We start from the raw sequence: 56,947 nt of genomic DNA on the forward strand, positions 1-56,947 counted from the left end.
ACACCGCCGCCCCTGCCGAAAGCGCGCCCCCACCCCCGCCGGTGGATAACAGCAAGGGCAGCGTGACCGGGCTGCCACTGCCCCGCTTCGCCGCCCTCCGCGCCGATGAGGTCAACCTGCGCACCGGGCCGGGCCAGCGCTACCCGATCGACTGGGTCTATCACCGCCGCGGCCTGCCGGTGAAAATCGAGCGGGAATTCGACGTCTGGCGCCTGGTGGAGGACGCGGACGGGCAGAAGGGCTGGGTCCAGCAGGCAACCCTGGTGGGAACCCGCACGTTTGTCATACCGGGTCTCCCGCCGCAGGGTGACGCGGCGCAGGCCGGGCAGCCTGACGCCAAACAGACCGACGTGATCGGCCGGGCCGATACCCGGCTGGTCGGGCATGTGGCCGACGCCACGCAGGCGGCGGACATAAAGGGCGCGGTCATGCTGCGTGCCGATGCCAGCACCACCTCCGCCATCGTGGCCGTGCTGCGCCCGGGCGTGGTCGGCACCCTGCGCCAGTGCCAGGCGGGAAGCCCGTGGTGCAAGGTCTCGGTCAAGCAGTACGGGGGCTGGCTGGAACGTAGCGCCATATGGGGACTATTGCCGCAGGAGGTCATCTCGCCTTCCTGAGGGCCGTCATGAACAGATCGGGAGAAAATGAATGCCGGAAACACCATATCGCGCCCTGCGCCGGACCAAGATCATATCGACACTTGGCCCGGCCACATCGGACCATGCGGCCATACGCGCACTGGCCGTGGCGGGGGTGGATGTTTTCCGGCTCAATTTCTCCCACGGCACGCATGAGGACCACGCCGCCCGCCATGGCGTGATCCGTGATGTGGAGGCTGAACTGGGCCGCCCCATCGGCATACTGGCCGATGTTCAGGGCCCCAAGCTGCGTGTGGGCAATTTCGCCAACGGGCGGGTGCAACTGACCGCAGGCGCCCGGTTCCGGCTTGATCTGGACCCCACGCCGGGCAACGAAACCCGCGTCTGCCTGCCCCACCCTGAAATCCTGTCCACCGCGAACGAGGGCAGCTCCCTGCTGCTTGATGACGGGCGTCTGGCGCTGCGGGTGTGTGAACGGGGTAATGGCTTCCTGCTGACCGAGGTCACGCTGGGTGGCGCGCTGTCCGACCACAAGGGCGTCAACGTGCCCGATGTGGTCCTGCCCATCCCGGCCCTGACGGACAAGGACCGCGCGGACATGGCCTTCGCGCTGGACCTCGGCATCGAATATGTCGGTCTGTCCTTCGTCCAGCGCGCGGATGACGTGCGTGAGGCCCGTGCCCTGGCCAATGGCCGCGCATGGATCATGACCAAGCTTGAAAAGCCGCAGGCCATGGACAACCTCGAGGAGATCGTCGCCCTGTCGGACGCGGTCATGGTGGCGCGCGGCGATCTGGGCGTGGAACTGCCGCCCGAACACGTGCCGCTGGCCCAGAAGCGCATCATCCGCATGGCCCGGCAGATGGGGCGGCCCGTCGTGGTGGCGACCCAGATGCTCGAAAGCATGATCCACGCCCCCACCCCCACCCGCGCCGAGGCATCGGACGTGGCGACGGCGGTGTTTGATGGTGCGGACGCCGTGATGCTTTCAGCCGAGACGGCAGTCGGTTCCTACCCGCGTGAGGCCGTGGCCATGATGGACCGCATCGTGCGCCGGGTGGAAGGTGACGAAGGCTGGCGCCGCCAGATGGAAGGCTCCGGCCCCGCGCCGGAACATGACGTGACGGGTGCGATCGCTGCCGCCACGCGGCAGGTCGCCGCCACGGTGGAGGCATCGGCCATCGCGGCCTTTACCCTGTCGGGACGCACCGCGCTGCGAATCGCGCGCGAACGCCCGGCCTGCACCATCCTCGGCCTGACCCCCACCGATGACATCGCCCGCCGACTGGCCGTGGCGTGGGGGGTGCAGGCCATATCCGTCGGGCAGGAAGCCCCGGTCCATACGATTGAAAGCGTGGTGGACCAGGCCCTTTCCGTCGCGCGGATGGATGGCTACGGCACGGTAGGTGACAGGGTGGTGATTGTGGCGGGGCTGCCGTTTGGCGTGGCGGGCAGCACCAATACGCTGCGTGTCGCCATTATCCGATAGGGCTTATGCCTGCCGGTTCTCGATCAGGCTGCGCCGGATGGCGCGGCCACGCCTGATCCGGCCCACGATCACATCCTCATTGCCGGTGCGGATGGCCTCGCCCATGGCCTGCGCGTCCGCGATGAAGCGGTCGAGCAGTTCCAGCAGCGCCTCGCGGTTGTTGAGGAAGATGTCACGCCACATCGTCGGGTCCGACGCCGCGATGCGCGTGAAATCCCGGAACCCCGACGCCGCGAAATCCAGCACCTCGGAACGGGTTTCATCCGCCAGGTCATCGGCCGTACCGCAGATGGTGAAGGCCAGAAGGTGCGGCAGGTGGCTGACAATGGCGCAGACCCGGTCATGGTGCTCGACCGTCATGCAGCGCACGCGCGCGCCCATCATCTCCCACAGGGTGGTGATGCGGGTGATCGCCGCGGGCGGCGTGTTCTCCGGCGGGGTCAGCAGGCACCACCGGTCCTCGAACAGGGTGGCGAAACCGGCGTCCGGTCCTGAAAACTCGGTGCCCGCCATGGGGTGCGCGGGCACGAAGGCAATATCGGGATGCGCCGCAAGCAGCGGCTGCACGGCGTCCATGACCGTTTTCTTGACCGACCCGACCTCACTCAGGATCGCGCCGGGCTTCATGACCGGCAGCACCTGTGCCGCCACCATGGCAATCGCCCCGACCGGCACGCAGATGATGACGCAGTCCGCCCCCCGCACTGCTGCGACCGGATCGGCCTCGACCGCATCGGCAATATCCAGTTCGGCCACCCGCGCGCGGACTTCGGGGCTTATGTCACATGCGACCAGATGGCGCGCGATGCGCCGGTCTTCACGCGCGCGGCGCAGGATGGATGAGCCGATCAGGCCGGGCCCGATAATGACCAGCGTATCGAACAGGGGGGTGGTGGGTTCCGGCATGGGGGTGTCTGTCTGGCTCGGGGTTTGAAAAAAGCGCGGTCAGTCCCGCGCGGCCTCCGTGCGCTCACGCAGGGGGCCGGATGCCGGAAGCGGTTCTGCCGCATCATCGGGCATGGAACCGGCTGATTTGTTGCGCAGGGCCCGCATTTCCATCCCCTGCCATGTCAGCAGCATGGGAATACCGATGACCAGCTCACGCCCGCGCCGCAACAGCGACAGCCCCAGCGAGACCGAGGGCGGGATGCCAAAGGCCGATCCGAGCGTGATATAGGCCGCTTCCTGCACCCCCAGCCCCGCAGGCACCAGGAACGAGACGGACATGATGCCGCAGGCCACGCCCTCGATCGCGACGGCGCCGCCAAAGCTCAGATGTGCGCCCAGGAAGTAATAGGCGACCCAGATCGTGGCCGCGCTGCCCAGCCAGCCCACGTAATGCAGCAGCGCGCCCTGCACGATGCGGCCGGGGCGCGACCAGATGGCATTGAAACGGTCCTGGATGCTGTCCGCGCTGCTCAGCATGGCATCCTGCCACTGCGCGGCCATGTTGCTGCCCAGCTTGCTGCCCACACGCTTGAGCAGGTCGCCCCCGTGGCGCTGGGTCCAGATGAAGCCACCGATGCCAAGGCTCAGCAGCACGAGGCCGATGATGACCGGGCGCGCGAACGGGCTGGACTGCTGGTGGGCCACAAGACACAGCACGGCGGTCAGGATGAACAGGATCTGGCCCATCACCTCGGTGGTGATGTCCACCAGGTTGGCGCAGGCGGCTTCCCCACCGCTTATGTGCTTGCCGTGCCCGCGCGCGAACAGGTCGCTTGAACAGGTGGCCCTGATCCCCACCACCATGCCGCCAAGCTGCGAGAACGGCAGGCATGCGGCAGCCGCATCGCGGATCATGCGCGAAACCAGCAGCTGCACGAACGGAATGTCCCGACAAGCCGCGTGCCACGCAAGACCCAGTATTGCGTCAACTGCAAGCTGCGCCACCACGGTCGCCATGAACCCGACGAACCCGATGGAGACGATGGCCCTTATTACCGAACCGGCCCCGTACCACGCGGTGCAGCCAGTCAGCAGGGCCAGGCCAAGGATGGCCAGCAGGATGGTGAGCTTTCTCAAAAAAGATCCGTCTTGGTCTGTGGGCGTCTGAACACCGGGTGAAATCGTACCACGATGGTCAACTGGGCCTGACTTACACTACCGGAGGGTCTGGCGCCACCGGGAGGTGTCGGGATAAATGGAACGCCCGCTGGTTGCGAGTCCGTATCGCAATCGTGAATTCTGTCCCCTGACGGAGTGATCATTCAGACCATGACAGCCCCAACCCTTGTGACCGGTGCGACCGGTTTTGTCGGCTCGGCCGTTGCCCGCAACCTGGTGGAACGTGGGCACACGCTCCGGCTCATGGTACGCAAGGGGAGCGACCTGACCAACCTGCGCGACCTGCCCGCCGAACTGGTGGAGGGCGACCTCTCCACCCCCGGCAGCTTTGACGCGGCGGTGAAGGGCTGCCGCTACGTGTTTCATGTCGCGGCGGATTACCGCCTGTGGGTGCCCGACCCGGTACCGATGATGGTGGCCAACGTGGAGGGCACGCGCGCGCTCATGCTGGCAGCGCAGAAAGCGGGGGTGGAGCGGATCGTGTACTGTTCCTCCGTCGCGGCGCTGGGGCTGATCGGTGATGGCACGATCTCCGATGAGGAAACGCCGGTGCACGAGCATGGCGTGATCGGCATCTACAAGCGCTCCAAATACCGCGCCGAGCAGGAAGTCCTGCGCCTGGTGCATGAGCGCGCCCTGCCCGCCGTGATCGTGAACCCCTCCACCCCCGTCGGCCCGCGCGACATCAAGCCGACCCCCACCGGGCAGATGATCCTGGACTGCGCGGCGGGCCGCATGCCGGCCTATGTCGATACCGGCGTGAACATCGTGCATGTGGATGACGTGGCCGAAGGCCATGCTCTGGCGCTGGAACGCGGCCGGATCGGGGAGAAATACATCCTTGGTGGCCAGAACTACCTGCTGCGCGACCTGTTCGCCATGACGGCGGAACTGGCCGGTGTCGCGCCGCCGCGCATAAGCCTGCCGCAGGCGGTGATCTGGCCGGTGGCCGTGGCGAGCGAATGGCTGTCCCGCGCATTTGGCATCGCACCCCGTGTCACGCGGGAGATGCTGGCGATGTCGCACAAGAAGATGTTCTTCTCCTCCGACAAGGCGATCCGTGAACTGGGCTATGCCCCGCGCCCCGCGCGTGAGGCGGTGAAGGACGCCATCGACTGGTTCCGTCAGCACGGCATGCTGGACTGAGGTTGCGGTCATGCTTGTGCTTCCCCTCTCCGTCCTTGCCCTTGTCATCTGGCTGGGACTGATTTTCTGCCATGGCCGGTTCTGGCAGGCCGGTCCCATCCTGCGCCCGGTGCGGGGCGCGCAGCTTGCGGGCCAGAAATGCCCCGAAGTGTGCGTGGTGGTGCCCGCGCGGGATGAAGCGGCCTCCGTCGTGCAGTCTGTCGGTTCGCTGCTGGCGCAGGACTATCCCGGTGAGCTGCATGTCATACTGGTTGATGACAACAGCACCGACGGCACCGGCAGGCTGGCGCGTTCCGTGCCGGACCCGAAAAAGCGGCTGACGGTGGTCAATGGCAGGGCACGGCCGCCGGGATGGAGCGGCAAGCTGTGGGCGGTGGCCCAGGGGGTGGCGCGGGCGCGTGAACTCATGCCCGATTCCAGCGGCTTCGTGCTGCTGACCGATGCCGACATCACCCACGACCCGCGCCATATCTCGACACTGGTGGCCAAGGCGCAGGCCGATCACCTCGATCAGGTGTCCGAGATGGTGGAACTGAACTGCGCCAGCGCGGCCGAGCGCATGCTGGTCCCGGCGTTCGTGTTCTTCTTCACGCTGCTCTACCCCTTCGCCAGTGTGAACAACCCGCGCAGCCGGGTGGCGGGGGCGGCAGGCGGCACGGTGCTGGTGCGCTGGTCGGCGCTGGCGCGCATCGGCGGGATCGAGAGCCTGCGCGGCGCGCTGATAGATGACTGCACGCTGGCCGCCCACATCAAGCACAGCGGCGGCGCGATCTATCTGGGCCATAGCTGTCTGGCGCGCTCGATCCGCCCCTACCCCAACCCGGTGGACATCTGGCGCATGGTGGCGCGCACGGCCTATGTGCAGCTTGACTATTCACCCATGATGCTGGTGGGCACCATCATCGGCATGACCCTGCTGTGGCTCGTGCCCATGCAGCTTGCCCTGTTCGGCCACGGGCTGCCCTGCCTGCTGGGGGCCGGGGCCTGGGTCATGTCCATGGCGTCGTACACGCCCACGCTGCGCCGCTTCGGGCAGTCACCCGCATGGGCGATGTTGCTGCCGGCCATCGCCGGGTTCTATATGCTGGCCACGATCGGCTCGGCGGTGGACCACCACCGGGGCCGGGGCGTGGTGTGGAAAAGCCGGGCCTATACCGAACCTGACGGCGCGATCTCGACCTCCATGCGGGGGGAGGGCCGCGCCACCGTAATGAACCGCACCATGGGAGATGACGTAGGGTGAACACTGATGAGCGGGCCGTGTGGGGGGACGCCGATGTCTCGTCCGGCAAGGATGCCGGCGATGAGAACTTTCCGGTAGGTTCCCTGCTGATCAGCCGCAGGCTGCGTCCGCACGTACATGCCTATTACGATTTCGCCCGCGTGATCGACGATATCGTCGATACCGACCGGCTTGATGCGGAAGCCAAGATCGCGCGCCTCAACGCCATGGAGGACGTGGTGCTGGGCCGCCGCGCCGCCCCCGCCCGGCGCGATGCGCAGACGGCGGTGCGCGTGGGCCGCACGCTGGCGCAGACCGGCGTCTCCACCCCGACCGCCACGGACCTGATCGTGGCGTTCCGGCAGGACGCGGTAAAGAACCGTTATGATTCGTGGGAGGAACTGGCGGAATACTGCCGCTATTCCGCCAATCCCGTGGGGCGCTTCCTGCTGGAACTGCATGGCGAGGACCCGCGCACGTTCGGCCCGTCCGATGCGCTGTGCACGGCGCTGCAGGTCCTGAACCACCTGCAGGACTGCGCCGATGACCTGCGCAACCTTGACCGCTGCTACCTGCCGCGCCCGTGGCTTGAGCGCGAGGGCGTGGCGGTGGACGACCTGCGCCGCCCCGCCACCGTGCCGGGCCTGCGCCGGGTGTTCGATGCGCTGCTTGACCGGGTGGACATGCTCAACCGGGAGGCGGCGAGCCTGCCGGGCCTGATCCGTGACCGGCGCATGCGCATGGAGGCGGCGGTGATCGTCGGGCTTTCGCGCAGGCTGGCGGCGCGGCTGCGCAGGCAGGACCCGCTGGCGGAACGGGTCAAGCTGTCGCGCAAGGATGTTCTGGGCGCCCTTGCCGGGGCGGTACGCACGCTGGTCTAGGCGCGGATTTTGTCCTTGGCCATGATTGCCGCTAAGAACAGGCGGACTGTAATCGTAAACTGAACGGAACACGCGGGAATGGGTTTTTTGCGCGCGCGGCATGATGAGGCCCCGGTACTGGGCTGCGACCCCGCCGACCTGGCGGCGGTGGAGCAGGTGGTGGTGCGTTCGGGTACCTCCTTTGGCAAGGGCATGCGCATCCTGCCGCCGGACCGGCGGTATGGCATGTACGCGGTCTATGCCTTCTGCCGCCTGGTTGATGACGTGGCCGATGATGCGGGCGAGGCCGAGGACAAGTGCCGCAGGCTGGAAGAATGGCGCGCGCGCATCGCCCGGCTTTACGCCGGGGAGGCACGCGACGGCATCGACCGCGTGCTGATGGCCACCATCCGCCGCTTCGGCCTGCGGCATGAGGATTTCACCGCCGTGATCGACGGGATGGAGATGGACGCGCGCGGTCCCGTCATCGCCCCGGACGAGGCGACGTTCGACCTGTACTGTGACCGCGTGGCCTCGGCAGTGGGGCGGCTGTCGGTGCGGGTGTTCGGGGATTCCTCGCCCGCTGCGGATCAGGTCGCCTACCACCTGGGCCGTGCGCTGCAGATCACCAACATCCTGCGCGACGTGGCGGAGGACGCGCGGCTTGGCCGCCTGTACCTGCCGCGCGAACTGCTGGAACGCTTCAACATCCCGCCCGAACCCGCCGCCGTGGTGCGTGCGCCCACGCTGGAACAGGTGGGCCGCATCCTGGCCGGTCGCGCGCATGACCATTTCCGCGCCGCCGCCGCCGCCATGGCCCGGTGCGACCGCACGGCCATGCGCCCCGCGCGCCTGATGGGGGCGACCTATGCCGCCATCCTCGCCGCGCAGGAGCGTCAGGGATGGAAGACACCCGAACACCGCGTCTCCCTGTCGCGCCCGCGCAAGGTGCTGATCGCCCTGCGCGCGCTGGTGGGCTGAGGCATGAGCGGGCATGTCCATATCGTCGGCGGGGGGCTGGCGGGGCTTTCCGCCGCAGTCGAACTGGCCGGCGGCAGCGAGCGTGTCACGGTCCATGAGGCCGGTCCGGCCTGTGGCGGGCGGGCGCGTTCCTACCTTGACCGGCATCTGGGCTGCCGCATCGACAATGGCAACCACCTGCTGCTGTCGGGCAACCCGGCGGTGTACCGCTATCTGGGCCTGATCGGGGCGCAGGATACGCTGGTTGGCCCCGGTCGCCCGGTTTTCCCGTTCGTGGATCTGGCGGAGCGGCTGCGCTGGACGCTGGACCTGTCGCGCGGGCGGCTGCCGCTGTGGGTGCTCTCGCGCCGCAGGCGTGTGCCCGGCATGCGGCTGGCGGAACTGCGCGGGCTGCTGGCGCTTATGGAGGCCACGCCGGACATGGTGGTGGCGGACTGCCTGCAACCCGGCAGCCTGTCGCGCCGCCTGCTCGAACCCTTCGCCATTTCCGTGCTCAACACCATGCCCGATACCGGCAGCGCCGCCCTGCTGGGCGCGGTGGTGAAGGAAAGCCTTGCACGGGGCGGGCGCAACTGCCTGCCGCGCTTTCCGGCGCAGGGCCTGTCCGAAAGTTTCGTGGACCCGGCACTCGATCACCTCGCAACACTCAAGGCGGAGGTCCGCACCGCAAGCCGGGTCAGCGCCGTGGAAATGGATAATGGCCACGTCACCGCCCTGCGGCTGGGTGAGGCACGCATCGCCATCGGCCCGCATGACACGGTCATCATGGCCGTTCCGGCTCCGGTCGCGAGCAGCCTGCTGGCGGCGGAACTGCCCGGCTTCAGCGCGCCGGATGCGTTCGAGTCCATCCTGAACGTGCATTTTGCGCTGCCGGAGGCCCCGCGCCTGACGGGCGGGCTGGCGCAGGCCCGCTTCATCGGCGTGGTGGGAGGGGTGAGCGAATGGGTGTTCGTCAAGGATCGCATCCTGTCGGTCACGGTCAGCGCCGCCAACCGCTACGACACGCGCGACCAGGACGAACTGGCCGCAATCATCTGGAACGAGGTGCGCGCCGCGATCGACCCCGCCGCCACGGCTCCGCTGCCGGTGGCCATGCCGCCGCTGCGCATCGTGCGTGAAAAACGCGCGACATTCGCCGCGACTCCGGCGCAGGACCGCCTGCGGCCCACCACGCGGACCATGGCGGGCAACCTGCTGCTGGCGGGAGACTGGACGGCAACGGGATTGCCCGCCACAATCGAGGGCGCGATCCGGTCAGGCCATGCTGCAGCGCAGGCCGTTCATGCCCGCAGGGGCCTGCCGGGCCGACCGAAATGAAAACGATTTACGGATTTGCAATAGGCCCCCGTCACGGCACGGGGAACGTGGAATAATGGCGAACACAACCGAAACACTCACCGCTACCCGCACGAGCACCGACACGACCAGCGGCAAGGCCGATGCCGCCATGCCGCTGGACGCGGCCAGTCTGGAGCAGGCCGTAACCCGCGCCCACGCCGCACTGGGCAGGCGACAGGCCGATGACGGGCACTGGGTCTTTGACCTTGAGGCCGATGCCACCATCCCGGCCGAATACGTGCTGCTGGAGCATTACCTCGACCGGATCGACCCGAAGCTGGAACAGCGCATCGGCGTGTACCTGCGCCGTATCCAGGGAACACATGGCGGGTGGCCGCTGTATGAGGATGGCAAGTTCGACCTGTCGGCATCGGTCAAGGCCTACTTCGCCCTCAAGGCGATCGGTGACAGCGTGAACGCCCCCCACATGATCCGCGCCCGGCAGGCGATCCTTGACCATGGCGGGGCGGAACGGACCAACGTGTTCACCCGCATCCAGCTCGCCCTGTTTGGCGAGGTGCCGTGGGAAGCCGCGCCGGCCATGCCGGTCGAGATCATGCTGCTGCCGCGCACGGCCCTGTTCTCGGTATGGAACATGTCCTACTGGTCGCGCACGGTCATCGCGCCGCTGCTGGTGCTGGCCGCGCTGCGCCCGCGCGCCATCAACCCGCGCGACGTGCATGTTCAGGAACTGTTCGTCACCCCGCCGGCCAAGGTGCGCGACTGGATTCGCGGGCCGTACCGCTCGGTCTGGGGGCGTGTGTTCAAGTATGTGGACGCGGTGCTGCGCCCCGTCGAGAGCATGATCCCCGAAAAGACCCGCCGCAAGGCCATCAAGGCGGCGGTGGACTTCATCGAGCCGCGCCTGAATGGCGTGGACGGGCTGGGGGCCATCTACCCCGCCATGGCCAATACGGTCATGATGTTCCGCGCCCTGAACGTGCCCGATTCCGACCCGCGCGCCAAAACCGCGTGGGAGGCCGTGCAGCGCCTGCTGGTCAATCAGGGCGAGGAAACCTACTGCCAGCCCTGCGTCTCCCCCATCTGGGATACGGGCCTGGCCGGTCACGCCATGATCGAGGCCGCTTCCGGCCCCAACGGGATCGCGCCGGAAGAAACGAAGAAGAAGCTGGCCGCCGCCGGGAAATGGCTGCGCGAGCGCCAGATTCTGGATGTGAAGGGCGACTGGGCCATCAACCGCCCGGACCTGCGCCCCGGTGGCTGGGCCTTCCAGTACGCCAATGACTATTACCCCGACGTGGATGACACCGCCGTGGTAGGCATGCTGCTGCACCGGGAGGGTGACCCCGCCAATACGGAAGCCATCGAACGGGCGCGGGAATGGATCATCGGCATGCAGAGCACGAATGGCGGCTGGGGCGCGTTCGATGTCGATAACAACCTCGACCTGCTCAACCACATTCCCTTTGCCGACCACGGCGCGCTGCTTGACCCGCCCACGGCGGACGTGACCGCGCGCTGCATCTCCTTCCTCGCCCAGCTTGGCCACCCCGAAGACCAGCCCGTCATTGACCGCGGTGTCGCCTACCTGCGTGATGATCAGGAAAAGGACGGCTCATGGTTCGGGCGCTGGGGCACCAACTACATCTACGGCACATGGTCTGTGCTGTGCGCGCTAAACGCGGCTGGCGTCGCGCATGATGACCCGATGATCATCCGCGCCGCCGACTGGCTGCGCAGCCACCAGCGCGAGGACGGCGGCTGGGGCGAGGACTGCGCCAGCTACGAAGGTGCGGCACCTGGCACGTACAAGGAAAGCCTGCCCTCACAGACCGCATGGGCGGTGCTGGGCATGATGGCCGCCGGCCTGCGCGACGATCCCGCCGTGGCCCGTGGTGTCGCCTATCTGGGCCGCACGCAGGGCGAGGATGGCGAATGGGCGGAAGAGCCGTACAACGCCGTCGGCTTCCCCAAGGTGTTCTACCTGCGTTACCACGGCTACCGGCAGTTCTTCCCGCTTCTGGCGCTGTCGCGCTACCGCAACATGCAGGTCAGCAACAGCGGCCGCGTGGGCTACGGGTTCTGATGGCGGGGAAACGCTAGACATGTCCGACACAGCAACCACAGCCCCGTTCTCCCGGCTCGGGATCGTGGTGGGAATGGAGGCGGAGGCATCGCTCATCCGCCCGTTCCTGCCCCATGCCCGCTTCGGCCTGAGCGGGGCGACCCTGTCGGGCGCACGGCAGGCCGTGCTTGACCTGCTGGAAGGGGGCGTGGATGCGCTCCTGTCCTTCGGTCTGGCGGCGGGGCTTGATCCCGCCCTTGCGCCCGGCACGGTCGTCATCCCACGGCATGTGATGGTCAATGGCGAGCGTCTGGCCGCCTCCCCTGCGCTGCTGGCATGGCTGGGCGCGGAACGGGCGGATGTGGTTGGCGGCGACCTGCTGCATAGCGACGTGATCGTGACCGACGCCCGGCGCAAGACCGCCCTGTTCAGCCAGACGGGCTGCGTGGCGCTGGATATGGAAAGCGGCGTGGTGGCTGAAATGGCCAGCATGCGCAAGGTACCCTTCGCGGCCCTGCGTGTCGTATGCGACCCGGCTGACCGCACCCTGCCCCCCGCCGCCATGGTGGCGCTGCGGCCCGATGGCAGCCTGGCGGTGGGCGCCCTGATCCGCAGCATCGCGTGCAACCCGTTGCAGATTCCCGCCCTGATCCGCGTGGGGCGTGACGCGGGTGCCGCGCGGAATGCGGTCAAGGCCGTGCTGGCGCAGCGTTTTTCCTGAACAGGCCCCGGTCACGGCCGGGACATGACACATGGATGTGATGGTCGGGCCTGCCGCCCCCATCACGCCCTCCCTCCCCGCGCGAACGGGCCGGGCGGTATGGATGGGGCATGGGCGCATTTTTCCCACCCGGCAGGAAACCGGGCGGGGATGAATGTGCTATGCGGGACGCTGCTCCCTGCCGGGACTGCTTGACGCCCCGCGTAATGCGGGTGATTGATTCGCATCAATGTCAGCCATGGTCGATCCGCGTGACATAGGGCTGGCCGAAAGATCAGGAGAGACAGGCATGACACGCGCTGTGCTGGCACTGAATGCAGGATCATCCAGCCTCAAGTTCGCCCTGTTTTCCATCGAAAAGGGAGAAACGGCCACCGCGCCCAGCCACCGCATCGCATCGGGTGAGCTGGAGGGCATCGGCACGCACCCCCATTTCATTGCCCATGACGCCAGTGGCCACGTGCTGGTGGATGAACGGTGGGACCCCGCCGTTCCCGACGCCACGGGCAAGGTCAGCGCGGACACCGCACATCACGGCCCCATGGCGACCCTGATGGAATGGGTGGGCAAACAGCTTGGCGATGTGGACCTGATGGCGGTGGGGCACCGTGTGGTCCATGGCGGGCCGGAGTTCATCGCCCCCGTCCGCATCACGCCCGATATACTGGCCCGCCTTACGGCGCTGACCCCGTTCGCGCCGCTGCACCAGCCCGGCAGCCTGGCCCCCATCCGGGCGCTGCTGGCGCAGTATCCCGACCTGCCGCAGGTCGCGTGTTTCGACACGGGCTTCCACCACACCCTGCCGCCGGTGGCGCAGGCGCAGGCCCTGCCGCGTGACTACGCAGCACGCGGGGTGCGGCGCTACGGGTTCCATGGCCTGTCATATGAATATATCGCCTCCGCCCTGCGCAGTTGCGCGCCGCGCCTGGCGGAAGGGCGCACCATTGTCGCGCATATCGGCAGCGGGGGCAGCCTGTGCGCCCTGCGCGGCGGGCGCAGCATCGACACGACCATGGGCTTTTCGGTGCTGGACGGTCTGGTCATGGGCACGCGCTGCGGCCACCTTGACCCCGGCGTGATCCTTTACATGCTCAAGGAAGAAGGGCTGGGTGCGGCCGAGATCGAGAACATCCTCTATCACCGCTCCGGCCTGCTGGGCGTGTCAGGCATGTCGGCCGACATGCGCGACCTGCACGCCAAGGCCGCGACCAGCCCGGAGGTGACGCAGGCGCTGGACCTGTTCGTCTATCGTTTCACCCAGCAGGCGGGCGCCATGATGGCGGCGCTGGAGGGGCTGGACGGTCTGGTCTTCACCGCCGGCATTGGCGAAAATGACGCGATCATCCGCGCCGCGATCTGCGCGCGGCTGGCATGGGCGGGAGTTCGCATTGATGCGCAGGCCAACGCCACGCATCAGGGCGTCATCAGCACGCCGGACAGTGCTGTCGAGGTGCGGGTCATCCCCACCGATGAGGAAACAACAATCCGTCGGCATGTGCTGATGTGTCTGGCCTGAGCGCAGGCCGGACAGGGATGGACTATCTCGGAAGGAACGGAAATGAGTGAAACTGCATCCGCAACACCGCTGTCAGCAGCGGATGTCGCGCTGTTCAACAAGTGGTGGCATGCAGCAAACTATCTGTCGATTGCCCAGATCTACCTGCTGGCCAACCCGCTTCTGCGTGAACCGCTCAAGCTGGAACACACCAAGCCGCGCCTGCTGGGCCACTGGGGCACCACGCCGGGGCTGAACTTCCTGTACCTGCACCTTAACCGCATCATCCGCGAACAGGACCGCAATGTGCTGTTCATCGCCGGGCCGGGCCACGGCGCGCCGGGTGTCGTGGCCAGCACCTATCTGGAAGGGACGTACACCGAGTATTTCCCCTCCATCACGCAGGATGCGGACGGGCTGGCCAAACTGGTCAAGCAGTTCTCCTTCCCCGGCGGCATCCCCAGCCACGCCGCCCCGACCACGCCGGGCTCCATCCATGAAGGTGGCGAGCTGGGCTATTCCCTGTCCCATGCCTATGGCGCGGTCTTTGACAACCCCGACCTGGTCGTGGCCTGCGTTGTCGGTGATGGCGAGGCCGAAACCGGCCCGATGGCCACATCATGGCACAGCAACAAGTTCCTTGACCCCAAGAGCGACGGCGCGGTCCTGCCGATCCTGCACCTGAACGGCTACAAGATCGCCAACCCGACGGTGCTGGCCCGCATCTCGCCCGAGGAACTGCTGAACCTGTTCCGCGGCTATGGCTACGACCCCATCGTGGTGGAAGGTGACGACCCGGACACCATGCACCAGAAAATGGCCGTGGCGATGGACACGGCCTTTGCCAAGATCACGGACATCCAGAAAGCCGCACGCGAGAAGAACGAGACCGCGCGCCCGCTGTGGCCCATGATCATCATGCGCACCCCCAAGGGCTGGACCTGCCCCAAGACGGTGGACGGCCTGCGCACGGAAGGCTACTGGCGCGCCCATCAGGTGCCCATTACCGACATGACCAAGCCGGGGCATCTGGAACTGCTCGACAAGTGGCTGCGCAGCTACAAGCCTGAAGAACTGTTTGACGAAAACGGCACCCTTCTGCCCGAAATCGCGGCCCTCGCCCCCAAGGGCAACCGCCGCATGAGCGCAAACCCCCATGCCAATGGCGGGCTGCTGCGCCGTGACCTGCGCCTGCCGGACATTACGGAATACGCGGTGACCGTTTCCTCGCCGGGGCATGAGACGGGTGAGAGCACGCGCGTGCTGGGCGCATGGCTGCGCGACGTGATGAAGGAGAACCTTCCGGCCGGCAACTTCCGCGTCCTTGCGCCGGATGAAAACAACTCCAACCGCCTGAACGCCGTGCTGGATGTTACCGACCGGGCATGGAACGCCACCACCTATGATTATGACGATCATCTGGGGGTGAACGGCCATGTCATGGAAATCCTGAGCGAGCATACCTGCCAGGGCTGGCTGGAAGGCTACCTGCTGACCGGGCGGCATGGCTTCCTGTCGTGCTACGAGGCGTTCATCCACATTGTGGATTCCATGGTCAACCAGCACGCCAAGTGGATCAAGCAGGCTGATGAGGTCTCGTGGCGCGCGCCGATCGCATCGCTGAACTACCTGCTTACGTCGCATGTATGGCGGCAGGACCATAACGGGTTCAGCCATCAGGACCCCGGCTTCATCGACCACGTGCTGAACAAGAAGGCCAAGACGGTGCGGGTGTTCCTGCCGCCTGATGCCAACACCCTGCTGTGCGTGGCCAAGGCCTGTCTTGAAAGCCGCGACCGGGTGAACGTGATCGTGGCGGGCAAGCAGCCCGAGCCGCAGTGGCTGGACATGGATGACGCCATCGCGCACTGCGCCCGTGGCATCGGCATCTGGGAATGGGCCAGCAATGACAAGGGCGGTGAGCCTGATGTCGTCATGGCCTGCGCGGGCGACGTGCCGACCATGGAAACGCTGGCCGCAGTCCAGATCCTGAACCATCACCTGCCGGACCTGAAGATCCGCGTAATCAACGTGGTGGACCTGCTGACGCTCGAATCCCGCTCCCAGCACCCGGACGGGCTGGAAGATTCCGTGTTCGACAGCCTGTTCACCATGGACAAGCCGGTCATCTTCGCATTCCACGGCTATCCGGCGCTGATTCACAAGCTGGTTTACAAGCGGGCCAACAGCCGCAACTTCCACGTGCATGGCTACCGTGAGGAAGGCTCCACCACCACACCGTTCGACATGACGGTGCGCAACAACCTGGACCGCTTCCATCTGGTGCAGAACGTGATCCGCCACGTGCCCGGCCTTGCGGCCAAGGCGGCCTATGCCAACGAGGCGATCAGCAACAAGCTGATCGAACACAAGCGCTACGTGGCCGAACATGGGCAGGACCTGCCCGAAATCCGCAACTGGCGCTGGTCGTAAGACCTCCGCCTTTTTACGTGGTTAGGAAAAAGGGAGCAGAAATGCTCCCTTTTTTCATGCCCGGATGATCCGGCCCGTGCAGGCACGGTTCATGGCTGGTCCTGTTCCGGTGGGGTGAATGGCTGCGATGGCGGCGCCTGTGCCGCCATGTCGGAGGGGGAAGGCGGTAGCGGCCGGATGGTTATGATCGGCTGCGGCGCGGGGGGCGGCGAATCTGGCGCGGCTGCGGCGGATGCCGGGACTGATGGCGTGGATGCGCGATCAGCGGACCGCGATGGAGCAGGAGGCTCAGCGGGCTGTGGCAACGCCGGTGTCCCTGCGGTGGATTGCGGGACTGACGGCGTGGACGCCCGATCAGCAGACTGCGACGGATCGGACGGGTCAGGCTGCGGCACAGTGGTCTGTGACGGAACTGGTGCCTCCGGGTAAGACGCCGGAACAGACGGCGCGAATGTACGATCAGCAGGCTGCGGCGTGGCAGGTTGTGATGGGGCCGATGCGTCTGGGGCGGACGGTGGCGCCAACGCTGTGGATACGTGGTCAGCAGGCCGGGACGCGACAGCCGGAGGCGGAACCGATGCCACCATGGAGGGCGACGCTACAGGCCGTGGCGAAGCCGCTACGCCTGTAGGGGACGCCGCGCCGGGTGTCGCGGAGGAGGCAAGGTACTGGGCAAAACTTTCCTGTATCCTGCGCGCCTTTTCCGGGTCGGAGGCAATGGCCTGCGGGTCAGACGAGTCCACGACGACAATCCGGTCTCCCTGCAGCGGGCCGGGCGTATGCTCGGCCCCCAGCAGCGCCCGCACGGCGCGGGCGTTCGGGGCGTCATTGCGCACCATCAGGTCAAGCTGCCGGTCCAGCAGGCCATGGTGGTCGATAAAACTGTTCACGCGCGCGGGGATGCGGATGCACCCTTCGGAATCCGCCTGCCCCAGCCTCGATTCAAGAAAGGCGGGATCGGTCGCATGCATCTCCAGCCGCACCACCGCCAGCGCGTCCCTGCGCCGCCAGTCTTCCGTTGTCTGCCAGCCAAAGTCCCACACCCGCATGCCCTTGTCGCCATTGCCACGGATGCCGTATTCGTTCTTGGTGCCCAGCGCGCGATAGCCGTAAATCTGCCCGTCATTGCGGAATATGCCCACGGGCGTGCGGAAATGCTCCTTGCGCCCGGGCCTGCCCGTACTCACCGCCACCATGCCCAGCGGCGTCAGGTCATGCCGCGTCGGGTCCGACAGCACGAACCACATGAGCTGGACGGCAGGCGCGCGGTCCACCACCAGAATGACCTCGGTATCCGCAGGCCAGTTGCCGGTCCGGTCGAGCATGTCCATGCCCAGTTCCATGGCCCGCCGGGTCTGGCGCGGTGACAGGCGGGTGCGCTGGAGGCCAAGTTCGCGCCGGATGTCCTGCTGGAGTGCGATCGCGGCATCGGGCAGGGCCGCCGCCGGAGCGCCCGGAACCCGGCATGTCATGAACACGGGTATCAGAACCGGCAATATCCAGCGCATTGGAAGCATCATGCGGGCAGCCCCGGTCGGGAAGAGGGTATCATGACCTTGTACATCGCATCGGAAGCCCGAACGGGCCGGATGGAAACCATCGCACGCAATCATGAAACATGAAATACCAGACGACTATTGGGGGGATGTTAACATTTCACCTGTCTGTTAGGGTTTTCGATGTGATGGATTGCCATGCGCGTTTTACTGACCGGGGGATACGGCTTTATCGGGTCGGCCGTGGTGCGCCACCTGATAGAAAACACCCGCCACGATGTGCTCAACATTGACAGCCTGACCTATGCCGCCAGCCCCGACGCGGTAGCTGATGTGGCGGCGGACAGCCGCTACGGCTTCAGGCAGTGCGATATCTGCGATACGGCGGCGGTAGGCCGTATCCTTGACGCCTACCGCCCCGATGCGGTCATGCACCTGGCTGCTGAAAGCCATGTGGACCGCTCCATCGACAGTGCGGGCGTGTTCATGCGCACCAACATCATGGGCACCTTTTCCATGCTGGAGGCCGTGCGGGCCTACTGGCGGGAACTGCCGCCCGCCCGGCGCGCGGCGTTCCGCTTCCATCATGTCTCGACCGATGAAGTGTTCGGCATGCTGGGCCCGCATGATCCCCCCTTTACCGAAGCGACACCGTACAACCCCAGCAGCCCCTATTCCGCCAGCAAGGCGGCGTCGGACCATCTGGTGCGCGCATGGCACCACACTTATGGGCTGCCCGCTTTCATCACCAACACCACCAACAATTACGGCATCTGGCATTTTCCTGAAAAGCTGGTGCCGCTCACCATCATCAACGCCCTTGAGGGCAGGACGTTGCCGGTCTATGGCGCGGGCGACAACGTGCGTGACTGGCTGTTCGTCAGTGACCATGCGGAAGCGCTGGTCCGCGCGGTGGAACATGGCAGGCCGGGCGGGACATACGCCATCGGTGCGCGCCAGCCCCGCACCAACCTTGAGGTCGTACGGGCCATCTGCGCCGTGCTGGACAGGCTGTGTCCCGATCCCGCCGGGCCGCATGCCCGCCTCATCCGCCATGTGCCGGACAGGCCGGGCCATGATTTCCGCTATGAAATCGACCCCACCCACGCGGAGCGGGCGCTGGGCTGGACCGCGCGGCATGATTTTGAAAGCGGCCTTGAACTGACCGTGCGCTGGTATATCGACCATGCGCCATGGTGGCGGGCCATACGCGCCCGGCAGCAGGCCAGCCTGCCCATGGGGCAGGTGGCCTGATGGCCATGGCACAGCACGACACCACACACCGCCCCGCCACGCGGGGTATCCTGCTGGCGGGCGGTTCGGGCACGCGGCTGCACCCGATGACACTGGCCGTAAGCAAGCAGCTCCTGCCCGTATATGACAAACCCATGATCTATTACCCGTTATGCACGCTGATGATGGCGGGCATCCGGGACATCATGATCATTTCCACCCCGCAGGACCTGCCGCAGTTCCAGCGTCTTCTGGGTGATGGCGCGCAGCTTGGCGTACGCTTCGCCTACCGTGTCCAGCCCCGGCCCGACGGGATCGCGCAGGCGTTCCTCATCGCGGGGGACTGGCTGGCGGACGCGCCATGCGCGCTGGTACTGGGGGATAACCTGATCTTTGCCGATCACCTGCCCGCCATGCTGCGCAAGGCGGCGGAGCGCACCCATGGGGCCACGGTCTTCGCCTATCAGGTACGCGATCCCGAACGCTACGGGGTCGTGACCTTCGCGCGGGATGGCGCGGCGCTGGACATTCTAGAAAAACCCGTGCCCGCGCCGTCAAACTGGGCGGTGACCGGACTGTATTTCTATGATGGGCGGGTGCGGGAACTGGCGGCGGGCCTGCGCCCCTCCGCCCGGGGGGAGCTTGAGATAACCGACCTCAACCGCATCTACCTGGCTGAAAACGCCCTGCATGTCGAACGGCTTGGCCGGGGCTGCGCGTGGCTGGACGCGGGCATGCCGGACAGCCTCATGCTGGCGGGTTCCTTCGTGCAGACCGTGCAGGCGCGTCAGGGCATGCTGGTCGGATCACCGGAGGAGGCGGCTTTCCTCATGGGCTATATTGACGCAGCCCAACTCCGCGCGCTGGCCGGTCGCATGGGCCGCACCGAACTGGGCCGAACGCTTATGGCCATTGCGGACGGAGCCACGCCAACGCCCGCACCCTAGCTGGCCCCGGCCGCGCGCCGGGCGCAGATACGCCGCCAGATATTGCACCCGCCCATGCACAGGCAGCCCCCCGTCACCACCACGGCCAGCGGCGCGGGGCTGTGAAAGACCACATGGCCCAGTATGAAGCCACTGCCGGCAGCAAGGGAAAACTGGATCGTGCCCATAAGCGCGGACGCACTGCCCAACTGGTGGCCGTGATGGGTAAAGGCCATGACCGTCGCATTGGGGCCGATAAAGCCCAGTGATCCCGTCATGCCCATGACCAGCGCACACACCAGCAGCGGGTGCGCAGGCCCCGCCACCCCGGCCACCGACAGCCCGAGGCAGAGCACCGCAACGATCAGGCAGGACATGATCCCGCCATCCAGCAGGCGTGACAGGCCCAGCCGATGCACCAGCAGGCCGTTGAGCTGCGCGCAGGCGATGAACATCGCGGCGTTCAGGCCGAAGAAAGCGCCGAATTCACCGGGCGTGAACTGCAGCAGGTGCTCGAACACCACAGGGGCGGAGGTAATGTAGGCAAACATGACGAAGGAGGAGAAGCTGTTGATCAGCGCACTGGACATGAACACGGGCTCACGCACCAGCGCGGCATAGCGGCCGATCATGCCCGGCATGGAAAACGAGATCCGCTTGCCCACCGGCATCGTGTCGGGCAGGCAGGCCAGCACCGCCCCCAGCGCCAGCACGCCGTAGCCCACCGCAATGGTGAAGATCCAGCGCCAGTGCCCGAATGACAGCACCAGACTGCCCAGCGAGGGTGCGAGGATGGGCATGACCCCAAAGACCAGCATGAGCTGCGACATGATCCGCACGCACGCCGCCCCGGTCGCCACATCACGCACGATGGCGCGCGGGATCACGGCGCAGGCCGCACCACCCAGCGCGGCAATGAAGCGGCACAGGCAGAACAGGTCGAACCCGCTGACCACCGCGCACCCGAGCGAACCGGCGCAGAACAGGACCAGCCCTCCCACCAGCGGCACGCGCCGCCCCAGCCGGTCGGACAGGGGGCCAAGGCTGAACTGCCCCACCGCAAGACCTGCGAACCATGCCGCCAGCGTCACCTGGCTGGCCCCGGTGTGGCCGCCCGCCAGTTCCTGATCCATGGCCGGGAAGGCAGGCAGGTACATATCGGTGGCAAGCGGGCCGATGGCCGTGATCAGCCCCAGCAGGGCGATCATCCAGAAGGGCATGGCGGAAGGAAGCGGCTGGGAAGCTGGCATGATGATCCGGGACGCAGATGACGGAAGGGGAGCCACGGGCAGGGGCATATCCATGTTATTTCACACCGCTTGTCCATGCGCCGTGCCGCATGCATCCCATGCCCGCCACGCCACCCCCGTTTCATGGCGCGGCGGGTTTATGGGTGTTGGGTCAGAGCCCGAAACTGGCGACCAGCCCGGACAGCCCCGTCTGCCGGTGCCGTTGCAGCCGGGCGGCCACCAGCACGGCGCGGGCTTCGGTAATGGCCTGGTCCAGTTCGGAATTGATGATAACGTGATCGAACTCGTTCCAGTGCGAGATCTCGTCGCGCGCGGCCTGCATGCGGCGCGCGATCTCGTCGGCCTCGTCCGAGGCACGGCCATGCAGGCGGCGCTCCAGTTCCGCGATGGAGGGCGGCAGCACGAATATGCTGACCACATCATCAGGCAGCGCCGCGCGGATCTGGCGGTGGCCCTGCCAGTCTATGTCGAACACCATGTCACGACCCTGCGCCAGCGCTTCCTCCACCGGGGCGCGCGGCGTACCGTAGCCCCGGCCGAACACGGTGGCCCATTCCAGCATCTCGCCCGTTTCCGCCATGCGCATGAACGCCTCCATGCTGCGGAAATGGTAATGGATGCCGTCACTCTCCCCCGGGCGGGGCTGGCGCGTGGTGACCGACACGGAATGAAGCAGTTGCGGCTCGGACGCCCGCAGCGCATTGGCAATGGTGGACTTGCCCGCGCCGGACGGGGCTGAAATAACCAGACATACCCCCCTGCGCTGGACCGGGACCCCGGAAGTGGCGCGGAAGGGAGGGGCTGGCTGGCTCATACGGCTCTCCATGGTTGTCGGCCCGCCTGCTTGCGGGCCGGGCGCGGAAACGAAGTAGCGCAGTTCTAACAGGGTGTATGTATTCTGCGAACATGAAACAGGATTCGATACTGATCACAGGCGCCTCGTCCGGTATCGGGCGTGGCCTTGCCCTCGCCCTCGCCCGGCCGGGGCGCACGCTGCACCTGGGGGGGCGTAACGCGCATAACCTGAAGGAAGTGGCCACACGCTGCATCGCACGTGGGGCGGATGCCCGCATACGGGTGCAGGATGTGCGCGATCAGGCGGGCATGGAGGCATGGATCATGGCCACCGGCACGCTGGACCTTGTCTTCGCCTGCGCGGGAATCACGGCCTCCACCACAGGCGGCGAGGACGCACCCCATGAACCCGACGCCCAGATCCGGCGCATGTTCGCGACCAATGTGGATGGCGTCATCAATACCGTGCTGCCCGCGCTACGGGTCATGCGCGGCCAGCCGCGCGGCAGCGACGGCGTGCGCGGGCGCATATGCGCCATGTCCTCGGTGGCGGGGCTGGTCTCGTTTCCGGGCACGCCATCGTACTGCGCGTCAAAGGCGGCGGTGGACCGCTTCATGGTGGCGACGGGCGGGAACATGGCGCGGGCTGGCATCATGATGTCCAGTGTGTGCTGCGGGTTCGTAAACACCCCCATGACCGCACGCAACACCTTCCACATGCCCGGCCTGACCCAGACGGGCGATGCGGTGCGGGCCATCCTGTCGGGGGTGGCGCGCGGCAGGCGGCGCATTTCCTTCCCGTGGTGGCTGGCGGCGGGATCGCGCTTCATGGACCTGCTGCCGATCGGGATCGCGCAGTCCTGTTACTTCCGCCAGCCGGCGGGACAGGCGGGCAGCATGCCCGAAACGGGGCTGGAGCAGCCGGGCACGCCCGCGGCGTGAGGGATGACCCCGTGATGGCAGGAACCGGGACCAGCCCTTGAACCCGTGCCGCATCTTCATCCTGCGCCCCGTAGCGACCACCCTGCTGGCGGCGGCCATCATGCTGTCCGGCCTTTTTGCCTACCGGGTACTGCCAGTGGGCGACCTGCCGGATATCGCCGTGCCGGTCATCTACATCATGGCCAGCCAGCCCGGCGCCTCGCCCCAGCAGATGGCCAGTTCCGTCACCACCCCGCTGGAACGCAGGCTGGGGCAGGTGGCGGGCGTAAGCGAGATCGAGTCCGATTCCAGCCAGGATAACGCCTTCATCCTGCTGACCTTCGATGAAACCACCAATATCGACGCCGCCGCCAATGACGTGGAAGCCGCATTGCGCGCCGCCCGCGCCGACATGCCCGCAACGCTCGAGTCACAGCCGCAGTACTGGAAGGCCAACCCCTCCGACAACCCGGTCATGATCCTGGCGCTGACATCGGACACGCAGCCGGTGTCCGAGCTGTACGACATTGCCAAGACGCGCCTGCAGCCATTGCTTGCGCAGGTGCAGGGCGTGGGCTGGGTCGAGATTGCGGGCAGTTCCGCCCCGGCGGTGCGGGTGGAAATCAACCCGTGGCCGCTGTTCAAATACGGGCTGGGGTTCGAGGACATCCGCTCCGCCCTGGCATCGGCCAACGCCAATACGCCCAAGGGCATCATAGAAAACGACACGACCCGCTACACGCTGGCCACCAACGACCAGGCGCGCACCGCCGCCCAGTACCGTGACCTGGTGATCGGCTACCGTGACAGCCGCCCCGTGCGGCTGCGCGACGTGGCCACCGTGCGCAACGGCGTGGAAAACGAACGCCAGATTGGCTACCTGAACGGGCACACCGCGGTCATGGCCATCATCCGCCCCCGGGCCGGAGCGAACGTGATCCACGTGATCGATTCGATCAAGGGCCGCCTGCCCGCCCTGCGCGCGGCGCTGCCGCGCGGGGTCTCGCTGGTGCCCGCCATGGACCGTTCCATCACCATCCGCGCCTCGCTGGCGGATACGCAGTGGACGCTCCTCGCCTCGGTCGTGCTGGTAGTGGGGGTGGTGCTGGCGTTCCTGCGCAGCCCGCGCGCGACACTCATCCCGGCCATTACGGTGCCCATATCACTGGCGGGCACGCTGGCGTTCATGGCGCTGTTCCACTTCTCGCTCGATATCCTGTCGCTCATGGCGCTGACCATCGCCACCGGCTTCGTGGTGGATGACGCCATCGTGGTGCTGGAAAACATCGCCCGCCACATGGAGGCGGGGCTGGACCGCAGGCAAGCCGCCCTGCGTGGCTCGCGCGAGATCGGGTTTACCGTGCTGTCCATCACCATCTCGCTGGTGGCGGTATTCCTGCCGCTGCTGCTGCTGGCGGGCACGCCGGGCAAGGTGTTCTTCGAGTTTTCGATGACGCTGGCGATCACCGTCACCGTCTCGCTGGTGCTGGCGCTGAGCCTGACACCAATGATGTGCAGCCTGTTCCTGGAGGTCGGCACGGATGCGCCGCCACCGCCCACCGCCCCGCGCTGGCGGCGGTGGGCGCATGGCGTGGGTGAGGCGATGGAGGCGGGATACCGCTACCTGCTGCGCCATTACGAGCGTTCCCTCGCCAGCGCCCTGCGCCATCATGTGCTGACCGCCGTGACCCTGCCGCTCAGCCTTGCCGTCATGATCGGCGTGATCGTGCTCATGCCCAAGGGCATCCTGCCCAAGGAGGACGTGGCCATGGTCATGAACTTCTTCCGCGCCGACCAGACCACCTCCTTCCCCGCCATGAAGGAGAAGATCCGCGCCATAAGCGACGCGATGGGGGTGGATCAGGACACGCAGGAAGTCGTCGCGTTCTCGGGTGATACGAACATCGAGGGGCAGGCCTTCGCCCAGATGATCGACCGCACGCAGCGCAGCGACGGCCCTGACGAGATGATCGAGCGCATCCACAAACGGCTGGCCAACATTCCGGGGCTGGATATTTCCCTGTTCTCGGCAGGTGACATAAGCGGCGGCGGCGGCCGGCAGAAGGAGGGGGCATACCGCTACCTGCTGACCAGCGACAATGCCGATGACATCTATACATGGGCGCCCCGCCTGACCGCCGCGCTGCGCGCCAACCCGATGCTGCGCGACGTGACAACGGATGTCATGAACAACGGCGCGGCCATCCATGCCGACATCATCCGTGACCTTGCGGCGCGTTACCTTGTCACGCCGCAGCTCATCAGCAACACGCTGTACGACGCCTTTGGCCAGCGCACGGCGTCCAACATCTCCACCCCGCTCACCACCTACCATGTGGTGATGGAGGTGGCGGACCAGTACCGTACCACGCCCGACATCCTGGATTCCTTCCGCATCTCGACCGCCGGCGGCAGTGCGGGGGGCGGGACGGTATCGAACACGGTGCGCGCACGCACGGTTACGACGGGGCAGGAAAGCCGCAGCGCGCAGCTCAGCCAGCAGTCGTTCCGCAACCAGGTCGCCAACCGGCTGGCGGGCGGGGCCGGGGCCTCGAACGGGTCGGCCGTCTCCTCCAGCACCGAGACGATGATCCCGCTTTCCGACGTGGCGCGCCTCGTGCCCCGCCCCACGGCCATTACCGTCTCGCACCGCGACGGGTTCGTCTCCGCCGCCATTTCCTTCAACCTCGCCCCCGGCAAGGCCCTGAGCGACGCCTCGGCCGCGATTGCCGACACCATGGTGAGCATGCATGTGCCGCCCTCCATCCATGGCGGGTTTACCGGGCAGGCGGCACAGTTCCAGTCCGCCATCATCAACGAGGTGCTGATCTTCGTTGCCGCCCTTGTCACGATCTACGTGACGCTGGGCATCCTGTATGAAAGCTACATCCACCCGCTGACCATCATGTCCACCCTGCCCTCGGCGGGGGTGGGGGCGGTGCTGGCACTGTGGGCGACGGGGCAGGAGTTTTCCCTCATCACCATGATCGGGATGATCCTGCTGGTCGGGATCGTGAAAAAGAACGCCATCCTGATCGTGGATTTCGCGCTGCATGCGGAACGCGACCGGGGTCTTTCCCCGCGCGACGCCATACATGACGCCTGCATCCAGCGTTTCCGCCCCATTCTCATGACCACGCTGGCGGCGGCACTCGGGGCCGTGCCGCTGATCACCAATGGCGGCTATGGCGTGGAGATGCGCCGCCCGCTGGGCATTACCGTGGTGGGCGGGCTTGTGATGAGCCAGTTGCTGACACTGTACACCACGCCGGTCATCTATCTTTACATGGAACGCATCCGCACATGGACCGCGCGGATGGCCCACCGCCTGCTGGCGCGCGGCCGGGGATAAAAAATCTTTTCCCCAATGAAAAAAAGGGGGTTGCGGGCAGCGGCAGTGTCGGCTAGAAACCGCCTCACAGCGCACCCGTAGCTCAACTGGATAGAGCACCAGACTACGAATCTGGGGGTTAGAGGTTCGAGTCCTTTCGGGTGCGCCACTTTCCTTAAAATAAAATCAGCGGACCATCCCGGTAATGGTATCCTCCCTGCGCATGCGGGCGGGAGTCTGGCCGTTCCCCTTCCAAAAAGAAGGGTGCCTGCCGCCTGCGGGGCTGCTACACCCTTGCCTGATCTTTCTTTGTCCGGATTCAGGAAACAGGAATGAACGGGTCCCGCCCCCCCGAAAACATGCCGCCACAGGCCCCATCCGCACAGCGTGAGGGGATTGCCGGCTGGGTTGACCGCAGGCTTCCGGTCATAAGCGGGTTCCGTAAGGAATATATCGACTTCCCCATGCCGCGTAACCTGAACGGGTTGTGGAATTTCGGGGCGATCCTGTGCGCGGTGCTGGTCATCATGCTGGCCAGCGGCATTTTCCTGGCCATGAACTATACACCCACGACGGCGGGGGCCTTCGCCTCGGTCGAGATGATCGAACGCCAGTTGCCCGGCGGGTGGATGCTGCGCGCGATCCATGTCACGGGGGCGAGCCTGTTCATGGCCGCACTGTACATCCACCTGTTCCGCGGGCTGTACTATGGCTCGTACAAGCAGCCGCGCGAGATCCTGTGGCTGTCGGGGCTGGGGCTTCTGCTCCTGACCATGGTCACCGCCTTTGCGGGCTATGTGCTGCCATGGGGGCAGATGTCCTACTGGGGGGCGGATGTCGCGGGCAAGGCGGTGGGGGCCGTGCCGCTCATCGGGCCGACGCTTGAACATGTCATGGAGGGTAGCGACCAGTTGGGGGATATTTTCATCCACCGCTTTTTCGTGCTGCATTTCCTGCTGGCCTTCACCATCGTGGCCATTGTCGTGCTGCATGTGGCCGCACTGCATGTGCCCGGCCCCAACAACCCCACTGGCCGGCCCGTTCCCGCACGTGAGACCGTGCCCTTCCACCCCTACTACACGACCAAGGACCTGACCGGGATCGTGCTGTTCGCGCTGGTGTTCGTGGCCCTTGCCTTCCTGTGGCCCGGCCTGCTGTCCGAACCGGCAAACTACCGCCCCGCCAACCCCATGCACACCCCGGCCGATATCGAGCCGGAATGGTATTTCCTGCCGTTTTACGGGATGCTGCAATCCGTGCCGTCAAAATTCGGCGGGCTTGTCGCATCGGCGGGTGCAGTGCTGATCCTGTTCGCCGTGCCGTGGCTGGACCGATCCCCCATCCGCTCGGCCCGTTTCCGCCCGGCCTGCCGCATTGGCCTGGCGGGGCTGGTAGTGGCGTTCGTGCTCATGGGGCTGGTGGGCCGCCACCATGCCGCAGGGGGCTGGATGACCGTGGGGCGGCTCGCGACACTTTACTACTTCGGCTACTTCCTCGTGCTGCTGCCGCTATGCGCGCGGCGGGAAATGCGCGGCCCCGCCGCCTGATCCTGCTGCCCGGCACGTCCGGTCCAGCATCCGTGACTTGACGCGCAGGCGTCCCATCCCACACTCTCCACCCGACCGGGGTGCCCGTTGTGATCGGGCTGAGATCATACCCGTTGAACCTGATCTGGGTCATGCCAGCGAAGGGAGGCTGACCTGTCGCGCCTGTTCCCTGCCTGCCGTGTTCCATGGATAATCGGAGAGGGAATTCCCATGCGCGCCATAACCCGCACATCCGCCCTGATGGCCGTTCTGGCCTGCATGGTGCTGCTGATACAGCCCGCGCGTGCGGCGGGGCGGCAGGTTACGGTCGTGCTGGACTGGTTCCTCAATGCCGACCACGCCAGCCTACTGGCCGCGCAGTACAGCGGCGCCTTTGCCCGCCACGGGCTGGATGTAAAGCTGATCGCCCCGGCTGATCCCGGCTCCCCCGCGCGCTTGGTGGCGGCGGGGCAGGCCGACCTTGCGGTTTCCTACCAGACACAACTGGGCATGCTGGCGGACCAGTCCATACCGCTCGTGCGTGTTGGCACGCTGATTGATACCCCGCTCAACGTCCTGATCGCCAGCGGCAGCGTTCATGACCTTTCGGACCTCAAGGGCAGGACCATCGGCATTTCGCTGCCCGGCGTGGATGACGCCGCCCTTGACGCCATGCTCCATTCCGTGGGGCTGGGCATTGCCGATGTGCGGCAGGTCAATGTCAATTTCCAGTTGGAGCAGGCCATCATAAGCCACGCGGTGGATGCGGTGATCGGGGCGGTGCGCACCTATGAACTGATCGACCTGCAACAGAAGGGCGTTCAGGTCAGCGCCTTCTTTCCCGAGGAACACGGCGTGCCGATGTCCGATGAGCTGATCTTCCTGGCCGGGCGCGACCATGCGCATGAGGCATGGATACGTGATTTCATGGATGCGCTGGCGGAGGGGGCCAATACCCTCATCAATCACCCTGACACCATACTGGCGCAGGCGGTACACGATCACCCGGAACTCGACACACCGCTGAACCGGGCGGCATGGCAGGCCACGCTGTCACGCATCTGCAAGCAGCCCGCGCTGCTGAACGTGCCCCGCTATCAGGCTTTTGCCGCGTTCCTGCACGCGCATGGCATGATGGCCCACGAAATCCCGCTCGGGCAGTACGCGATTGACCCGTTCAGCCCGCCCGCATCACCCTGAGTTCCGGGCCGTGGGGTTCAGTCCTGCGGGGTAATGCTGGTCAGCAGGTCGCGCCTGTGCGGCAGGAAGGTAGTGATGCGCAGGCCATGCCACGCCACGATACTGTCACCAAGGAACATGCCCAGCGCGATGACGGTGCAGACCAGCGCATTGCCGAACATAAGCACCAGCCACCATGCGATGGATGAATCGCGCACGCTGCCCAGGAACAGCGCGAAGGCCGAACCGCAGGCGGAAGCGCCCCCTACCCCACCGAACAGGATCGCCGCATCCAGCAGCAGCGTGCGGTAATGCAGCAGCCCCAGCCGCTTCATGAGCATGCTGGCATCCTTGCCGGTCTTGTCCTCCATGCCATCAAGCTTGTCGCGCACCGTCTCGATCCGGTCACTGACCCGCGCCAGCCGCGTGTTGAACATGTTCAGCAATGTGCCGATGCCCGACAGCATGAACACCGGCGTCAGGGCGGTCTGGATCAGATGGGCAACGCCATCAACGGATTCATCGGGAATAAGGCCGGGAAAGGCAGACACGAAAGGCATATCCTTGGCTGGGGGCAGGACCTGCGTTTTTTGGGCTTATCCCCGGCCCCGTCAAGGGGCAGAGTCGCGACATGAAGACAGGGAGAATTTCATGTCACATAATTACGCCACCCCGCTCACGCCCGAAAAACGGCTGGCGCGCGTCCTGTCGCGCATTCCGGGGGACTGGCCGCTTGCCATCGAGCGTCAGCCCGACCCCAGTGGCACGCCGCGCTGGCGCGCGCGCCTGACCCCACCCGGACATGATGCACAGGAATGGACCCCGCCGCACGAAACCATGGTGGAAGCGCTGGAAGCCGCATGGCGTCACGCCCGCGCGCTGCTGAACGGCGGGACGGGCGGACATGATACAGTCAAGAATTAAGTCAATAAAATATAAACACAGGTTTGTGAGGTTTATGTCTGTATTTCTGAAACCTGAAATTTGCTTCCAGCCACTTTTTATTGAACAAAGACAGGGATTCCGGCGCACACGATTGTTTGATGCATGCCCGGAAATGTTCTGAAACCAGACCGAACCAACCCCCAAACGCCGCCATCGTACCGTGATATCGTACGGAATCAGTCAGGAAATGCACACACGCCCCACCCGGGGCATGTTTGAAAGATTGCATGAAACCAAAGGAATTTTGGCCAGAAAATATATTTCCCTGACAGAAGGTTCGCCGCTTTCCAGCCTGTTGCGCAAGGAAGAATCCCTGAGCGATGGTACATCACCCCGCCCCCGTCATGCCCCCGGCCGGGGGCGGGACAGCCCATTGACCGGCCCGGTTTTATACAACAGGAATGCTGGCAGGGAGTTTAATACTATGTCGGCTGGAAAATTGGCGCGTATTGGCGCGGTCGTTGTCATGGCAAGCGGTGGCGCGTCTTTTGCCTGCCCCGATGAGGCTTGGGCTGACGATTACAGTGAACTCCTCGACATCCTGAAGGCAAAAGGCAGCCTGACGCAGGGTGAGTACAACGGCCTGCTGAGCCATCACATGCAGCATGTGCGCGCGGCGGCAACAGCCGCGCGGCCGCAGCAATATGTACCCGTGCAGCGCCACATGGCCGTGCCCGCCTCCACCCACGCCTCCATGCGCAGCGCCATGGGCCAGACCATCCAGCCGCCCGGCACCATCAATATCGGCGGCGGGATGGACCCCAACGACGTGCTGGCCCAGGCCCAGCAGGCGGCAGCCGATGCACAGGCCAGCGCGGCCTCGGCCGAATCCACATGGCTTGCCACCCAGCATGCCATGAACGGGTCCGACTTCGTGCGGGTCAACAAATACGTGCCCGGTGGCGGCCTGACCTTCAAGGCGGGGCCGATCGACATCAACCTGTCCGGCTTCATCAACGGGTTCTATACATTCAACAGCCCCGCCGGCGGCCATTACGTGGCGGGCGGCGTTTCAACCGGCAGCAGCGGTTTCGATTCCTCGGCGCTGCGTAACGGCCTGCTGCCCGCCGGCCTGATCCTGAAGCTCAAGACCACGCAGAACGGCATCGACCTTGCCGCCGTGATGGGCATGTATCCCGGCATCAACAACGCCAAGAACGGCGCGTTCAACGCCAATACCGGCGGCAGCCCGGTGGGGCTGGGAACGGCCGGTATCGATTTTCGTCAGGTTTACGTTACGGCGGGCAACAAGAAATGGGGCACGTTCAAGATCGGTCGTGACCTTGGCATCTTTGGTGGTGACGCCATTCTGGATGACGCGACCCTGCTGAGTGTCGGTTCCACCGGCAGCAACGCAGCACCAGGCAATACCTCGCTCGGCCGTATCGGCGTTGGTTACGTATATGCCGACTGGATACCGCAGATTTCCTACCAGTCCCCCACCGTTGCGGGTTTCCAGGGCACGGTTGGCATTCTCCAGCCGCTAGATGAATTCGACTTCTCCGGCGCTGATGGCAATGGCAACGCCTATTCGGCAAGCTCCACCCAGCACAGCTCGCCCATGATCCAGGGCAAGGTGACATATGACTTCAAGGTTGGCGGGCTGAGCGCGCGCATCTGGGCCAGCTTCCTTGTCCAGCACCAGCAGGATCTGATGATCAGCAGGACAACGTCGGTCACAACCCAACTGCGCGAAGCCAACGGTGGCATTTACAATATGACCACCAACAGTACTGCGGATGTTTCCGTCATTCCGGGTGAAAAACACGGCGTCATGGCGGAAGCGGGCGAAATCGGCACGAAGCTGACCTACGGCCCGGCCCAGTTCGTGGGCTATTACTACCGTGGCAGCGGGTTGGGTACGACCGGGCTGTTCTTTGATGGCGTAGCCAGCAATGGCCGCAAGCGCGCATCGGAAGGCTATTATGTCCAGATGATGTATAACTTCACCAAGCGCTTCAAGCTGGTCGGCAGTTATGGTGTCAGTAACCTGTATCAGGCGCCGGGCGAGGATGATCCCGATCTGGTCCGCCGCAACCAGTCGGAAGTGGGTGCCGCCTATTACAAGATGACGGACTGGCTCAATCTGGTGGCGGAATACGCCCATACCAGTTCCGCAGCTCATGGGCCGTACAAGGAGAGCGACAACAGTGCCTCCGGCGGTATGATCCTGCTGTTCTGATCGCATAACCTGTTGGAAACCGGGGCATACCGGCATAGGCTGTGCCCGGTTTCCTGTTCTTTTTTGTAAAAAAGAACCAAAAAACTTCTGTCGTTTTTTATTTACGGCTTACCCGCCGCATACAGCCCTATCGTCAGGTATTTGCCTGTCGAATAGTTCAGCCCCGTCTGTTGCCCCAGTTCACGGATTTCCAGGCCATCATGCTGCGCACGGGCAGTGAAGGTTTCCAGATCGCGCGTGCCTACCAGCGCCAGACCACATTTCTGGTCCTGTTGCAGGAAATCGGCGGCAGCATCGGGGCCAATCAGCCGTGTCGTCTCCCCCAGCAGAAAGACCAGGCTGGGTTCAGAATTCGATGTCGAGGCCACAACCGTATTGCGGGCGCAGGGCCGGTGCGCATCCACCAGTGCTGCAAGGCGCGGGCTCAGCCATATGGTCTGCAGGCGCGGGATCACGGTGGAAAACAGGCCAACATGGATGATGACGGCAGCAGCAATCGCAGCCATGGCGGCATACAGCGCATCCCGGTGCAGGATAAGGTAGCCCGACAGCACCAGCAGCGGCAGCGCGCCAATGGGAATGAGCAACGCGGCGGGAGACAGCACGCCTTCCATCCGCCACAGCAGCACAGGCCCGGCAAAGGCCAGAACGGACCCCAGCGTAAACCAGATCAGCCCATAGGCCGCCAGCAGCCCACGGGCCCATAGCGCCCGAGGCCATTCCCACTGGCCGGAAAAGGAAACGATCGCCGCAGCCGTCAGGATGGCAATGGCCGGATAGGTCGGCAGCACGTAATGCGGCAGCTTGGTCGCAATGGCCTCGAACACCAGCCAGTGCGGGATGATCCAGCACAGCAGGTAACGTACATGCGGCTCAAACCGACGTGCCCATATGAAAGGCAGGCTCATGGCCGCGAAAATTGATCCCGGCCAGAATGCAATGGCAAAGACCGCCAGATGGTAGCCCGGCGGCAGGCCGTGCGTTTCCTGCCCACTGGCCACCTTGCCCAGAAAATTGTGCCCGACGGCGCGTGAAAAGAAATCCCCATGGCTGATCACGCCAATCGCAATGCACCATGGCAACACGATTGCCAGCATGAGCAGCCAGCCCCATGCCGGGCGCAGGCGATGCCACCAGTCGATCCGCCTTTCCACCAGTGCCAGGGCCAGCGGTGTGCCAAAACCGGGCACAAGCACCACCGGTCCCTTGAGCATCAGCCCACAGCCCAGCGCGGTCCAGTATAAAAGTGCCGCCGCCAGCGGTGTTGCGAGATCACGCTCCCGGTCCAGATAGGCGCGCAGCAGGCCGCACTGCACCAGCAGCACACTCAGCAGCAGGGTGGTATCAATGGTGGCCATCCGCCCTTCCGCCGTCATCAGCACCGATACGGCCAGCAGGGCGGCGGCCAGCAGGCCACAGGTGGGGCCGAACAGGGCCGCACCGATCCAGGCAGTCAGGACAGCGGCAGCCGTGACCGCCAGCAGTGATGGAATACGATAGGGCCAGACGGCGTGGCTGTCCTCCATGCCGGTCAGGCGGACGGCAGCGGCCTCCAGCCAGTATATGCCAGCGGGCTGCAGGTAGCGGGGCTGGTCGAGAAACCGGACATCGACATAGTTGCCGCTGTGCAGCATCTGGGCCGTGGCTTCCATATAGCGCGGTTCATCACGGTCCAGTGGCGGCATGGCCGCGCGCCCCGGCAGAAACAGCACAAACACGGACAGCGCCACCAGAATATAGTGGCGCAGTGTCAGACGTGTCATGGCACGGTCCCTTCAGCGTTCGGTAACGCGTTTCGGTATCCTGGCGCGGCTGTTCAGCCACATTACGCCCAATATATCCCGGATGCCGACCAGCGCCCGGTTGAAGTTGGTGTATTTTGAAGATCCATGCAGCCGGTTGCGGTGGTGAACCGGCATGCAGACCAGCGGCACGCCGCGCCGCCCCATAAGCGAGGGCAGGAAACGGTGCAGCCCCTCGAACTGCGGCAGGCAGAGGAAATCTTCCCGGCGGAATGCCTTGAGCGAGGCCCCGGTATCCGGGCAGCCATCATCCAGCAGGCGGCGCCGCAGGCCATTGGCAAAGCGCGAGGCCAGCCTGCGGGAAATATTGTCCTGCCGTTTGGTCCGCACCCCCACGACCAGCGGTGCGCGACCACTGGCAGAACGGCACAGTCCCAGCATCGGGGCAAAATCGACCGGGTTGTCCTGTCCATCCCCATCAAGGGTGATGACCCATTCCCCACGCGCGGCCGCGATGCCGGTGCGCAGGCCAGCGGATTTACCGCAGGCCCGGTCATGGCTGATAATACGCAGGTCCGGCAGGATGCCGTCCTGCCTTACGGCCTCAAGGGCCGCGACGGTGCCATCAGTGCTGCCATCATCCACAAACAGGACTTCGGCAGCAGGCAGATCGGCAAGGGAAGCCGCTATTTCCTGGCACAGCGGGCGGATATTGTCCCGCTCATCCAGTACAACTGCGATAATGGAAACAACGGGGCGATCATCCGCCCCGTTACCCGTTTCCTGTATTGCGGCCTTGGGCAAGGGCAATCAGGCAGCGCGCTGGGAAAGGGAGGCGGGCAGATCACTGATCGAGCGGTCGATAATCTTGCCATCCGCATCGGCCCCGAGGCTGGCGGCCAGTGTTTCCTGCGTTGCCTGAATGGCGATTTCAATCGCCGCTTCACGCACTTCACGCAGCGCCGAACGCTCGGCCGATGCAATGCGGTCCTTGGCCATCTGCTCGCGGCGGGCGGCAATGTCCTCGGCGTTCTTGCGGGCCTGTTCCGCAATGATGGCGGCTTCACGCAGGGAGTGTTCGACCAGTTCCTTGGCTTCGGCCAGAGCCGCTTCCCGGTCACGCGTGGCGTCCTCGAGCATCTGCTCGGCTTCGCGGCGCAGGCGCGCGGCTTCGTCAAGTTCGGCCCGGATGCGTTCCGCCCGCCCGTCCAGCGCGCTCACCAGGGGTTTCCACAGTGAACGTCCGAACAGGACAAAAAACAGGACAAAGGCAACAGCCGACCAGAAGCGGGGATCATGAAACATGATTATGACCTGTCTGTCTTGGGCAGCGGGTCAGAGACCACGTGCTGCCGCAGCAGAACCGACCTTTGCCGTCACGAAATCGGCCGGGGCGGCAATGCCGGATAACTGATGGATCAGCGTTTCCGCCGTATTTGTGGAAATTTCACGCACCGAGGCTAGGGCCTGGTCGCGCGCCTGTGAGACGCGGGCCTCGGCATCACGGATTTCCGTGGCCAGACGGGTGTTCATTTCCTCGGTCTGCCGGGCGGCGGCGATACGCGCCTCCTCAACAACCTTGTCCACATTGGCCTGTGCCTCGGCCATGGCGTTGTGCCGTGCCGTATGCAGTTCAGCCACTGCTTCATCCGCGCGGGTCTTCGCCTTGTGCGCGATCTCCAGATCCGTCTCGATCGTCTGGCGACGCTGGGACAGGACCTTTTCCACCTTCGGCAGCGCCGAGCGGCTGAGCAGGAGATAGAGCACCAGGAAAATGCCAGCGCCCCATATCACCTGGCCGATGACATAGGGATTGCCGAAATCAAGCTGGGGCATGCCCTCGGCGCGCGCGCCAGGGGCAACCATGGCCATCAGCGGCAGAGCCAACGCGGACGGGACCACAACGGTCCTCGCCCTTCGGATGTTGTCATACATCACGGCGCGCGCCATGTTCGCCTCCAGCGTATCAGACGAAGAGGATCAGGAACGCGATCAGCAGCGCATACAGGGCCACGGCTTCCGTCAGGGCGAAGCCCAGCATGCCAAGACCGAACACGTGCGGGCGCGCGGACGGGTTGCGCGCGATGCTGCTTACCAGCGTGGAGAAGATGTTACCCAGGCCAATGCCAACGCCAGCGAGGGCGATAACGGCGATACCGGCACCAATTTCACGGGCTGCTGCGATATCCATGTCTTTTTTTCCTTGTTTCAGACGTTCTGGATTGAAGCGATGGAAGCGGGGGACGACCCTTTAGTGGGCCACCGCCTCCCTCAGATAGATGCAGGTAAGGATGGCAAACACGTATGCCTGCAACGCACCCACCAGCAATTCGAGTGCCATCAGCGCGATATTGATGACCACGGGACCAACGGCGATGATGTCACCGAAGAAGCCCAGACCGGCCAGCATGATCGTGAAGGCGGCAAACATGTCGAACATCACGTGACCGGCGACCATGTTGGCAAACAGACGGATCGACAGGCTCACGGGACGCGAAAGAAAGGAAAGGATCTCGATCGGGATCAGCAGCGGGGCCAGCGCCTTGGGGGCACCGGCGGGCATGAAGTGGGCGAAGAAGCGCGCACCCTGCACCTTGAGCGACACGATGATCGAGAGGCAGAACACCATCAGCGCCAGCGCCAGCGTTACGGCGATATGGCTGGTGAAGGCGAAGGAGAAAGGCAGAAGGCCAAGATAGTTACCGGCCAGGATGAAGAAGAACAGCGTGAACACGAAGGGGAAGAAGGCCCGCCCCTCGGGGCCGATCGTGTCCACCGCCATGTTGTGGATGAAATCGTAGCAGATTTCGGCCGCGGCCTGGAGCCGGCCCGGCACCACGGCGGCGGGGCGCATACCCACATAAAGGAACGCCAGAACAAGAATGGCGGCGACAATCATCATCATGGGAGACTGGCTGAACCGCAGGGATTCGCCAATTACCCCCATAACGGGGTGGAGCTCGAACTGACCGAGCGCGTCGATGGATGATCCGGCCGCCAACTTCGTTCTTCCCTATATCCGTCCCGAACCGTTATCCGGCCCGTTTGCCTCAGCGTTCATGGCCTCGGGCCTGACAAGACGCCAGACATTCAGCACACCTGCCACACCACCAAGCAGCGAGAACAGGATCAGGAACCACGGGCGGGCATGAAGCCAGTGGTCAAGCCCCCAGCCCATGGCAACCCCGACCACAAGAGCCGACACAAGTTCCGTTCCCGCCCTGAGAACAAGGCCAAGATCGGACATTCCCCCCCCTGCGGGACGTTGGGCGGCGGCACGAGGCTCGATGCGCTCGCGGGCTGCTTTCAGTCGCCGGTCGAAGGATTCGCCGGATGGATCGGTATCCTTATCCACGTCTCGCACCTCCCAAGGGTGCAGGCGGTAGCTAACGATGCTGCAATAACCTGTCAAGCAATGCCCACCAAACAAACGCCTTATTCAGGCATCTTTTTTGCCGGGCCTGCGTTTGCCGCCCCGTTATTCCGCCTGGGAGCTACCGGGAATGACATCATAACCCGCACTGCCGGGGAACGCGCCGGGAGGCGGGGCATCGGCCGGTTCGATATGGATGGCCTGGTTGACATCCGGGCCTATCTCACGCGCGTTGATGGCGGTTCCCCGCTCGCCCGTGACGCCGGTGCCGATGGCATGCAGCGAAGCCCCCGGCTTGAGCCACGCGGCCAGCCGCACGGCATTGGCGTCACCCACGTAAACAACGCTGTGATCCTTCATTATAACACCCACGACCTTGCCCTGTATACCATACAAAGGAGCAAGAACCGTGCCGTCGACCGGGACATCCGGGCCGATGCTGGGTGAATCAAAGGGCACATTCCCCGTGGCGGGGCGCACGTCGGCAATGCGCATCCCCCGCGGGCCGGACACGGCATAGGCACGCACGATGGGCAGGTTCACCCCCTTCAGGCCATGGACACTGACCTGCTCCCCGGCATGGACGATGGCGGGCAGGTTCTCGCCCAGTTCATGCAGGCACATGACCTGCGTGCCGTCCGCCAGCAGCATGCCGGACACCTGGCCCGCGGGCGTGAGGATATATTGCACGAGCTGGCCGGTTGTGACCGGCAGCGGCGCGATATCGAACACCAGCGCGGGCTGCGCGGGTGCTGGAGCAGTGGATTCGGGCCGTGGGGCATGCTTGCCCGCGGCATGGGCATTACCCGCCCCCAGGCAACCCGCAAGAAGCACGCCCGCAAGAAGGCGGCACGAGGAACGTCGATGAATGGCCATGCAGATACCCGTCTCTCATCAGTCTCGCCCGGCATCGGGCCGGGCGTGCTATCTCATTCCATCCCCCGCGCGCAGGCAAGGGATGTGTGTTCGGATCAGTGCCGGAAATGGCGCATACCTGTGAAGACCATGGCGATCCCCGCCTTGTCGGCGGCGGCGATCACCTCATCATCACGGATCGAGCCACCGGGCTGGATCACGGCGGTCGCACCCGCCGCGATGGCGGCTTCCAGCCCGTCGGCAAAGGGGAAGAACGCATCGGACGCCACCACGCTGCCCTGTGTCAGCGGATGGTCAATGCCCGCGGCCTTTGCGGCATCGGCGCTTTTGGTGGCGGCGATGCGTGCGGAATCAACCCGGCTCATCTGCCCCGCACCAATGCCGACCGTACTCTGGTCCTTGGCATAGACAATCGCGTTCGACTTGACGTGCTTGGCCACGCGGAAGGCGAAGATGAGATCCGCCATTTCCGCCGCAGTGGGGGCGCGCTTCGTCACCACCTTCAGCGCATCGGGCATGATCCGCCCGCTATCGCGCGTCTGGGCCAGGAAGCCCCCCGCCACGGAACGCACGATCACCCCGCCAGCCGCCGGGTCGGGCAGCGCGCCGGTCAGCAGCAGGCGCAGGTTCTTCTTGCGCGCAAGGATCTGGCGCGCTTCCTCGGTGGCGTCGGGGGCGACGATCACTTCCGTAAAGATCGTGGCGATACGCGCGGCGGCATCGGCTTCCAGCGTGCGGTTGAGTGCGACGATCCCGCCGAAGGCGGAGACCGGGTCGCAGCGCAGCGCGTTGTCCCATGCTTCCACCTGTGTCGCGGCCGTCGCCACGCCGCACGGGTTGGCATGCTTGACGATCACCACGGCGGGCGCATCGAATTCGGCCACGGCCTCGAACGCCGCATCGGTATCATTGATGTTGTTGTAGGACAGGGCCTTGCCCTGAACCTGCGTGGCCGTGGCGACGCCGGGGCGGTTGCTGCCATCGGTATAGAAAGCCGCCTTCTGGTGCGGGTTCTCGCCATAACGCAGGCTTTCGCGCCGCTCACCCGCCACGATCATGCGCGGCGGCAGCACCTCGCCTTCCTGCCGGGCGAACCATGCGGCAATGGCGGCGTCATACGCGGCGGTACGGGCATAGGCCGCACCGGCCAGCACCGTGCGCTGCGCCAGTGTGGTGCCGCCATTTTCCAGCGCGGTGATGATCTGCGCATACTGCGCCGGATCGGTCACGATGGCCACATGGGCATGGTTCTTGGCCGCGGCACGGATCAGGGCCGGGCCACCGATGTCGATGTTCTCGATGCAGTCTTCCGGCCCCGCGCCGGAAGCCACAGTGGCCTCGAACGGGTAGAGGTTCACCGCAACGAGGTCGATCGGGGCGATCCTGTGTTCTTCCATCTGCTGGACATGGGCGGGCAGGTCACGCCGGCCGAGGATGCCGCCATGGATCTGCGGCACCAGCGTCTTGACGCGCCCGTCAAGGATTTCCGGAAACCCGGTATGGTCCGACACGTCACGCACGGCGATGCCAGCCTCACGCAGGGTGCGGGCGGACCCGCCTGTCGAGAGGATTTCGGCGCCATGGGCGACAAGGGCGCGGGCAAGCTCAAGCAGGCCGCTCTTGTCGGAAACGGAAATCAGGGCACGCCGAACCGGCACGGTCTTCGGGGGGGTCATCAGCGGGTGACCTTTCACGCAAGCTGGAAATGAGCCAATCCGGGTGGATTAGTCCAACCGTGTCACGCGGGGCAATAAGCGAAATGCCATGGCAGGCTCCGCCGTGGCTGAAATCAGGGCTGTACAGCCGCCCGCATGGCTGCCAGCAGGTCCGGCCTGCGCGGGATTTCGTGGCCATCGAGCATCAGCACCTCGCGCATGCACAGGCTGTTGAGGGTGAACAGCGCCCCCGCCCCGCGCAGCATGTCCGGTGTCAGGCGGCGGACATGCAGCAGCCCCGCATCCACCAGCACGCCCCGGGCGGTGCCGGGCAGCGCGCCGTCGGACACCGGGGGCGTGACAGGCTGGCCGTCGATGCAGGCGATCAGCGTGCTGGCGCAGGTCTCGGCCACGTATCCGCCGCGATTGAGCAGCAGCGCATCATCCGCCCCCTGCCCGGCGGCCTCCATGCGCGCGAGGATGGACGGCAGGTAGTTCAGGCTTTTCACACGCGAGAGCACACTCTCCTCATCACGCCGATGGATGGACGTGACCAGCCGGACCGGCCCCTGCGGCGCAATGGCGGATGACGCGGTCAGCAGCAGGGTCGGCGTGACTTCGGGCGGGGGCAGCAGCCCGCGTGGCCCGGTCCCGCGCGTGCAGGTCAGCCGGAGTGAACCGCCCATGAGATGACAGGCGGCCAGCATTTCCGCCACCGCCCCCGCAATCAGGGCGGGATCGGGCGCAGGCAGCATGAGGGTCGCGGCCCCTTCTTCCAGCCTGCGCATGTGCCGGTCAAAATGCCTGACCTGCCCGCCCGAGACACGCATGGTCTCGAACAGGCCATCCCCCAGCAGGAAGCCCCGGTCCGCCGGGTCGATGCGCGCCTGCCCGGCGGGCAGCAGTCGCCCGTTCAGCCAGACAGGCAGGCAGATGGGTGTGGTCATGGGCGCGCGCCCTCCGGCCGGTTGCCGAAAATTGCCAGAAGGGCCGCTATTTTAAGCTGCATTTCACGGTATTCGCGCATCGGGTCGGAATCAAAGGTGATCCCGCCCCCGGCTGCGGCGGTAATATGCCGCCGCGTCATGACCAGCGTGCGGATGATGACGGAACTGTCCATGGCGCCATCATACCCGATCCACGCCACCACGCCGCAATAGGCCCCACGGGGCGAGGCCTCCAGTTCATCAATAATCTGCATGGCGCGGTGTTTTGGCGCGCCGGTAACCGAACCGGGCGGCAGTGTGGCGCGCAACAGGTCCGGCGCATCACAGCCTGCGCGCAGCCGCCCCGTTACCTCCGACACCAGATGATGCACATGGGCGAACCGCTCGACGCCAAACAGTTCGGATACCCCGATACTGCCAAGCATGGCCACGCGCCCGATGTCGTTGCGCATGAGATCCACGATCATCAGGTTTTCCGCCCGTTCCTTTGCATCGTGGCGCAGGGTGTGGGCCAGGGCGTCATCCTCGGCGGCGGTCGTGCCGCGTGGCGCGGTGCCCTTGATGGGCCGGGTGCGGACCGTGCCATCGGGCGCAAGGGAGACAAACCGCTCGGGCGAGGCACTGAGGATGGCCCAGTCCCCATTGCCGGACAGGAACGCACCGAAGGGGGCTGGCGAATTCACACGCAGGTTCCGGTACACATCAACCGGCGCAAGCCCGTCGGGACGCTGCGCGCGCATGCGCCCGGTGATGTTGACCTGAAAGACCTCACCCGCCGCGATCCGCTCCACCGCGCAGGCCACATGCCGCCGGTAGGCCGCGTCATCCTGATCCGCCACAAAACGCACATGGGGCAGGACGGGCGCGGGGGCCGGGGGTGCAACGGCTTCCCACTGCGCGATCAGTTCTGCTGCCCGCGCGGCGGCAAGGCCAGTCGGACTGGCCGTGGCCAGCCATGCCTCCCCCGTCAGGCGGTCAAGGATGAAGGCATGGTCGTACAGACCGAACGCCGCCTCCGGCTCGCGGGCCAGTGCGTGCCGTGTGCCTGTGCCCTCCATGCGCTGGCCCGCGCCATAACCGATAAAACCGATCATTCCCCCGGCGAAGGGCACCTGTGACGGGCATGTCCCGCCCATGGGCAGGCACTGGCGCAGCAGCGTGGTGAGATCCCGCCCGTCGGGCTGGCCATCCAGCAGGCAGCGGCCCGCCTCCTGCACGATGACATGGAGCGGATCACGGCAAATGACCGCCCAGCGCGCCCGCGCGCCCGCTTCCCCCCCGCTATCAAGGCAGGCCAGCCATGGCAGGTGCCCCCACGCGGCCAGAACGGCATCCATGTCCCGCCATGGCAGGGACCACAGCCGGTCGCTATTCATCCGTGGGCGGGTGCATGCTGGCGGCGTAGGTATCCAGCATGGCGCTGACCTCCTGCCCGTCCACGGCTTCCAGCGCGCGGCTGGCCATGCGGCGGCAGTCATCCATCGAGACCGCCCTGATCGCGCGCTTGACGCGTGGCACGGCGGAGGCATGCATGGAAAAGGACCGCAGCCCAAGCCCCACCAGCAGGGGCACCGCCAGCGGGTCGGACGCCATTTCCCCACAGATCGAGACCGGCCTGCGCTGGCGCAGGGCCGCATCCGCCGTCATGCGCACCAGTTGCAGCACGGCAGGGTGGAACGGGTCATACAGGGCGGCCACATCGGTTGCCGCCCGGTCCGCCGCGAGGGTGTACATGGTCAGGTCATTGGTGCCGATGGCAAAGAAATCCGCCTCCTGCGCCATGACATCGGCCATGAGGGCGGCGGCCGGGGTTTCGATCATGACGCCCAGCGGCGGCAGCGGATCGGGTATCTCCACGCCCTTGCGCCGCAGCCTGCGCCCGACGCGGGCATAAATCTCACGCGCGCGGCGCAGTTCCCCCACCGACGAGACAAGCGGCAGCATGACCCGCACCGGCCCCGCGCGGGCCGCGCGCAGGATCGCGGCGAACTGTGTCTCGAGCAGCGTGCGGTGCTGGAGCAGCAGCCTTATGCCGCGTATGCCCAGCGCCGGGTTGGTATCTCCGCCATCGCCAATTCCCGCGCGCGCCAGGGCGTCACTGTTCTTCTCGCTGCCCCAGTCCACCACGCGAATCGTGACCGGATCGCCCGCCATGGCGGTAATCATGGGCTGATAGACCGCTTCCTGCTGGATTTCATCAGGCACGGTTTCGGCGTTCATGAACAGGAATTCGCTACGCAGCAGCCCGATGCCCGCCGCACCGGACTGCGCGATCATGGGCAGTTCGGCCGGAATTTCCAGATTGGCCTGAAGGGTCAGCACCTCCCCGCTGGAAAGCCGCGCGGGCAGGCGGCGCAGGCGGCCCAGCGTCTGGCGTTCACGTGCATAGGCCGCGACCTCCACCCGCGCGGCAGCCGCCGTGCGGGTGGACGGGCGCACGATGACCTGCCCGGTCGTGCCATTGACCACCAGCCGGGTACGCCGCCCCAGTTGCGCCAGAAGCCCGTGCGCCGCCAGCACGGCGGGCACACCCAGTGCGCGCAGCAGGATGGCGGTGTGGCCGGTGCTTCCGCCCTCCTCCGTCACGACGGCGGCAATGCGCGAGGGGTCAATCAGGGCGGCATCGGCGGGGCGTATCTGCTCGGCCACCAGAATGGCGCCATCGGGCAGGGCGGAAAAGGAACGGTAGGGCGTGCCGCTGAGGTTACGGATCAGCCTGCGCCCGATTTCACGGAATTCGCCCGCGCGGCGGCGGGCGGCCACGGCGTCCTCCCCTTCCGGCGCGGGCCTGCCGGGTGGGGCGAGCATGAATTCGGCCAGTGCCTCGGTTTCCTGCATCACGGCGGCTTCGGCCACCATGCCGTGGTCCAGCCGTGTCTCGATCCCACGGCGCAGGCGTGAGGGGCCAAGCATGCGCCGGTACACTTCCAGCAGGGAGCCGATTTCCACCTGCCCGTCTTCCGGCAGCAGCGAAAGGCGTTCATGCAGCCGCACGAGCTGGGCCACGGAACGGCTGACCGCATCATGCAGGCGGGCCCGCTCATGAGCGGGATCACAGTCGCGGCGCGTGGTGTCCACCGCCGGGGCCGCAGGTTCATGCGCGATGGCGGCATAGCCGATCGCGACACCGGGGGAGACAGGCTGCCCTTCCACCCGGACTTCCGCCGGGCGGGCGCGACGGGACGGGCGGCGTTCAGTCGTCTTCATCAAACCCGGCCCCGACCAGCCTGACCAGGGCCGCCAGCGCCTGTGGCCCCTGTGGCCCCTGCGCGATGATGCGGATCGTCTCGCCCCGGCCCGCCCCCAGCATCATGAGCCCCATGATGGAATGGCCGCTGACCGTCATATCGGCATGGATGACATCAATGGACGCATCGAATTTTTCAGCAACCGTCACGAATTTCGCAGCCGCACGCGCATGCAGCCCGCGCTGGTTGACGATCCCCACATCCGCCGTGTGGGCCATGTCCTGATCGCGCGCCATGGGTCAGTCCCCGTGCCCGGCGATGCTGTCGATCCCGTCCACACAGTCCCCCGTGCCGGACAGGCAGGCGGGCGGCAGGTGCGAGGCGACCGAGATGTAACGCCTGCCTGCCGTTTCCGCGCCCACAAGACATTCCTGCATGCTGGCATGGCCGCGCATCTGCGCCAGCTTGACCAGCATGGGCATGTTCACGCCCGCCAGTACTTCCACCCGGTCATTCTTCAGGGCGGAGATCGCGACATTGGAGGGCGTGCTGCCGAACATGTCGGTCAGCAGGATGACCCCTTCACCACTATCCACCGACTCGATGGTTTCAAGCAGGCCACAGCGGCAGGTTCCCGGCAGGGCGGAGGGGGAGACACTGAACACCGCAAGCTGTGCCTGCGGGCCGACCACATGTTCGAGTTCCCCCTTGAGGGTCTCGCCCAGAACGCCGTGCATCACGAACACAAGGCCGATCATGCGTGGTCCGTCCGCTGCGTTGTCTCTGACAGCCCGCGCGGACGGTTGGCCCAGCGCCAGCTGCTCCGGCCCTGACGGGCCAGTTCACGGTGCATGACCACAACCGGCCATGTCTCACGGGACGGATCATCCGCCCCGCGCTGCGCAAGCCTGCGCGCCAGTTCCTCCACAATGGTGACGGAGCGGTGCCGCCCGCCCGAACAGCCCAGCGCGATGGTGGCGTATTTCTTCCCCTCCCGCACGAAACGCGGCAGGACGAGTTCCAGTATCCCCACGATCCGGTCAAGGAATTCAGGATAATCCGGGTCCTGCGCCACATACTGCGCAACATCCGCATCCAGCCCCGTCATGGCGGACAGGGCGGGATCGTAATAGGGGTTGGTCAGGAAACGGGCGTCGAACACCATATCGGCCTCCCGCGGGAGACCGGCGGGAAAGGCGAAGGACATGAGGGCCACCGTCAGCCCGTCCAGACCACCGGCCGACCATTCCCCGAACCGGGCCTCGACAAGCTGCCGCAGTTCGGGCGGCGGCAGGTCGGAGGTGTCGATCACCACATCAGCGGCTTCACGCAGGGGGGATGTCAGCTTGATTTCGGCCTCGATCCCTTCCTTCACGGTGCCATGCGCGGCCTGCGGGTGGCGCCTGCGGGTGGCGGTATAGCGGCTGAGCAGCACGCTTTCCTCGGCCGTGGCGTAAATCAGTTCCGCGCTGAGGGCGGGGTTGACGCGCAGCCGCGCAAGGGCGGCCAGCACGGCGGAGGCATCAAACCCGCGCGTGCGCGAATCCACCCCCACCGCCACGGGCCGTTCGGCGCGGGCGACGATCTCGTCCAGCATGCCCAGCGGCGGGTTGTCGATCACTTCATGGCCCAGATCCTCCAGGATACGGAGAATCGAGGACTTTCCTGCCCCGGACAGGCCGGTTACCAGCAGGATGCGACGGGGAAGGGGCGTATCTTCATGCATGATGTCAGTCACGCAGAACCAGACTTCCGTCAGCCATGTGCCATATGACAGATCGCTGTATCATGACGTGATCGAGACCTTTTTCCTGACCCTGTTCATTCCCTGCAAAGGGCGATAACGACAAAGCGGGCACGGCATCACACCTGCCCTTCATCCAGCAGATGGGCACGCCCCGCAACACAGTCCAGCACCAGCCCGACCCGGGCCACGGCGGATGGCTGCGCGGGATCAAGCAGAAATTCCGGCCTGCCCGTCACCTTATCACATCCCGGCCCGCGCGGCAGGCGCGCAGCATAGCCCTGCGGGGTCACCAGCCTTGCAACGGCGGCAATGCGCACCCGCTCACGCCAGCCCATGCGTATGATCCCGATTCCCCTTACCTCCAGCAGCCCTGCAAGCCGTGGCGGGGCGCTGGCCCAGCCATCATGCACGCATACCCGGTCATCCGCCACAAGGTCATATCCCGCATCGACCAGCCGCAGCAGCAGGTCCGACTTGCCCGCGCCCGATGGCCCGACCAGCAGTATTCCCTGCTCATGCCGCGCCGCGCAGGAAGCATGGATCTGGACCGGATCGTTCATGAATTTAAGACTTATCCGAAAGCGGTCGTTGCGGTGAAATAAAAATTTTTATGGACAAAAGATGACCATTTTGTGATTCTGGGGCAAATGCAAGAAAACATGCTGTTTCGCTCCCCGACAGAAATACAGATCCGGCACCTGACCGGAGCCGACGCCGCAACGGGGGCGTTCCCGCCAGATGTATTCGGCCAGATCCGCCAGGCGCTGGCCGATGGGATGGTGCAGCTCGCCAGCCATGGCCTGACAGCGGACAACGTGACGCGGGTCGTGTTCGTCCTGTCCGAGACCGAAGGGTTCAGCACCTGTTTCCCCCTGCTCAATGACCTGTTCGCCCGCACCTGCCCGGCAACGACCCTGCGCCTGATCGACCACTTTGCCAGTCCCGGCCAGCTTGCCGAAATCGAACTGGTTGCCATAGCGGAGCAGGAAACCGACATCGCATAGCAGAACCGCCCGACCGGGGCGGTTTTTCGTATGAATTCAATATGCAGGCACCGGAAGCACAGGCTTCCACCAGTCATGCACAAGGCTCTGTTTTTTCAGGGGAAGGATGTGGTGGAGCTGAGGGGAATCGAACCCCTGACCTCCTCATTGCGAACGAGGCGCTCTCCCATCTGAGCTACAGCCCCACATCCTGCGCGATAAATACCCGCCCCACCGGGCAAGTCAAGGCCCATTTTCCACCCGCGCGCCTGTTTTCCATCCGCGATGTTCCGTTCATTGCGGTTGTATGCGGGGCGCACGGACACTAGATTCCATTTCCCGTCATCTATGAAAGTTGGCCCGTTGATTTCCATCATCTTTCAGCTGCTGTTTGAACTCGTCCAGCTTTATACATGGGTTGTACTGCTGGCCTGCCTGTTCAGCTTTCTCATCGGTTTTGGCATTCTGGACCCGCGCAACCAGATTGTCTGGAAGATGTCGAATTTCCTCTACCGCATGACCGAGCCTGTGCTGCGCCCGATCCGTAACGTGCTGCCCAATGTCGCCAATATCGACCTCAGCCCGCTCGTGCTGCTGCTGCTCATCCAGTATGTGCTGATGCCGCTCATGGTGCGGGTTTATGGTATGCTCATGGTCGGGTTCGCGTGAATTCCCACCTTCATCACGGGCCGCCTGTTTCTTCAGACATCATTCAGGGAGTTTCCCCCCACATGAAAAAATCAAACCGTTTCCTGACCCTTCTTGCCGCACTGCCCGTCGCCGCGGCCCTTTCGGGCGCGCCCGCGCATGCGCAGGGTCTGGGTGGGCTGACTGGTGGTGGCGCATCGGGTGGCCTGGGCGGCGAAGCGGCTGGCCTGCTTTCGGGCAGCGGGCTCAATATCCCGTCCGTCTCGTCGCTGGCACCGTCCAATGTGACGGGCCTGCTCGGTTACTGCGTGCAGAACAACTACCTGCAGGGCAACAGCCCCACGACGCTGCTTTCATCGCTGAAGCAGAAGGCGGGCCTGGACACCACGACCAGCCAGTACACCAATGGTGAAAAGGGTATCCTTGATACGGGGAACGGCAACACCTTCTCGCTTGCCACGCTCAGCGGCAACCTGAAGCGCAAGGTCACCACCAAGGTGTGCAACGCGGTGCTGAAGCAGGGCCAGTCCCTGCTCTGATCACGCCGGTTGCGTCCGCCCGTTTTCAGAACGGGCGGACAACCACCATGATTACGATAACCATCATGAGAACGGTCGGCACCTCGTTCGCCATGCGGTAAAACCGTTCGGAACGGGTGTTGCGGTCATGGGCGAAATCCCGCCGCCAGCGCGCGCAGGCGCCATGGAACCCGGCCAGCGCCGCCACCGCCGCAAGTTTGGTGGGCCACCACCCCGCATGCCAGTCCACCAGCCCCGGAATACTCGCCAGCGCGCCGCCGAAGATGAAGGTGGAAATCATGGCCGGCAGCATGATGAACCGCAGCAGCTTGTATTCCATCACCTTGAACCGCTCGGATTCCGCTGATCCCGCTTCCACCTGGCAGTGATAGACAAACAGCCGCGGCAGGTAGAACAACCCGGCCATCCATGCAATCAGCGACATGATGTGGAAGGCCTTGAGCCAGAGCATGAACGGGATCAGTGCATTCATTTCCCCCTGTCTCCCGCACTGTCCTGGCTGGTCAGGATGCGCCTGAGCAGCGGCACGAATTCATCCAGATGCGTGATACGCAGCAGGCCGGGCCATGTGGGTGCAGGCAGGTGCGCGGGGCGGAGCAGCACGCAGCCCATGCCCGCCGCCTGCGCCGCGCGGGCGCCGGTTTCGGTATCTTCCAGCACGATACAGGTTTCAGGCGGCACATCCTGCGCCCGTGCCGCCGCCAGATACACCGCCGGGTCCGGCTTGGGGCGTCCCATGTCGCGCGCGGAATGGATGCATGTATCGACAATCAGTTCATCCAGCCCGGTGCGGCCGAATTTCGCCGCCATTTCCATGGCCGAGGAATTGGAGCCGATACGGTAGGGCAGGCCCAGCTTGGCCACTCCCTTCAGCATGGCGGGCGCGCCGTCAATGGTTTCGGCCTCGTTGCGCATGAGCGTGACCAGATTGCGCTGCATCTGCGCAGGCCAGTCATCGGGCAGGGTGATCCCCTCCGCCTGCTCGATCTCATGCTTCAGGGCGGTCAGCGCATGCCCTGCGAAGCGGCGGACCGCATCCTCGTCGCTGATCTCGCAGCCATGTTCACGCACCGAGCGGGCGATCATCCGGCATGATGGTCCTTCACTGTCGATCAGGACGCCATCACAGTCGAATATGACAAGGTTGAGCGCCCCATCGGGACGCAGGGCGGCAGGCAACATGGCTTACACCGCCCGGATGGTCTTGATCAGGTCGCCCACATGCTCGGGCGGCGTGGTGGGAATGACGCCATGGCCCAGGTTGAATACATGGGGCCGCCCCTTCATCGCATCGCGGATGGCACGGGCTTCCTGACGCATCCCTTCGCCCCCGGCAAGGACGCGGATGGGGTCAAGGTTGCCCTGCAGCACCAGCGTTGCGGGCAGCTTTTCCGCCAGGGTCTTCATGTCCGCGCCGGTATCGAGCGCCAGCGCGTTCACGCCTGTCCGCTGGCCATATTCAACCGCCATGATCCCGGCCAGGCGGGGGAAGCCGATGACCGGCACGCCCGGATGGCGGGTGTTGATGATTTCGGTAATCCGGCGCGCCGGTTCAATGACATGCTGCCGGAACTGCGAGGGTGGCAGCAGCCCCGACCAGCTATCGAACAGCATCACCGCCTCGGCCCCGGCCTCGATCTGGGCACAGAGCATGTCGGCCGTCGATGTGGTCAGCAGGTCGATCAGGCGGTTGAAGAATTCGGGGTCGGTATAGGCCAGCCTGCGGGTTTCCTCGAACTCACGCGAGCCATGGCCCTCGACCATGTAACAGGCCACCGTGAACGGTGCGCCCGCAAAGCCGATCAGCGTGACCTGTCCGGGCTGGGCGGGACCGATCGGCTCAGGGCCGTCAACGATCGCGCGCAGCCTCTTGAGCGTTTCCATGACCGGCTGCACCGCCTGCGCCACCCGGCCCGGATCGAGGCGTTCCATATCGGCCAGTGAACGCACCGGCTCCAGCACCGGCCCACGTCCGGCTACGAAATCCAGTGACTGGCCCATCGCCCATGGCAGAATCAGGATATCGGAAAACAGGATCGCGCCATCCATGCCGAAACGCCGGACGGGCTGGAGCGTTATGTCCACCGCCATGTCCGGTGTCATGCAGCGGGTCAGGAAACCGGCTTTTTCACGCAGGGCCCTGAATTCCGGCAGGAAACGCCCCGCCTGCCGCATCAGCCATACCGGAGGTGGCCATGTTGCCTCTCCCAACAGGGTGGCGAGCAGGGGTTTGCGTGTTTCAGTCATCGATCCGTCGTTCTGTTTCATTGTGGCCGGACTATCTCGTACTTTCCGCCGGACGGATAGCGGGCAGGCGCGATGCGCGCGCTCCTTTCAAATCAATAAAAGAAAAGAGAAAGAAATTTTTTGATGTGCTTTAAGCGCTGTGGATGACGGGGTACCCGCACTTCCGAAAATGTACCCCACTTTTCCCACAGAGTGTACAGTTTCCGACTCCAAGGATTCCCGGGGGTCGGGGAAGTTATCCAGATTGTACCGACATAAGCCTGTGTACAACCCACCGCGAATGAAGGTGTACCCGTTGTCCACGGTACTCGGTACGGCGCAGAATTGTTTCGAGTACTGTCCCCATGTACCCCAGTACTCTCACGGGCGGAATTTTACGTTTCACTTCCACAGTACGGAGAAGGCGATGCCGGACGACTCGAATTTAGTACTAAAGGCCGCACCGTTACAGGCGGAGTCGCCCCCGATAGTACTGGCAAGCCGCTCCACAGCGCGCAGGAGCCTGCTGGAATCGGCGGGGCTGAAGGTGCGCTGCATGTCAGCGGATGTGGATGAACCCGCCATTCGCGACCATGCCCGCGCCCGTGGGCTGGATGCGGACCAGACCGCGCTGGAACTCGCGCGGGCCAAGGCGCGCGCGGTCGGTATGGACAGCGGGACAGACAGGGGCGCGATCGTGATCGGGGCGGACCAGATGCTGTCCTTTCAGGGCAGGTGGTTCGACAAGCCTGCAGGCGTGGCGCAGGCGCGCGAGCACCTGCGCATCCTGCGCGGGCGGTCCCATACACTGCATACGGCAGTGGTGATGGTGCAGGACGGGTGCGAGATATGGCGCCATGTCGCCTGCCCGGTGCTGCATATGCGCCCGTTCAGCGATTCCTTTATGGAAAGTTATCTGGCGGCGGAGGGGGAGACGATCCTGTCCTGCGTGGGCTGCTACCGGCTGGAAGGGCCGGGCATCCAGCTTTTTTCACGGATCGAGGGCGAATACGCCGCCATTCTGGGCCTGCCGCTGCTTGCGCTGCTGCGTGCGCTCCGGGCCCGGAATATCATCTTGCAATAAATCGGTTTGCGGGGGGTTGCATTGGCGCGGGGTTACGGTTATACCCCGCGAACCGAAGCACGGTGGGCCATCCCGGTGGCCCGACCGGCAGGAACAGTGGGGCCATAGCTCAGTTGGGAGAGCGCCTGAATGGCATTCAGGAGGTCAGGGGTTCGACTCCCCTTGGCTCCACCAGATTCCACATCTGGTACCCCCACAAAATAAAAATCCATCTGGTTCTTTCCATGCCCGGCATGGGAGTCGTTCCAGTCCTGTCTTAACCGGTTGATAACGTCTGTCGCGTTAAATCGTTTTCAGGATGATGAAACGAAAGAATGCACCGCCCCTCCACGGCGGCTGCGCGGATGGACAGATCCCGATGCGGATTTTCACCAGTTCTATAACCCTGCCTCCCCATGGCATGGGCCTGCCTGTCGCGGGATATGGCTCATGACGGGCAGCAGAACCGCAATGGCCGGGCATATCCCTCCGTTACGTCTGGCGGGAACGCCCGCGCGCCATCGTGCCGGATGTTGGAAATGACCATAAAGGTCGAGGCCCTGCCCCTCGAAGGGGTGCTGCTTGTGACACCGCCGCGTTTTGATGACTGCCGCGGTTTTTTCAGTGAAACATATAATGCCGCGTTATGGGCCGAAATCGGGATTACCGCGCCCTTCGTGCAGGATAATCACAGCCTGTCATGCCACAGGGATACGGTGCGCGGTCTGCACTGTCAGGTGCCGCCCTGCCCGCAGGGCAAGCTGGTGCGGTGCAGCCGGGGTGCGATATGGGATGTGGCCGTTGACGTGCGTGCCGGCTCACGCACCTTCGGGCAATGGGTTGCGGCAACCCTGAGTGCCGAAAATGGCAGCCAGCTCTGGATACCTCCGGGCTTCCTGCATGGTTTCTGCACCTTGGGCGAAAATACCGAGGTCCAGTACAAATGCACCGGCCTGTGGGACCGCGCCTGTGAACGGGTGGTGCGCTGGAATGATGAAACGCTGGGGATCGAATGGCCGGTAAGCGACCGGCAGGCCGTCCTGTCCGCGCGTGATGCCCAGGCGCCGCCTTTTTCCAGCGTGATAGACTGGTTTCAGTATCCATGAATCCGGCTGTCTTCCCCCTTTCCGTCCCCATGGGGTTCCGCCTTCTGGTCACGGGTGGTTCCGGGCAACTGGCCACCGCCCTGCGCCAGCGCGGCGGGGCGGCGGTCAGGGTGGTGGGACGACCGGAATTCGATTTTGCCCGGCCCGATACGGTCGTGCGCATCATGCAGGCGGTCCGGCCCGATCTGGTCATCAATGCGGCGGCATGGACCGCGGTGGATGCGGCGGAAGACCAGCCCGATCTTGCCCGGCAGGCCAATGCGGAGGGGCCGGGCCTGCTGGCATGGTTATGCGCAGGGCAGGCTGTGCCGATGCTGCATGTCTCGACGGATTATGTGTTCAGCGGCATGAAAGGCCAGCCCTATACCGAGTCCGATCCGGTCAGCCCGCGCAGTGTCTATGGCCGCACCAAGGCGGAGGGGGAAAGGGCGGTCCTGAATGCCTGCGCACAGGCCATGATCGTGCGCACGGCATGGGTATATGGCCCGACGGGGCGGAATTTCATCCGCACCATGCTTGATGCCGCCCGCAGGCATCCGCAACTCAGGGTTGTTGATGACCAGTGCGGCAACCCGACCTGCGCGGGCGATCTGGCCGCTGCCCTTCTGGGTATCGCGGCGCGGATACTGCATACCGGCTGGCAGCCGCATTATCGCGGGGTGTTCCATGCCGCGGGTGGTGGAAGCTGCACATGGCATGAACTGGCCTGCGCGGCGCTGGGGCATGCAACCCGCCATGGCGCCCCTGCCCCGCCGCCGGTCATGCCGATCACCACGGCGGACTGGCCCACGCCCGCCGCGCGCCCCATGGACGGGCGGCTTGACTGTTCGCGCCTGCGCCACGTCTTCGGGCTTGAACTGCCACACTGGCATGAAAGTATCGGCCCGGTGGTCGCGGCCATGGTGCGGCAGGACAGGCAGGTGCTTTCAGGCTGAATGGTCGAGTTCGTCCAGTTCGATCATCCCGGCCTCGCCGCTCTGTGGTGGGGGAATGACCGGCATGGCCTGTTCGGTCACCCTGTCGCCGGGGTGCAGCCGCCGGACCACGCTAAAGGCGGTCATGACCGCACAGGACCCGAACAGCACGCTGCCCAGAACCTGCCCCACCTGCACGCCCGCCGGCCCGAAATGCATGCCCATCCACACGAACGGTATGGTGCCCAGTGTCGCCCGCCCCCAGTTGAACAGGGTGGAGTAGAGCGGGAAACCAAGGTTGTTGAAGGCTGAATTGGCCACGAACAGCATGCCGATGAAGACGTAGCCCGCAATGGTCCAGTTACAGAATAGGTGGATCAGCATTGCCGCCGTGCCCTGTGCGGAGAACACCCGCACGACAATATCCTGCGTCAGGAACAGGATGGCCCACGTGGCCGCGACACAGGCCGCGACCAGCCATAGCGATGTCACTAGCGTCTCGCGCACCCGGTCCAGCTTTCCCGCCCCCAGGTTCTGCGACATGATCGGCCCGATTGATCCCGTCAGGGCGAAGACCACGGCGAAGGCGACGGGCACGATCCGCTCGATCGTCGCCTGCCCCGCAACCGCCGCCAGCCCGAAACCGGCCATGGCGTGGGTCACGAACACGCTGCCCACGGGTGTGGCCAGGTTGGTCAGGATCGCGGGCATGGCCACCTGTCCCACCAGCCTTGTATCCGACAGCACATGGGTCCGTATGGGCCGACCGAACAGCCCGTGGCTGCGCACGCAGCGAAAGCCGATCAGCGCCACGATCAGCCGGGACAGGATGGTGCTGATCGCAGCCCCCTTCAGCCCAAACCCCATGACAAGGATCAGCAGCGGGTCGGTAATGGCCGAGATGATCGCCCCCGTCAGGGTCACGTTCATGGATATCCGCGCAGCCCCTATGGCGCGCAGCAGGCCCGAACACCCCATGCCCACCGCGATGAGTGGCAACCCGGGCGAGACGATTTCCAGAAAGATGGTGGCCTGCCGCGCGGCTTCCCCCCGCGCGCCCAGCAGCCCCAGCAGCGGCCCGGCCAGCCACGCCGTGGCAAGGCCGATCAGCAGGCAGACCCCCAGCATGACAATACCGAAGGAGGACGCAACCCGCCGCGCCTGCTCGATCCGGCCCGCGCCGATCAGCCGCCCGGTAATGGCCCCGATCCCGATGGACAGCCCGATGGAGACGGCAATCTGTATGTAGCTTATGGCCCCCGCGAACCCGATGGCCGCCGTCTGGGCCGGATCGCCCAGCCACGAGATGTAGAACAGGTTGAGCAGATCGACGATAAAGACCGCCATGAGGCCAATGGCCCCCGTACCCGCCATGACGATAACGTGACGGGCGATGCGACCCGTGCAGAACGCGGCATGTGGTCGGTTTACGGGATTTCCCCCCATTCGGGTGTCCAGTCTGCTGTCGGTCAGGTGATCTGCACCTGCATGATGCGGGGCAATGAAAAGCGGCACAAGGGTCTTATATAGGCTGCTTTTTATAGTATGGCAGAAAAATGACGGCCTGTTCTGTATATACTGATTTCAAATTGTGCGGTGCAAAATAAAAATAATAATTGTGCAGCGCAAAAAAGTAAAAATACGATTTTTATTTATATTTATTGTTGACCTGTAAAGGCAGGGATGGCATACAGAATTACACGAAGCCGCTGGCTTCCATAAATACCAAGAACATCCGGTAAAAATTCCGGACAGGGCGCGATGCTACTGGCACCGACCTTTCACTGGCAGGGTCCCCATATGGGGGCCCTGTTTTTTTTCCATGGCTGTTTCAGTGGGGTGCCATCACGCTTTTACGTATCTGGCCCGGTCGGGTTTTCTCTACCCTGTGCTTTCCCGCATTGATCGGGGACCGTTCCGTTGAGGGAGAGAAGACAATGAGCAGACTGACTGCGGCCGAACGTGATGCCTTGCCCGATTCAGCCTTTGCCCTGCCGGGGCGGCGCTACCCCATACCCGATGCGACCCATGCGCGTGACGCGCTGGCCCGCGCCAGCGAAATGCTGCACCGGGGCGACCTGACACAGCAGGAATATGACACCGTGGTGGCCCGTGCCCACGCCGTGCTGGAAAATGAATAGCAGGCAGCCATGAAAAAAGGGGCGCGGGATAAACTCCCGCGCCCCTTTTTGCCGTCAGGAACCGTTCAGGTTCAGCCAGCCTTGTCCAGTTCGGCCTCAAGCTGCGGCAGGACCGTGAACAGGTCCCCCACAATACCGTAATCCGCCACCTGGAAGATCGGCGCCTCGGGGTCCTTGTTGATCGCAACGATGACCCGGCTGTCCTTCATCCCGGCCAGATGCTGGATCGCACCGGAAATGCCAAGGGCGATGTAAAGCTCCGGCGCCACGATCTTGCCGGTCTGGCCAACCTGGTATTCGTTGGGAACGAAACCGGCATCCACCGCCGCGCGCGATGCGCCAATGGCCGCGCCAAGCCGGTCGGCCAGCGGGTCGAGGAGCTTGAAGTTCTCCTCGTTCTGCATGCCGCGTCCGCCCGAGACCACAACGCGCGCGGATTCCAGCTCCGGGCGTTCGGACTGGGACAGTTCCGTGGAGATGAAGGTCGAGCCACCAGGACCGGCCGGCAGCGCCACTTCCTCGATCACGGCATTGCCGCCTTCGGCCGGGACCGGATCAAAGGCGGAGGCACGGACCGTGATCACCTTTTTCGCGTCAGCCGACTTCACCGTAGCCAGCGCGCTGCCCGCGTAGATGGGGCGGACAAAGGTGTCGGCGTCATTGACGGCGATGATATCGGGGATCGGCTGCACATCCAGCAGGGCGGCAGCACGCGGCAGCACGTTCTTGGATGTGGCAGACGATGCCGCGAGGATGTGCGTGTAACCCCCGGCAAGATCCGCCAGCAGGGCCGCCATCGGCTCGGCCAGTTCGCTGTTGCCGCTGGTGTCGGTGACCTGAAGCACCTTTTTCACGCCCGGGATGGCCGCCGCAGCCTTTGCCGCGTCAGCGCCGGTGACCAGCACATCGACATCACCCAGCTTGGCCGCCGCCGCAATGGCGGAGCGGGAGGCCTGCCGGATCACGCCATCATCATGATCCAGAAAAACAAGAACGGTCATGATCAGATCACCTTTGCTTCGTTGCGCAGACGCGAAACCAGTTCCGCAGCCGAGTCGAGCTTGACGCCAGCCTTGCGTTCCGGCGGCTCGGCAACCGAGATCACGCTCAGGCGCGGGGTCATGTCCACGCCCAGATCGGCTGGCGTGATTTTTTCCAGCGGCTTCTTGCGCGCCTTCATGATGTTGGGCAGCGAGGCGTAGCGCGGCTCGTTCAGGCGCAGGTCAGCCGTGATGATGGCGGGAAGCGCCAGCTTTACGGTCTGCAGGCCGCCGTCGATCTCGCGCGTGACGGTCACCGCGCCATCGGCCACTTCCACCTTGGAGGCGAATGTCGCCTGCGGGCGACCCAGCAGGCCCGCCAGCATCTGGCCGGTGGCGTTCATGTCATCATCAATGGCCTGCTTGCCCAGGATGACCAGATCCGGCTTTTCCTTTTCCACCAGTGCCTTGAGCACCTTGGCAACGGATAGCGGTTCCGTGACCGTGTCGGTTTCCACCAGAATGGAACGGTCCGCGCCCATCGCCATGGCCGTGCGCAGCGTGTCCTGCGCCTTGGCTTCCCCGATCGAGACCGCGACGATTTCCGTCACCACGCCTTTTTCCTTCAGGCGCACGGCTTCCTCAACCGCGATTTCAT

At 65.0% G+C, this 56,947-nt stretch carries 54 protein-coding genes, 3 tRNA genes and 1 riboswitch (1 of these 58 cut by a window edge); of the genes, 28 read left to right on the top strand and 29 right to left on the bottom strand.

What is annotated here, in order from left to right; translation table 11 throughout:
* The coding region (locus tag DY926_RS03605) for an SH3 domain-containing protein (RefSeq protein ID WP_116702123.1) at positions 1–617 on the top strand (617 nt) is incomplete at its 5' end.
* Positions 618–648: 31 nt separating this feature from the next.
* Complete coding sequence (pyk, locus tag DY926_RS03610) at positions 649–2,088, top strand: pyruvate kinase (protein WP_116702124.1); 1,440 nt, start codon at positions 649–651, stop codon at positions 2,086–2,088.
* Positions 2,089–2,091: 3 nt separating this feature from the next.
* Here pyk and DY926_RS03615 read toward each other — a convergent pair whose 3' ends face one another.
* Both DY926_RS03615 and DY926_RS03620 read right to left on the bottom strand, forming a co-directional pair.
* The gene (locus DY926_RS03615; RefSeq protein ID WP_116702125.1) at positions 2,092–2,994 is read right to left on the bottom strand and encodes a prephenate dehydrogenase/arogenate dehydrogenase family protein; all 903 of its coding nucleotides are present in this window, start codon (positions 2,992–2,994) and stop codon (positions 2,092–2,094) included.
* 39 nt (positions 2,995–3,033) lie between these two features.
* Positions 3,034–4,113 (bottom strand): lysylphosphatidylglycerol synthase domain-containing protein, encoded by a 1,080-nt coding sequence (locus tag DY926_RS03620; protein ID WP_241503039.1) that lies wholly within the window; start codon positions 4,111–4,113, stop codon positions 3,034–3,036.
* A gap of 192 nt (positions 4,114–4,305) precedes the next feature.
* Between DY926_RS03620 and hpnA the strand changes: the two genes are divergently transcribed.
* The 9 genes from hpnA to DY926_RS03665 all read left to right on the top strand — a co-directional run bounded on the left by hpnA (position 4,306) and on the right by DY926_RS03665 (position 16,377).
* Complete coding sequence (gene hpnA / locus DY926_RS03625) at positions 4,306–5,301, top strand: hopanoid-associated sugar epimerase (RefSeq protein WP_116702173.1); 996 nt, start codon at positions 4,306–4,308, stop codon at positions 5,299–5,301.
* 10 nt (positions 5,302–5,311) lie between these two features.
* Positions 5,312–6,544, top strand: a complete 1,233-nt coding sequence (locus tag DY926_RS03630) for a glycosyltransferase (protein ID WP_116702126.1) — start codon at positions 5,312–5,314, stop codon at positions 6,542–6,544.
* On the top strand, positions 6,541–7,404 hold the full coding sequence (gene hpnC / locus DY926_RS03635) for a squalene synthase HpnC (RefSeq protein ID WP_116702127.1): 864 nt from the start codon (positions 6,541–6,543) through the stop codon (positions 7,402–7,404). Before DY926_RS03630 ends, hpnC begins: the two co-directional genes overlap by 4 nt.
* A 78-nt stretch (positions 7,405–7,482) precedes the next feature.
* Complete coding sequence (gene hpnD, locus DY926_RS03640; RefSeq protein WP_116702128.1) at positions 7,483–8,364, top strand: presqualene diphosphate synthase HpnD; 882 nt, start codon at positions 7,483–7,485, stop codon at positions 8,362–8,364.
* 3 nt (positions 8,365–8,367) lie between these two features.
* Positions 8,368–9,681, top strand: a complete 1,314-nt coding sequence (gene hpnE / locus DY926_RS03645; protein WP_116702129.1) for a hydroxysqualene dehydroxylase HpnE — start codon at positions 8,368–8,370, stop codon at positions 9,679–9,681.
* A 130-nt stretch (positions 9,682–9,811) separates the two neighbouring features.
* Positions 9,812–11,749: a squalene--hopene cyclase gene (gene shc / locus DY926_RS03650; RefSeq protein WP_241503048.1), complete on the top strand. Its 1,938-nt coding sequence runs from the start codon at positions 9,812–9,814 to the stop codon at positions 11,747–11,749.
* A 19-nt stretch (positions 11,750–11,768) separates the two neighbouring features.
* Positions 11,769–12,449: a phosphorylase family protein gene (locus DY926_RS03655; RefSeq protein WP_116702131.1), complete on the top strand. Its 681-nt coding sequence runs from the start codon at positions 11,769–11,771 to the stop codon at positions 12,447–12,449.
* Positions 12,450–12,738: 289 nt separating this feature from the next.
* Positions 12,739–13,965: an acetate/propionate family kinase gene (locus tag DY926_RS03660; RefSeq protein ID WP_116702132.1), complete on the top strand. Its 1,227-nt coding sequence runs from the start codon at positions 12,739–12,741 to the stop codon at positions 13,963–13,965.
* A gap of 42 nt (positions 13,966–14,007) precedes the next feature.
* Positions 14,008–16,377, top strand: coding sequence for a phosphoketolase family protein (locus tag DY926_RS03665; protein WP_116702133.1), 2,370 nt, complete (start codon positions 14,008–14,010; stop codon positions 16,375–16,377).
* 89 nt (positions 16,378–16,466) lie between these two features.
* Here the strand turns inward: DY926_RS03665 and DY926_RS17805 are convergent, their stop codons facing one another.
* Positions 16,467–17,849, bottom strand: a complete 1,383-nt coding sequence (locus DY926_RS17805) for a L,D-transpeptidase (protein ID WP_241503040.1) — start codon at positions 17,847–17,849, stop codon at positions 16,467–16,469.
* 222 nt (positions 17,850–18,071) lie between these two features.
* Between DY926_RS17805 and rfbB the strand changes: the two genes are divergently transcribed.
* Both rfbB and rfbA read left to right on the top strand, forming a co-directional pair.
* The gene (rfbB, locus tag DY926_RS03675) at positions 18,072–19,127 is read left to right on the top strand and encodes a dTDP-glucose 4,6-dehydratase (RefSeq protein ID WP_116702134.1); all 1,056 of its coding nucleotides are present in this window, start codon (positions 18,072–18,074) and stop codon (positions 19,125–19,127) included.
* Positions 19,128–19,132: 5 nt separating this feature from the next.
* Complete coding sequence (rfbA, locus tag DY926_RS03680; protein WP_116702174.1) at positions 19,133–20,053, top strand: glucose-1-phosphate thymidylyltransferase RfbA; 921 nt, start codon at positions 19,133–19,135, stop codon at positions 20,051–20,053.
* Here rfbA and DY926_RS03685 read toward each other — a convergent pair.
* Positions 20,050–21,282 carry a multidrug effflux MFS transporter gene (locus DY926_RS03685; protein WP_186336066.1) on the bottom strand — a complete coding sequence of 411 codons (1,233 nt, stop codon included), beginning with the start codon at positions 21,280–21,282 and terminating at the stop codon, positions 20,050–20,052. The genes rfbA and DY926_RS03685 overlap by 4 nt on opposite strands.
* 151 nt (positions 21,283–21,433) lie before the next feature.
* Complete coding sequence (gene gmk / locus DY926_RS03690; protein WP_116702135.1) at positions 21,434–22,096, bottom strand: guanylate kinase; 663 nt, start codon at positions 22,094–22,096, stop codon at positions 21,434–21,436.
* 92 nt (positions 22,097–22,188) lie between these two features.
* On the opposite strand from gmk, the gene DY926_RS03695 reads away from it, so the two are divergent.
* From DY926_RS03695 to DY926_RS03715, 5 genes are all read left to right on the top strand, one after another.
* Positions 22,189–23,019 carry an SDR family NAD(P)-dependent oxidoreductase gene (locus tag DY926_RS03695; protein WP_186336067.1) on the top strand — a complete coding sequence of 277 codons (831 nt, stop codon included), beginning with the start codon at positions 22,189–22,191 and terminating at the stop codon, positions 23,017–23,019.
* Positions 23,020–23,056: 37 nt separating this feature from the next.
* Positions 23,057–26,350: an efflux RND transporter permease subunit gene (locus tag DY926_RS03700; protein ID WP_116702137.1), complete on the top strand. Its 3,294-nt coding sequence runs from the start codon at positions 23,057–23,059 to the stop codon at positions 26,348–26,350.
* 71 nt (positions 26,351–26,421) lie between these two features.
* Positions 26,422–26,498: transfer RNA gene (locus DY926_RS03705), tRNA-Arg, on the top strand.
* 163 nt (positions 26,499–26,661) lie between these two features.
* Positions 26,662–27,876, top strand: coding sequence for a cytochrome b (locus tag DY926_RS03710; RefSeq protein ID WP_116702138.1), 1,215 nt, complete (start codon positions 26,662–26,664; stop codon positions 27,874–27,876).
* A gap of 66 nt (positions 27,877–27,942) precedes the next feature.
* Positions 27,943–28,039, top strand: a riboswitch (TPP riboswitch).
* Positions 28,040–28,086: 47 nt separating this feature from the next.
* A complete protein-coding gene (locus tag DY926_RS03715; RefSeq protein WP_186336068.1) occupies positions 28,087–29,055 on the top strand; it encodes an ABC transporter substrate-binding protein in 969 nt (322 codons plus the stop codon).
* A 17-nt stretch (positions 29,056–29,072) separates the two neighbouring features.
* On the opposite strand, the gene DY926_RS03720 is transcribed toward DY926_RS03715, so the two are convergent.
* Positions 29,073–29,594, bottom strand: coding sequence for a DUF2721 domain-containing protein (locus DY926_RS03720; protein ID WP_116702139.1), 522 nt, complete (start codon positions 29,592–29,594; stop codon positions 29,073–29,075).
* Positions 29,595–29,685: 91 nt separating this feature from the next.
* On the opposite strand from DY926_RS03720, the gene DY926_RS03725 reads away from it, so the two are divergent.
* Together DY926_RS03725 and DY926_RS03730 are read left to right on the top strand one after the other, a co-directional pair.
* Entirely contained in the window at positions 29,686–29,958 is a 273-nt protein-coding gene (locus DY926_RS03725; RefSeq protein ID WP_116702140.1) for a hypothetical protein, read from the top strand.
* A 445-nt stretch (positions 29,959–30,403) separates the two neighbouring features.
* Positions 30,404–32,161: a porin family protein gene (locus DY926_RS03730; RefSeq protein WP_186336069.1), complete on the top strand. Its 1,758-nt coding sequence runs from the start codon at positions 30,404–30,406 to the stop codon at positions 32,159–32,161.
* 101 nt (positions 32,162–32,262) lie between these two features.
* Here DY926_RS03730 and DY926_RS03735 read toward each other — a convergent pair whose 3' ends face one another.
* The 16 genes from DY926_RS03735 to DY926_RS03810 form a co-directional block, all read right to left on the bottom strand.
* Entirely contained in the window at positions 32,263–33,924 is a 1,662-nt protein-coding gene (locus DY926_RS03735; RefSeq protein ID WP_116702141.1) for an ArnT family glycosyltransferase, read from the bottom strand.
* Positions 33,925–33,936: 12 nt separating this feature from the next.
* Positions 33,937–34,707 (bottom strand): glycosyltransferase family 2 protein, encoded by a 771-nt coding sequence (locus tag DY926_RS03740; RefSeq protein ID WP_241503041.1) that lies wholly within the window; start codon positions 34,705–34,707, stop codon positions 33,937–33,939.
* 6 nt (positions 34,708–34,713) lie between these two features.
* Positions 34,714–35,208: a F0F1 ATP synthase subunit B family protein gene (locus DY926_RS03745; protein WP_116702142.1), complete on the bottom strand. Its 495-nt coding sequence runs from the start codon at positions 35,206–35,208 to the stop codon at positions 34,714–34,716.
* 30 nt (positions 35,209–35,238) lie between these two features.
* Positions 35,239–35,853 (bottom strand): F0F1 ATP synthase subunit B family protein, encoded by a 615-nt coding sequence (locus tag DY926_RS03750; protein ID WP_116702143.1) that lies wholly within the window; start codon positions 35,851–35,853, stop codon positions 35,239–35,241.
* Between the two features lie 16 nt (positions 35,854–35,869).
* A complete protein-coding gene (locus tag DY926_RS03755; RefSeq protein ID WP_003616715.1) occupies positions 35,870–36,094 on the bottom strand; it encodes an ATP synthase subunit C family protein in 225 nt (74 codons plus the stop codon).
* A gap of 60 nt (positions 36,095–36,154) precedes the next feature.
* Positions 36,155–36,904: a F0F1 ATP synthase subunit A gene (locus tag DY926_RS03760; RefSeq protein WP_116702144.1), complete on the bottom strand. Its 750-nt coding sequence runs from the start codon at positions 36,902–36,904 to the stop codon at positions 36,155–36,157.
* 12 nt (positions 36,905–36,916) lie between these two features.
* Positions 36,917–37,258 carry an AtpZ/AtpI family protein gene (locus DY926_RS03765; RefSeq protein WP_116702145.1) on the bottom strand — a complete coding sequence of 114 codons (342 nt, stop codon included), beginning with the start codon at positions 37,256–37,258 and terminating at the stop codon, positions 36,917–36,919.
* Between the two features lie 123 nt (positions 37,259–37,381).
* Positions 37,382–38,152 (bottom strand): hypothetical protein, encoded by a 771-nt coding sequence (locus DY926_RS03770; protein ID WP_116702146.1) that lies wholly within the window; start codon positions 38,150–38,152, stop codon positions 37,382–37,384.
* Between the two features lie 95 nt (positions 38,153–38,247).
* On the bottom strand, positions 38,248–39,828 hold the full coding sequence (purH, locus tag DY926_RS03775; RefSeq protein ID WP_116702147.1) for a bifunctional phosphoribosylaminoimidazolecarboxamide formyltransferase/IMP cyclohydrolase: 1,581 nt from the start codon (positions 39,826–39,828) through the stop codon (positions 38,248–38,250).
* Positions 39,829–39,941: 113 nt separating this feature from the next.
* Positions 39,942–40,754, bottom strand: coding sequence for an aminotransferase class IV (locus tag DY926_RS03780; RefSeq protein WP_116702148.1), 813 nt, complete (start codon positions 40,752–40,754; stop codon positions 39,942–39,944).
* Entirely contained in the window at positions 40,751–42,130 is a 1,380-nt protein-coding gene (gene pabB, locus DY926_RS03785; RefSeq protein WP_116702149.1) for an aminodeoxychorismate synthase component I, read from the bottom strand. Before pabB ends, DY926_RS03780 begins: the two co-directional genes overlap by 4 nt.
* Positions 42,123–43,961: a phosphoenolpyruvate--protein phosphotransferase gene (gene ptsP, locus DY926_RS03790; protein ID WP_116702150.1), complete on the bottom strand. Its 1,839-nt coding sequence runs from the start codon at positions 43,959–43,961 to the stop codon at positions 42,123–42,125. Before ptsP ends, pabB begins: the two co-directional genes overlap by 8 nt.
* The gene (locus tag DY926_RS03795; protein WP_241503042.1) at positions 43,948–44,238 is read right to left on the bottom strand and encodes an HPr family phosphocarrier protein; all 291 of its coding nucleotides are present in this window, start codon (positions 44,236–44,238) and stop codon (positions 43,948–43,950) included. Before DY926_RS03795 ends, ptsP begins: the two co-directional genes overlap by 14 nt.
* 3 nt (positions 44,239–44,241) lie before the next feature.
* The gene (locus DY926_RS03800) at positions 44,242–44,700 is read right to left on the bottom strand and encodes a PTS sugar transporter subunit IIA (RefSeq protein WP_116702151.1); all 459 of its coding nucleotides are present in this window, start codon (positions 44,698–44,700) and stop codon (positions 44,242–44,244) included.
* A complete protein-coding gene (gene rapZ, locus DY926_RS03805) occupies positions 44,697–45,668 on the bottom strand; it encodes an RNase adapter RapZ (RefSeq protein WP_116702152.1) in 972 nt (323 codons plus the stop codon). Before rapZ ends, DY926_RS03800 begins: the two co-directional genes overlap by 4 nt.
* A gap of 137 nt (positions 45,669–45,805) precedes the next feature.
* Positions 45,806–46,249, bottom strand: coding sequence for an HPr kinase/phosphorylase (locus DY926_RS03810; protein WP_116702153.1), 444 nt, complete (start codon positions 46,247–46,249; stop codon positions 45,806–45,808).
* A gap of 99 nt (positions 46,250–46,348) precedes the next feature.
* On the opposite strand from DY926_RS03810, the gene DY926_RS03815 reads away from it, so the two are divergent.
* The gene (locus DY926_RS03815; protein WP_241503043.1) at positions 46,349–46,693 is read left to right on the top strand and encodes a RidA family protein; all 345 of its coding nucleotides are present in this window, start codon (positions 46,349–46,351) and stop codon (positions 46,691–46,693) included.
* Between the two features lie 109 nt (positions 46,694–46,802).
* On the opposite strand, the gene DY926_RS03820 is transcribed toward DY926_RS03815, so the two are convergent.
* Positions 46,803–46,878, bottom strand: a tRNA-Ala gene (locus DY926_RS03820).
* 142 nt (positions 46,879–47,020) lie between these two features.
* Here DY926_RS03820 and DY926_RS03825 point away from each other — a divergent pair.
* Together DY926_RS03825 and DY926_RS03830 are read left to right on the top strand one after the other, a co-directional pair.
* On the top strand, positions 47,021–47,341 hold the full coding sequence (locus DY926_RS03825) for a YggT family protein (protein ID WP_116702155.1): 321 nt from the start codon (positions 47,021–47,023) through the stop codon (positions 47,339–47,341).
* 62 nt (positions 47,342–47,403) lie between these two features.
* Positions 47,404–47,859: a YjjA family protein gene (locus DY926_RS03830; RefSeq protein WP_116702156.1), complete on the top strand. Its 456-nt coding sequence runs from the start codon at positions 47,404–47,406 to the stop codon at positions 47,857–47,859.
* Between the two features lie 25 nt (positions 47,860–47,884).
* On the opposite strand, the gene hemJ is transcribed toward DY926_RS03830, so the two are convergent.
* Genes hemJ through hemE form a run of 3 tightly spaced genes read right to left on the bottom strand, consistent with a single transcriptional unit; the run spans position 47,885 to position 50,106 of the window.
* Positions 47,885–48,331, bottom strand: a complete 447-nt coding sequence (hemJ, locus tag DY926_RS03835) for a protoporphyrinogen oxidase HemJ (protein ID WP_116702157.1) — start codon at positions 48,329–48,331, stop codon at positions 47,885–47,887.
* A complete protein-coding gene (locus DY926_RS03840) occupies positions 48,328–49,041 on the bottom strand; it encodes an HAD family hydrolase (protein ID WP_116702158.1) in 714 nt (237 codons plus the stop codon). Before DY926_RS03840 ends, hemJ begins: the two co-directional genes overlap by 4 nt.
* Before the next feature lie 3 nt (positions 49,042–49,044).
* Positions 49,045–50,106: a uroporphyrinogen decarboxylase gene (gene hemE, locus DY926_RS03845; RefSeq protein ID WP_116702159.1), complete on the bottom strand. Its 1,062-nt coding sequence runs from the start codon at positions 50,104–50,106 to the stop codon at positions 49,045–49,047.
* A 406-nt stretch (positions 50,107–50,512) separates the two neighbouring features.
* Between hemE and DY926_RS03850 the strand changes: the two genes are divergently transcribed.
* The 4 genes from DY926_RS03850 to rfbD all read left to right on the top strand — a co-directional run bounded on the left by DY926_RS03850 (position 50,513) and on the right by rfbD (position 53,189).
* Entirely contained in the window at positions 50,513–51,169 is a 657-nt protein-coding gene (locus DY926_RS03850) for a Maf family protein (RefSeq protein ID WP_241503044.1), read from the top strand.
* Between the two features lie 98 nt (positions 51,170–51,267).
* Positions 51,268–51,343: transfer RNA gene (locus tag DY926_RS03855), tRNA-Ala, on the top strand.
* A gap of 350 nt (positions 51,344–51,693) precedes the next feature.
* The gene (gene rfbC / locus DY926_RS03860; protein ID WP_116702180.1) at positions 51,694–52,254 is read left to right on the top strand and encodes a dTDP-4-dehydrorhamnose 3,5-epimerase; all 561 of its coding nucleotides are present in this window, start codon (positions 51,694–51,696) and stop codon (positions 52,252–52,254) included.
* Positions 52,251–53,189 carry a dTDP-4-dehydrorhamnose reductase gene (gene rfbD, locus DY926_RS03865; protein ID WP_241503045.1) on the top strand — a complete coding sequence of 313 codons (939 nt, stop codon included), beginning with the start codon at positions 52,251–52,253 and terminating at the stop codon, positions 53,187–53,189. Before rfbC ends, rfbD begins: the two co-directional genes overlap by 4 nt.
* Here rfbD and DY926_RS03870 read toward each other — a convergent pair.
* Complete coding sequence (locus tag DY926_RS03870; RefSeq protein ID WP_116702161.1) at positions 53,181–54,614, bottom strand: MATE family efflux transporter; 1,434 nt, start codon at positions 54,612–54,614, stop codon at positions 53,181–53,183. The genes rfbD and DY926_RS03870 overlap by 9 nt on opposite strands.
* Before the next feature lie 491 nt (positions 54,615–55,105).
* Between DY926_RS03870 and DY926_RS03875 the strand changes: the two genes are divergently transcribed.
* Entirely contained in the window at positions 55,106–55,309 is a 204-nt protein-coding gene (locus tag DY926_RS03875) for a hypothetical protein (RefSeq protein WP_116702162.1), read from the top strand.
* A 71-nt stretch (positions 55,310–55,380) separates the two neighbouring features.
* On the opposite strand, the gene DY926_RS03880 is transcribed toward DY926_RS03875, so the two are convergent.
* Positions 55,381–56,310, bottom strand: coding sequence for an electron transfer flavoprotein subunit alpha/FixB family protein (locus DY926_RS03880; RefSeq protein WP_116702163.1), 930 nt, complete (start codon positions 56,308–56,310; stop codon positions 55,381–55,383).
* A gap of 2 nt (positions 56,311–56,312) precedes the next feature.
* A protein-coding gene (locus DY926_RS03885; protein ID WP_116702164.1) for an electron transfer flavoprotein subunit beta/FixA family protein crosses the window boundary here: on the bottom strand, positions 56,313–56,947 show its 3' portion. It continues 115 nt past the right edge of the window; the window shows 635 of its 750 coding nt (coding positions 116–750); its start codon lies beyond the right edge, outside the window — the gene reads right to left on this strand; the stop codon is at positions 56,313–56,315.

This window comes from Komagataeibacter melaceti, assembly GCF_003403295.1.
In the GTDB taxonomy this organism is placed as follows: domain Bacteria; phylum Pseudomonadota; class Alphaproteobacteria; order Acetobacterales; family Acetobacteraceae; genus Komagataeibacter; species Komagataeibacter melaceti.

Excerpts from the sequence above, each read along its gene's own strand:
- DY926_RS03755 (WP_003616715.1), bottom strand. The coding sequence starts at position 36,094 with ATGGATATCGCAGCAGCCCGTGAAATTGGTGCCGGTATCGCCGTTATC.
- hpnA (WP_116702173.1), top strand. The coding sequence starts at position 4,306 with ATGACAGCCCCAACCCTTGTGACCGGTGCGACCGGTTTTGTCGGCTCG.
- DY926_RS03795 (WP_241503042.1), bottom strand. The coding sequence starts at position 44,238 with ATGGCGCGCGATCAGGACATGGCCCACACGGCGGATGTGGGGATCGTC.
- DY926_RS03695 (WP_186336067.1), top strand. The coding sequence starts at position 22,189 with ATGAAACAGGATTCGATACTGATCACAGGCGCCTCGTCCGGTATCGGG.
- rfbB (WP_116702134.1), top strand. The coding sequence starts at position 18,072 with ATGCGCGTTTTACTGACCGGGGGATACGGCTTTATCGGGTCGGCCGTG.
- DY926_RS03720 (WP_116702139.1), bottom strand. The coding sequence starts at position 29,594 with ATGCCTTTCGTGTCTGCCTTTCCCGGCCTTATTCCCGATGAATCCGTT.
- hemE (WP_116702159.1), bottom strand. The coding sequence starts at position 50,106 with ATGACTGAAACACGCAAACCCCTGCTCGCCACCCTGTTGGGAGAGGCA.
- DY926_RS03630 (WP_116702126.1), top strand. The coding sequence starts at position 5,312 with ATGCTTGTGCTTCCCCTCTCCGTCCTTGCCCTTGTCATCTGGCTGGGA.
- DY926_RS03655 (WP_116702131.1), top strand. The coding sequence starts at position 11,769 with ATGTCCGACACAGCAACCACAGCCCCGTTCTCCCGGCTCGGGATCGTG.
- DY926_RS03725 (WP_116702140.1), top strand. The coding sequence starts at position 29,686 with ATGTCACATAATTACGCCACCCCGCTCACGCCCGAAAAACGGCTGGCG.
- DY926_RS03730 (WP_186336069.1), top strand. The coding sequence starts at position 30,404 with ATGTCGGCTGGAAAATTGGCGCGTATTGGCGCGGTCGTTGTCATGGCA.
- DY926_RS03660 (WP_116702132.1), top strand. The coding sequence starts at position 12,739 with ATGACACGCGCTGTGCTGGCACTGAATGCAGGATCATCCAGCCTCAAG.
- purH (WP_116702147.1), bottom strand. The coding sequence starts at position 39,828 with ATGACCCCCCCGAAGACCGTGCCGGTTCGGCGTGCCCTGATTTCCGTT.
- DY926_RS03715 (WP_186336068.1), top strand. The coding sequence starts at position 28,087 with ATGCGCGCCATAACCCGCACATCCGCCCTGATGGCCGTTCTGGCCTGC.
- rapZ (WP_116702152.1), bottom strand. The coding sequence starts at position 45,668 with ATGCATGAAGATACGCCCCTTCCCCGTCGCATCCTGCTGGTAACCGGC.
- shc (WP_241503048.1), top strand. The coding sequence starts at position 9,812 with ATGCCGCTGGACGCGGCCAGTCTGGAGCAGGCCGTAACCCGCGCCCAC.
- gmk (WP_116702135.1), bottom strand. The coding sequence starts at position 22,096 with ATGAGCCAGCCAGCCCCTCCCTTCCGCGCCACTTCCGGGGTCCCGGTC.
- rfbD (WP_241503045.1), top strand. The coding sequence starts at position 52,251 with ATGAATCCGGCTGTCTTCCCCCTTTCCGTCCCCATGGGGTTCCGCCTT.
- DY926_RS03870 (WP_116702161.1), bottom strand. The coding sequence starts at position 54,614 with ATGGGGGGAAATCCCGTAAACCGACCACATGCCGCGTTCTGCACGGGT.
- DY926_RS03770 (WP_116702146.1), bottom strand. The coding sequence starts at position 38,152 with ATGGCCATTCATCGACGTTCCTCGTGCCGCCTTCTTGCGGGCGTGCTT.
- DY926_RS03880 (WP_116702163.1), bottom strand. The coding sequence starts at position 56,310 with ATGACCGTTCTTGTTTTTCTGGATCATGATGATGGCGTGATCCGGCAG.
- hemJ (WP_116702157.1), bottom strand. The coding sequence starts at position 48,331 with ATGAATGCACTGATCCCGTTCATGCTCTGGCTCAAGGCCTTCCACATC.
- hpnD (WP_116702128.1), top strand. The coding sequence starts at position 7,483 with ATGGGTTTTTTGCGCGCGCGGCATGATGAGGCCCCGGTACTGGGCTGC.
- DY926_RS03815 (WP_241503043.1), top strand. The coding sequence starts at position 46,349 with ATGCTGTTTCGCTCCCCGACAGAAATACAGATCCGGCACCTGACCGGA.
- pabB (WP_116702149.1), bottom strand. The coding sequence starts at position 42,130 with ATGAATAGCGACCGGCTGTGGTCCCTGCCATGGCGGGACATGGATGCC.
- DY926_RS03840 (WP_116702158.1), bottom strand. The coding sequence starts at position 49,041 with ATGTTGCCTGCCGCCCTGCGTCCCGATGGGGCGCTCAACCTTGTCATA.
- DY926_RS03825 (WP_116702155.1), top strand. The coding sequence starts at position 47,021 with ATGAAAGTTGGCCCGTTGATTTCCATCATCTTTCAGCTGCTGTTTGAA.
- ptsP (WP_116702150.1), bottom strand. The coding sequence starts at position 43,961 with ATGAAGACGACTGAACGCCGCCCGTCCCGTCGCGCCCGCCCGGCGGAA.
- DY926_RS03780 (WP_116702148.1), bottom strand. The coding sequence starts at position 40,754 with ATGACCACACCCATCTGCCTGCCTGTCTGGCTGAACGGGCGACTGCTG.
- DY926_RS03615 (WP_116702125.1), bottom strand. The coding sequence starts at position 2,994 with ATGCCGGAACCCACCACCCCCCTGTTCGATACGCTGGTCATTATCGGG.
- DY926_RS03685 (WP_186336066.1), bottom strand. The coding sequence starts at position 21,282 with ATGCCAGCTTCCCAGCCGCTTCCTTCCGCCATGCCCTTCTGGATGATC.
- DY926_RS03850 (WP_241503044.1), top strand. The coding sequence starts at position 50,513 with ATGCCGGACGACTCGAATTTAGTACTAAAGGCCGCACCGTTACAGGCG.
- hpnE (WP_116702129.1), top strand. The coding sequence starts at position 8,368 with ATGAGCGGGCATGTCCATATCGTCGGCGGGGGGCTGGCGGGGCTTTCC.
- pyk (WP_116702124.1), top strand. The coding sequence starts at position 649 with ATGCCGGAAACACCATATCGCGCCCTGCGCCGGACCAAGATCATATCG.
- DY926_RS03800 (WP_116702151.1), bottom strand. The coding sequence starts at position 44,700 with ATGATCGGCCTTGTGTTCGTGATGCACGGCGTTCTGGGCGAGACCCTC.
- DY926_RS03810 (WP_116702153.1), bottom strand. The coding sequence starts at position 46,249 with ATGAACGATCCGGTCCAGATCCATGCTTCCTGCGCGGCGCGGCATGAG.
- DY926_RS03875 (WP_116702162.1), top strand. The coding sequence starts at position 55,106 with ATGAGCAGACTGACTGCGGCCGAACGTGATGCCTTGCCCGATTCAGCC.
- DY926_RS03665 (WP_116702133.1), top strand. The coding sequence starts at position 14,008 with ATGAGTGAAACTGCATCCGCAACACCGCTGTCAGCAGCGGATGTCGCG.
- DY926_RS03745 (WP_116702142.1), bottom strand. The coding sequence starts at position 35,208 with ATGTTTCATGATCCCCGCTTCTGGTCGGCTGTTGCCTTTGTCCTGTTT.
- rfbA (WP_116702174.1), top strand. The coding sequence starts at position 19,133 with ATGGCACAGCACGACACCACACACCGCCCCGCCACGCGGGGTATCCTG.
- DY926_RS17805 (WP_241503040.1), bottom strand. The coding sequence starts at position 17,849 with ATGACATGCCGGGTTCCGGGCGCTCCGGCGGCGGCCCTGCCCGATGCC.
- DY926_RS03735 (WP_116702141.1), bottom strand. The coding sequence starts at position 33,924 with ATGACACGTCTGACACTGCGCCACTATATTCTGGTGGCGCTGTCCGTG.
- DY926_RS03710 (WP_116702138.1), top strand. The coding sequence starts at position 26,662 with ATGAACGGGTCCCGCCCCCCCGAAAACATGCCGCCACAGGCCCCATCC.
- DY926_RS03830 (WP_116702156.1), top strand. The coding sequence starts at position 47,404 with ATGAAAAAATCAAACCGTTTCCTGACCCTTCTTGCCGCACTGCCCGTC.
- DY926_RS03750 (WP_116702143.1), bottom strand. The coding sequence starts at position 35,853 with ATGGCGCGCGCCGTGATGTATGACAACATCCGAAGGGCGAGGACCGTT.